This window comes from Aliiroseovarius sp. (assembly GCF_030148435.1).
GTDB lineage: Bacteria > Pseudomonadota > Alphaproteobacteria > Rhodobacterales > Rhodobacteraceae > JASBTN01.
Map to the genome: position 1 here is coordinate 1 of NZ_JASBTN010000079.1, position 55,161 is coordinate 55,161.

The following is a 55,161-nucleotide window of genomic DNA, read 5'->3' on the forward strand; positions in this document are numbered from 1 at the left end:
ACGGCAAAGACCAGCACCAGCAGCATGGCGAACCAGAAATTCGGCACGGCGATGCCCAGCTGCGTGGCGCCCATGATGCCGTAATCCGACGGTTTGCCGCGCCGCGCGGCCGCTATCAGCCCAACCGGAATGGCGATCGCCGTGGACAGCGTCAGCGCATAAAGCGCCAGCGGCAATGAGACCTCAAGCCGCTGGACGATCAGATCGGCCACCGGCACACGATAGGTATAGCTCTTCCCGAAATCCCCTGTCAGCATGCCCGTGACCCAGCTCAGGTAGCGGCCGGGCAGAGAGCCCGACAAGCCCAGTTCCTCCCTCAGGGCAGCCACGGTCTCGGGCTGCGCGTTCAGCCCCAGCATGAAACCCGCCGGATCGCCCGGAATGACCTCGATCATGGCAAAGATCACCAGGCTCGCCACAATCAGCGAGAGGGTGAGCGACAGGGCGCGGGTCAGGGCAAAGCGCAACATGGAGCGACGTTAGACCCGCGCGCGGGCGGGGGGAAGAGCGTATCGCGCCAGAATGCGCGCCGCGCGCCTGCGGGCCAGCCACAGCTTTTCCTCTTTATCTTGCCGCAAATATCCTGGGGGAGGGACAAGACCCGCAGGGGCTTGTCACGGGGGCAAAGCCCCCCGCGCCGAAGGCGCTGCCACCGAAAGCCAGGGGTCGCGGGCATCAGCCCGCGCGCTCCGAAACGATCAATCGCCGCGTGGGTCCAGCAGTTTCTCCAGCACCCGGTCCGAAGTGACCTGGCCAATCACATGACCATCCTCCCAGGCCACGCCCACCGGCGCGTCATGGGTCTTGACCAGTTCCATGACGCTGTGAATGTCCGCATTGGGGCGCACGATATGCGTATATTCGCCCGAGGCCGGCTCCATCACGTCGCGCGCGCAGAGCACACCCAGCGGGTTCATGTGGGCCACGAAGTCGGCCACGTATTCATTGGCCGGATTGGTAAAGATGTCGCGCGGTGTGCCGCATTGCACGATGCGCCCGCCCTCCATGATCGCGATCCGGTCGCCCAGCTTGAAGGCCTCGTCCAGGTCGTGGCTGACAAAGATGATGGTGCGTTTCAACTCGTTCTGCAGGTCGATCAGTTCGTCCTGCAGCTTGGTGCGAATGAGCGGGTCGAGCGCCGAGAAGGGCTCGTCCATCAGCAGGATCGGTGCATCGGTGGCAAAGGCGCGGGCAAGCCCCACGCGCTGCTGCATGCCGCCGGACAATTCGCTGACCTTGTTGTCGGCCCAGTCGGACAGGCCCACCAGGGCCAGCTGCCGGTCCACCTGCACATTGCGTTCGGCCACGGGCATGCCCGCAAGCTCCAGTCCCAGCCCCACGTTGTCGCGCACCGTGCGCCAGGGTAGCAGGCCGAACTGCTGGAACACCATGGCAATGCGATGCTGGCGCAGGTGGCGCAGAGTTGCCGGATCCGAATGGCTGACATCCACCAGCCCCGTGCCGTCATTGACGCGCACCTGGCCGCGCACGACCGGGTTCAGCCCGTTCACAGCCCGCAGCAGGGTGGATTTGCCAGAGCCCGACAGGCCCATCAGCACCAGGATCTCGCCCTCTTCCACGCTGATGGAACAGTCATGTACGCCCAGCACCTGGCCTGTGGCCTCCTGCACTTCGGACCGGCTCTGGTCCTGGTCCATCAGCGGCAGGGCTTTTTCCGGGCTGTCCCCGAAGACGATCGAGACGGTATCGAATTCGACGGCAATGCTCATTGGTCACGCTCCACGCGAAGGATGCGGTCGAGCATGATGGCGACCACGACGATGATGAAACCACTCTCGAAACCCAGAGCGGTGTTGACCTGGTTCAGCGCGCGCAGGACCGGCACGCCCAGCCCGTCCGCGCCCACCAGGGCGGCGATCACGACCATGGACAGAGATAGCATGATGGTCTGGTTCAGACCGGCCATGATCTGCGGCAGCGCGTAGGGCAGCTCGACCTTCCACAGGGTCTGCCGCGGGGTGGCGCCAAAGGCCTGCGCGGCCTCCAGCAGGGCAGGCGGGGTCGAGGAAACACCCAGGTGGGTCAGGCGGATCGGCGCGGGCAGCACGAAGATCACCGTGGCCAGCAGGCCGGGCACCATGCCGATGCCGAAAAAGACGATCGCCGGGATCAGATAGACGAAAGTGGGCAGGGTCTGCATCAGGTCAAGGATCGGCCGCATCATGGCATAAAGCCGGGGGCGGTGCGCTGCGGCGATGCCAATCGGCACGCCCACCGCCATGCAGACCACACAGGCCGACAGGACCAGCGTCAGGCTTTCGGTGGTTTCCTCCCAATAGCCCTGGTTCAGAATGAACAGGAAACCCAGCACCACCATCAGGCAGATTTTCCAGCTGCGCTGCAGAAACCAGGTCAGCGCGACCACCACGGCCAGCACGACAAGCGGATGCGGGGTCTGCCAGATCCAGAGCAAGCCATCGATCAGCAGTTCCATCGCCCAGGAAATCCAGTCGAACACGGGTTCGCCGGTTTCCTGCAGCCAGTCGAAGATTTTCTTCGACACTTTCCCCACGGGGATCTTGTTGTCAGTGAGCCAGTCCAAGGGTCAATGCCTTTCGCTGAGGGCCATTGTGAGGCCGGAGAATATGAGGAACCCGCCAACACCCCGGTTCATCCGGTGAAGGCGCAGCGGTGTAAGGAAGCCCTGCAGCCCGGTTCCGAGCGCGGCGTAGACAGCGACCGCCAGGCATTCGAGCCCCAGGAACAACAGGCCAAGCAGGGCGTATTGCGGGGCAAGCGGCGCTGCGAGGTCGGTGAACTGCGGAAAGAAGGCGGTAAAGATCGCGATGGCCTTCGGGTTGCCGATGGCGATCAGGAAATCGCGGCGGACGAGGGCCGAGAGCGGCTCGTCGCGCGCGGTCAGTGCCGAGGGCGCGGGGGCACGCCACATGCGCCAGCCGATCCAGACCAGATAGGCCGCGCCGGCCAGTTTGACGACGCCAAAGGCGGCCTCGGACAGGGCCAGAAGCGCACCCAGACCCAGACCGACCAGTGCGATCATCGCCGCGAAGGGCAGCATGCGCCCCATGCCACCGACAAGCCCGGCCAGGAAGCCGCGCCGCGAGGCGTTGGCAAAGGCCAGCACGTTGTTCGGGCCGGGGGCCACGTTCAGCGCGAAACAGGCGGGCAGAAAAAGGGCAAGCGCGGTCAGGGTCATGAAATCTCGGGAGATTGGGGGGGGCGAAGGGCCGAGCTGTTACCAAGCGATCGGCACACGGCTCAAGCCTGGTGCTTCTGCCGCAGCACCCCCGTTGGCCCCTCCCCCGCGAATGGGGAAGGGGGGGTGTTCAGGCAGGGATTTACATGCCCAGGGCGGACTTGACCGCGGCGGCACCGTCACCACCGTCCATGGTGGTCACGCCGTCCAGCCAGCCCATGTAGGCCTCCGGGTTGGCGGCCAGCCAGGCCCTGGCGGCATCATCCGGGTCTTCGCCATCGTTCAGGATCGCGCCCATGATCTCGTTCTCCATGGCCAGCGAAAACTCGAGGTTGGTCAGCAGCTTGCCGACGTTCGGGCATTCGGCAACGTAACCCGCGCGGGTGTTGGTATCGACCACGGCGCCGCCCAGGTTCGGGCCGAAGTAGTCGTCCCCGCCGGTCAGGTAGGACATCTCGAAATTGGCGTTCATCGGGTGCGGTTCCCAGCCCAGAAAGACGATCGGTTCGTCCTTCTTGTTGGCACGGGCAACCTGGGCCAGCATGCCCTGTTCCGAGCTTTCCACGACCTCGAACCCTTCCAGGCCGAAGGCGTTCGCGTCGAACATCGACTGGATCAGGCGGTTGCCGTCGTTGCCCGGCTCGATGCCGTAGATCTTGCCGTCCAGCGCATCCGCATTTGCGGCGATATCGGCGAAATCCTTGATGCCCAGGGCAGCGGCGGCGGCGTTCACGGCCAGGGTGTACTTGGCGCCTTCCAGGTTGGTGCGTACGATGTCGACCGTTCCGGCCTCGCGGTAGGAGGCAATGTCACCTTCCATGGTGGGCATCCAGTTGCCAAGGAACACGTCGATGTCGCCGTTCGACAGCGCGGTATAGGTCACGGGCACCGACAGGATCTTGATGTCGGTTTCATAACCCAGCGCCTCGAGCACCACGCTGGTGGCGGCGGTGGTGGCGGTGATGTCGGTCCAGCCCACGTCCGAGAATGTCACCTTGGCGCAGTTGCCATCGGCGAAGGCAGTCCCGGCGATGGCCGAAAGGGCCAGGGCGGAAAGGGTGGTTTTCAGCATTTTGTCAGCTCCCTGTTCAAATTCTTGCGGGCGTCCGGCCGGCCCCTCGGGCACCTGACCGAAACGTCTCCGAAACCCTAGCCTCATGTCGGCCGGGGTGGAACCCGCGTTTCTCCTCGTCACGCAGGCTGCTTTTTATTGATTGACGAGTCAATTAAAAAAAGCAACCCTAATGTTCGAAACGCGAACAGGAGGCGAGTTTGCCCAAAGTCGGAATGGAGCCGATCCGCCGGAAGGCCTTGGTTCAGGCCACGATCGCCGAAATCGGCAAGGCGGGGTCGCTGGACGTGACGGTGGCACAGATTGCCAAGCGGGCAGGCGTGTCCTCGGCGCTGGCGCATCACTATTTCGGCGGCAAGGATCAGATCTTTCTGGCCGCGATGCGCCACATCCTGACCCTGTACGGGGCCCAGGTGCGCGCCACCCTGTCGATCGCCAGGACGCCGCGCGCCCGGATCGAGGCGATCATTCACGCCAACTTCGAGGCGGGAAACTTCCGCCCCGAGGTGATTTCGGCCTGGCTGAACTTCTATGTGCTCAGCCAAAGCCTGGATGGGGCGCGGCGACTTCTGCGCGTCTATCAGGCGCGGCTGCATTCGAACCTGGCGCATGATCTGCGCCCTCTGGTGGGGGACCGGGCCGATGACTGCGCCGACAAGCTTGCTGCGATGATTGACGGGCTCTACATCCGCCACGCGCTGCGCGATCACCTGCCCGACGGAAAGCACGCCTGCGACCAGGTGCTTGACTGTCTTGACATGATGCTGGGAGGAAATCATGACGAAGCCTAACATTCTGATTTTCATGGTGGATCAGCTGAATGGCACGCTGTTTCCCGATGGTCCGGCCGACTGGCTGCACGCACCCAACCTGAAGAAGCTGGCGGCGCGCTCGGTCCGATATCAGAACGCCTATTCGCCCTCGCCGCTCTGTGCGCCGGCACGGGCTAGCTTCATGACCGGACAGCTGCCGCGCCGCACCGGCGTCTATGACAACGCCGCCGAGTTCCGTTCGGACATTCCAACCTATGCCCACCACCTGCGCAACCGGGACTATCAGACCTCCCTGTCGGGCAAGATGCATTTCGTCGGCCCCGACCAGATGCACGGGTTCGAGGAGCGCCTGACCACCGATGTCTACCCCTCCGACTTCGGCTGGACCCCGGATTACCGCAAGCCGGGCGAACGTATCGACTGGTGGTATCACAACATGGGCTCCGTTACTGGCGCGGGCGTTGCCGAGATCACCAACCAGATGGAATATGACGACGAGGTCGCCTATCACGCCACCCGCAAGGTCTATGACTTGGCGCGCGGCCATGACGACCGTCCCTGGTGCCTGACCGTGTCCTTTACCCACCCGCATGACCCCTATGTGGCGCGCAGGAAATACTGGGACCTCTACGAGGATTGCGAACATCTGTTGCCCGAAGTTCCGGCATTGCCCTATGAGGACCACGACCCCCACGCCCGGCGCATTTTCGACGCGAACGACTGGAAGAAATTCGACATCTCCGAAGAGGATATCCGCCGGTCGCGCCGCGCCTATTTTGCCAATATCTCCTATCTGGACGACAAGATCGGCGAGGTGCTGGAAGCGCTGGAAACAACCCGGCAGGAGGCGATCATCCTGTTTACCGCCGACCATGGTGACATGCTGGGTGAACGTGGGCTGTGGTTCAAGATGAACTTCTACGAGGGCTCGGCGAGGGTGCCGCTGATGATGGCCGCCCCCGGCATCGACCCGCGCCTTGTGACGGACCCGGTTTCGCTGATCGATGTGACCCCGACCCTGGCCGATCTGGCCGGTGCCGAGATGAACGAGATCGCCACTTGGGTGGATGGTGAAAGCCTGGTTCCGCTGGCCCGGGGGGGCACCCGCGACACCCCCGTGGCGATGGAGTATGCGGCCGAGGCCTCCTATGCGCCACTTGTACATTTGCGGTATGGACCATGGAAATACACCCGCTGCTCGCTGGATCCCGATCAACTTTTCAACATTGAAGAGGATCCGAACGAATTGAACAACCTCGCCGGGGATCCCGCGCACCAGGGCACGTTGAACAGCCTGCGGGCCAAGTCCGAAGCGCGCTGGGATCTGGAGGCATACGACGCCGAAGTCCGCGCCAGCCAGGCACGCCGCTGGGTGGTCTATGACGCCCTGCGCAGCGGCGCCTACGCGGCCTGGGATTTCCAGCCGGTGCAGAAGGCGTCCGAACGCTACATGCGCAACCACATGAATCTGGACAATGTGGAAGAGAACCAGCGTTTCCCGCGAGGGGAATGACCTCTTTCCGCCAAAGACCCACTCTGCTGGAGAAACAAGAATGCAGAACGCCCAACCCAAGGCGAGCCATTTCATCAATGGCGAATATGTCGAAGACACGAATGGCAGGCCGATTCCGGTGATCTACCCGGCCACGGGCGAGGTGATCGCGACGGTGCATTCCGCCACCCCGGCGATCATCGAACAGGCCCTTGCCGCCGCTGAATCGGCGCAGGCCGGCTGGGCGGCGATGACCGGCACCGAACGCGGTCGCATCCTGCGCCGCGCTGCCGACATCATGCGCGAGCGCAACCACGACCTGTCGGTGTTGGAAACACTGGACACCGGGAAACCCTACCAGGAAACCAGCGTGGCCGACGCGACCTCGGGCGCGGATGCGCTGGAGTATTTCGGCGGGCTTGCGGGCAGCCTGACCGGTGAGCACATCCCGCTGGCGGGCGGTGATTTCGTCTATACGCGACGCGAGGCGCTGGGCGTCTGCGTGGGTATCGGAGCCTGGAACTACCCGACCCAGATCGCCTGCTGGAAGGCGGCTCCGGCACTGGCCTGTGGCAACAGCTCGATCTTCAAGCCGTCGGAAACCACGCCGCTTTGCGCCCTGCAAGTCGCTGAAATCCTTGTTGAAGCAGGGCTGCCGGCAGGCGTGTTCAACGTGGTCCAGGGGCTGGGCGACGTGGGCGCAACGTTGGTGACGGATGCGCGTGTGGCCAAGGTCTCGCTGACCGGGTCCGTGCCGACGGGCAAGAAGGTCTATGCGGCCGCGGCGGCGGAAATGAAACATGTGACCATGGAACTGGGCGGCAAATCGCCCCTGATCATTTTCGACGACGCCGATGTGGAGGCGGCCGTCTCTGGCGCGATCCTTGGCAATTTCTACAGCTCCGGGCAGGTCTGTTCGAACGGCACCCGTGTCTTTGTTCACAAGGGTATCAAGGCGGCCTTCCTGAAGCGCCTGTCCGAACGGCTGGCCAGGGCCGTGATCGGGGATCCGATGGACCCGGACACCTCCTTCGGCCCCATGGTGTCCGAGGCGCAGTTGAGGGTCGTCGAGGGCTACATCGCCAAGGGCAGGGACGAGGGGGCGACGCTCAGCTACGGCGGCGCGCGCCTGGACCGCGACGGGTTCTTCCTGGAGCCCACAGTATTCTCGGACGTGACCGATGACATGACGATCGCGCGGGAAGAAATCTTCGGCCCGGTCATGTCGGTGCTGGACTTCGACAGCGAAGCCGAGGTGATGTCCCGGGCCAATGCCACCCAATTCGGCCTGGCCGCTGGCGTTTTTACCTCCGATCTGACCCGCGCCCACCGCGTGGTCGCCGGGTTCGAGGCCGGCACCTGCTTCATCAACACCTATAATGACGCCCCGGTCGAGGCGCCCTTCGGCGGCTCGAAAGCCTCCGGGGTGGGCCGCGAGAACTCCAAGGCCGCTATCGAACATTATAGCGAGCTGAAAACCGTCTATGTCCGGCTGTCTCAGCTGGAAGCACCCTTCTGAGGATCTGACAATGCAAGCAGATTACGTCATCATCGGCGCCGGTTCCGCCGGCTGCGCCATGGCCTACCGCCTGTCGGAAGCGGGCAGGTCGGTGCTGGTCATCGAACATGGTGGCTCGGACGCCGGGCCCTTCATCCAGATGCCCGCAGCCCTGTCATATCCGATGAACATGGGCATGTATGACTGGGGCTTCCAGACCGAACCCGAGCCGCATCTGGGCGGACGCACCCTGGTCACTCCACGTGGCAAGGTGATTGGCGGGTCGAGCTCGATCAACGGCATGGTCTATGTGCGTGGCCACGCGCGCGACTTCGATCACTGGGCTGAAAGCGGGGCTGACGGCTGGGCCTATGCCGACGTGCTGCCCTATTTCAAACGCATGGAAAACTGGCACGACGGCGGGCATGGCGGCGACCCGGCATGGCGCGGCAATGACGGGCCGCTGCATGTCACCCGGGGGTCGCGCAGCAACCCGCTGCACGCTGCCTTTGTCGAGGCGGGGCGAGAGGCCGGTTATCAGGTGACTGGCGACTACAACGGGCAGCAGCAGGAAGGGTTCGGCCCGTTTGAACAGACCGTCTGGCAGGGTCGCCGCTGGTCCGCCGCCAATGCTTACCTGAAACCGGCGCTGAAGCGGGACAACTGCGACCTGATTCGCGCCCTTGCCCGCAAGATCGTTATCGAGGACGGTCGCGCCACCGGGGTCGAGGTTGAACGGGGCGGCAAGATCGAGGTGGTGCGCGCAAATGCCGAGGTGATCATCGCCGCCAGCTCGATCAATTCGCCCAAACTGCTGATGCTTTCGGGGATCGGCCCCGCCGCCCACCTGGCCGAACATGGCATCGACGTGGTGGCCGACCGCGCAGGCGTGGGCCAGAACCTGCAGGACCACCTGGAGGTCTATTTCCAGTTTGCCGCCAAGCAGCCGATCACGCTCTATCGCTATTGGAACCTGTTCTGGAAGGGTGTCATCGGGGCGCAGTGGCTGTTCACCAAGACGGGCATGGGGGCCTCGAACCAGTTCGAAAGCTGCGCCTTCATCCGCTCACGCGCGGGCGTGGAATACCCTGATATTCAATACCATTTCCTGCCCATCGCCGTGCGTTACGACGGTCAGGCGGCGGCCGAGGGTCACGGATTCCAGGCTCATACCGGCCCGATGCGGGCCACCTCACGCGGGGAAATCACCCTGAAGAGCGCCGACCCGAAGGAGGCGCCGCGCATCTTCTTCAACTACATGTCGACCGAACAGGACTGGGTGGACTTCCGCCAGTGTCTGCGCCTGACGCGCGAGATATTCGGGCAGGAGGCGATGGCCCCCCATGTGAAACACGAAATCCAGCCCGGTGCCGACATGGTAAGCGACGACCAGTTGGACAGTTTCATCCGCGAACATGCCGAAAGCGCCTATCACCCCTGCGGCACCTGCCGCATGGGGCGGGCGGATGATCCGGAGGCCGTTGTTGACCCGGAAATGCGCGTGATCGGGGTCGACGGGCTGCGCCTTGCCGACAGCTCGGTCTTTCCGCGCATTACCAACGGCAACCTGAACGGCCCCTCGATCATGGTGGGCGAGAAGGCCTCGGACCACATCCTTGGCCGAGCCCCGCTGCCGCGGTCCAATGATGCGCCCTGGATCCACCCGGATTGGCAAAATTCGCAACGATGAAATGGCGGAATTGATCCCGGTCAAGGCAAGCAGCGCTTCCTTGCGCCTAGGCTCGGGCGAACGCGAGAAAGAAAGAGGAGACGCGCATGTCCCACACGCCGCATGAACTGCTGGAGGAATTCCCCGAACACGCCAAGAAGATGGCTGCGCTGAAGGAAAGCGACGCCCATTTCGCGAAGCTTTACGAGGACTATCACGAGGTCAACCGCGCCGTGCACCGCGCCGAGACCAATGTGGAGCCAACCGACCAGTTTCACGAAGAGGACATGCGCAAGCAGCGCGCGCGCCTGAAGGATGAGATTTACCACATCCTGAGCCACTGATCTGGTTCGAAACGGTTTCAGGCCTCGCCGGTTTCCCCGGCGGGGCCTTCGACAGCCTCCTGGAACCGCTCGAAAAACTGGTCGGTCATCTTTCTGGCAAAACCATGGATGAGTCGGCTGCCAAGTGACGCGAGCTTGCCCCCCACCTTCGCCTCGACCTCGTAGGTCAGTTCGGTCCCCTCGTCATTGTCGGCCAGGGTGACGAAAGCCGCACCCTTGGCAAAACCCGCGACGCCGCCCTTGCCCTCGCCTGCGATGCGATAGGAATTCGGGGCGTCGATGTCCGACAGGGTCACGCCGCCCTTGAAGGTGGCTTTCACCGGGCCGACCTTCTGTTTCACAACCGCATCGAACCCGTTTTCAGGGCTGCCGGTCAGTTCCTCGCAGCCGGGGATGCAGGCGGCAAGCGTGTCGGCGGAATTCAGATGCGCCCAGACCGTCGCGCGGTCGGCCGCGATGGTGCGGCTGCCTGTCAATTCCATGATGTCCTCCCTGTTCCCTTCACGTTAAAATCGATCGCGGGGCGCGTAAAGCGCCTTGGGGGAGACATCCCGGACCCTATTCATCAATCTCGTAGGGCAGCACGCCGCGCGCGTCGGGGTTCACGCGCAGCTTGCGTTCCAATGGCGGGACCGAGCGCTGGTGGCAGCCGATCCGCTCGCAAATGCGACAGGAGATGCCGATGGGCTCGAAGGCGCCCTCGTTCGAGATGTCCAGGTGGTCGGCATAGACCAGCTCCCCCGCGTGTCGGACTTCGCATCCCAGGCCGATGGCATAGCGGCGCACGGGGGCCGAGAAACTGCCGCCGGATTTCGACACGTCGCGCGCCAGGCAGAGATAGCTGACCCCGTCCGGCGTCTTGGCCAGCTGGCGCAGGAAACGGCCCGGGGTCTCAAAGGCCTGGTGCACGTTCCACAGCGGGCAGGCGCCGCCGAAACGGGCGAATTGCAGGCGGGTGGCGGAGTGGCGCTTGGTGATCGTGCCAGCCTGATCGACCCGCACGAAGAAGAAGGGAATGCCCTTGGCGCCCGGCCGTTGCAGGGTGGACAGGCGGTGCGCCACCTGTTCGATCGAGGCGCCGAAGATCTCGGCCAGGCGCTCCAGATCGTGCCGGGTCTCGCGCGCGGCAGCCAGGAAGGCGCCATAGGGCAAAAGGGCGGCCCCGGCGAAATAGTTGGCCAAGCCGATCTTGGCAATGGCGCGGGCCTCGTCGGTCTGGAATCGGGCAAGGTCCAGCGTGGCCTCCAGAAGTTCGTTTTGTGCAAGCAGCGCGACCTGGTGCAGCAACTGGAACCGGCGCGTGGATTGTGCGGTCCGGGTGGAAAGCCGCAGGGTGGAGCGTTCCACATCGAACCCACGAAGCTGCGGATCGTCATGAAGTTCCACGCTGATCTTCATCTCCCGCAGGGCACGGATGGCGGCCTGTTCCGGGTCCACGTCACGGGTGAAGCGTTCGGCGGCGCGATCGACCGCATCGATGTAATTGTCGCAATAGTGAAAGAAGTCGCGCACCTCTTCCCAGGGGCTGGCCTCTACGGAGGAGCCTTCGCGTCCCAGCGCCTCGTCCAGCGAGGCAAGCCTTTCGTGGTTCTGCCGATAGGCACGGTGCAATGCCAGGAAGGCACGCGCCAGGGCCGGCGCGTTGGAGGCCGCGAGGCGCAGATCTGCCAGCGGTGGGCTGTCGGTAAAGATCGGGTCGGCCAGGGCCTCGCGCATGTCGGTGACAAGGCGTTCGGCATCGCCGGTGGACAGCTCGGCCACATCGAAACCGAACTCCTGCGCCAGTGCCAGAACCACTCCGGTGGAGACCGGGCGATTGTTGTTCTCCATCTGGTTCAGATAAGGCAGCGACACGCCCAGTTTCTCGGCAAAGGCTTTCTGGGTCAGCCCAAGCCGGGTGCGCAGTTCGCGCAGCTTGACACCGGCATAAAGTTTCTGGGTGGCCATGGCGGGCTCCTTTGCAGGATTTGCTGGCCTAGGCGTAACATTTGCAAAGCTACGGCTGCAAGCCTCACAGGCGTCGTTCGCGGCGGATCACGGCAAGGACCGCGAGGATCGCGGCAGCGGAGCTGAGCAGCATGATCCAGATCAGCGGGAAGGCTCCGGTTTCAGGTGTCAGCAGGGCGCCCGCCAGGGCGGACAGCCCAGCGCCTCCGCCGATCATGATCGCCCCGCCCAGACCCGAAGCAGAGCCCGCGAGCCGCGGACGCACCGACAGCATGCCTGCATTGGCGCTGGGCAGGACCAGCCCGTTGCCCAGGCCGATCACGGTCATGAAACCGAAAAAAACCTCGGCCGTGGCAAAGCCTGCGGTGAAGATCGCGAGCGAGAAGATCATGCCCCCTGTCGATATGATACTGCCCCAGAGCACCATGCCGTTTACGCCCACCCGAACCGCGTAGCGCCCGGACAGGTAGTTGCCCAGGAAATACCCCAGGGCCGGGGCGCCGAAATAGATGCCCATGGTGGCGCTGTTCATGGCGTAGATTTCCGAGGCCACAAAGGGCGCACCGCCCAGATAGGCGAAGAAGGCACCAGAGGCGAAAGCCGCGGCCAGGCAATAGCCCCAGAAGCGCGGTGACAGCAGCAGTTCGGGATATTCGCGGACCTGTGCCGCGAAACCACCCTCGCGGCGGGTAAAGGTCTCGCCCATGTCGCGCCAGGCCAGGGCCATGACAAAGCCCGCCAGCAGGAACTGGGCCCAGAAGATCGACTGCCAGCCAAAGCTCTGATCCAGCAGCCCGCCGAAGGCCGGACCGATCATCGGCACCACCGACATGCCCATGGTGACATAGCCCAGCATCGAGGCCGCCCGATCCGGCGGGTGAATGTCGCGAATGACGGCGCGGCTGATCGCCATGCCGCCGACAATTGCCGCCTGGCCCATTCGGAAGGCCAGGAAGGTCTGCACGTTCGGGGCGAAAATGCAGCCGAGCGTCGCGATAAGGAACAGGGCAAGGCTCCACAGGATCACCGGGCGGCGGCCGAAACGGTCCGAGATCGGCCCGACGACTATCTGCAGCAGGCCGTTCATTGCCAGATAGAGCGCGACCGACAGTTGCATGACGCGATAGTCCACCGCGAAATGGCTGGACATGGCGGGCAGAGCGGGCAAGAACACGTTCATGGACATCGCGCCTGCGGCCACGATCAGGGTCAGCGTGGCAACATGCGGAGGCGTTCTGGGGTCCAGGAACCGGGTGGCGGGTAAATCTGCCATGGCAAAGGCGTAAGCGGCTTCGGCAAATTTGTCCAGCCGGTCGGAATTTGCGAATTCGCAATTTGCAGATCGAGACTTGCCAATAATTTGCAAATTCGCGCATTTTCCCTTTCTGCACACGCGCAATGCGGCTAGTTTGCCTTGAAATCAAGGAGTGCCGCCAGATGAAAGATATCAATCTCGAACTTGAAGCCCGCCGCGAGACGGCCCGTCTGGGCGGCGGTCAGCGTCGCATCGACAGTCAGCACGCGAAGGGCAAGTTGACGGCCCGCGAGCGGATCGAGCTGCTGCTGGACGAGGACAGCTTTGAAGAGTTCGACATGTTCAAGGCCCATCGCTGCACCGAGTTCGGCATGGAAAACGACCGTCCCGCCGGGGACGGTGTCGTAACCGGCTGGGGCACGATCAACGGCCGCATGGTCTATGTGTTCAGCCAGGATTTCACCGTATTCGGCGGCTCGCTGTCGGAAACGCATGCCGAGAAGATCTGCAAGATCATGGACATGGCCATGCAGAACGGCGCGCCGGTCATCGGCATCAACGATTCGGGCGGGGCGCGGATCCAGGAAGGTGTGGCCTCGTTGGCCGGTTACGCCGAAGTGTTCCAGCGCAACATCATGGCCTCGGGCGTGGTGCCGCAGATCTCGGTCATCATGGGCCCCTGCGCCGGTGGTGCCGTGTACAGCCCCGCGATGACCGACTTCATCTTCATGGTGAAGGACACCTCCTACATGTTCGTCACCGGCCCCGACGTGGTGAAAACCGTGACAAACGAGGTGGTCACGGCAGAGGAGCTTGGCGGCGCCTCGACCCACACCAAGAAGAGCTCGGTCGCCGATGGCGCCTTCGAAAACGACGTCGAAGCCCTGTCGGAAGTGCGTCGCCTGGTCGATTTCCTGCCATTGAACAACCGCGAGAAGCCGCCGGTGCGTCCCTTCTTCGACGAGCCGGGTCGAATCGAGGAAAGCCTGGGCACGCTGGTCCCGGACAATCCGAACACGCCCTATGACATGAAGGAACTGATCGCGAAGATCGCCGACGAGGGCGATTTCTACGAGATCCAGGAAGATTACGCCAAGAACATCATCACCGGCTTCATGCGCCTGGAAGGCCAGACCGTCGGCGTGGTGGCGAACCAGCCGATGGTGCTGGCGGGCTGCCTGGACATCGACAGCTCGCGCAAGGCCGCGCGGTTCGTGCGCTTCTGCGATGCTTTCGAAATCCCGATCCTGACCCTGGTCGACGTGCCCGGCTTCCTGCCCGGCACTTCGCAGGAATATGGTGGGGTCATCAAGCATGGCGCCAAGCTGCTGTTTGCCTATGGCGAAGCCACCGTGCCGAAAGTCACGGTAATCACGCGCAAGGCCTATGGCGGCGCCTATGACGTTATGGCCTCGAAACACCTGCGCGGAGATTTCAACTATGCCTGGCCCACCGCCGAGATCGCGGTGATGGGTGCCAAGGGTGCGGTCGAGATCCTGCACCGTGCCGATCTGGGTGATGCCGAAAAGATCGCCCAGCATACTGCCGACTATGAGGACCGTTTCGCCAACCCGTTCGTGGCGGCCGAAAAGGGTTTCATCGACGAGGTGATCCAGCCGCGTTCGACCCGCCGTCGCGTCAGCCGGGCCTTCGCCAGCCTTCGCAACAAGAAGCTGACGAACCCCTGGAAAAAGCACGACAACATTCCGCTGTAAGGGCAGGGGATGCGTCGGAAACGCGCAACCTGGGCTGGTCTGGTCCTTCTGACCGGCCTTCTGCCCCTGGTCGGGCAGGCGGCAGAGGAGGTGGCCACTCTGGTGGTTCCCTCGGGCCAGGAGGTGCGGTTTCTTGATGCGATCTGGACCGGCGAGGGCGCCGCGCGCGTGGTCCGCTTCCGCTTCGTTGCTCCCGCCATTGCCCGGGACCGGGCAGAGGTGGAATTCAGCCAGGCCGAGGCCGATATGGCCCATCTGTGCGAAGACTTCGCACTGCCGCGTCTGGCGGGGGAAGAGCCCCCGCCCGCGCAAATCATCATCAGCCTCGCGGACCGGCCGCTGGACTTTGGTCTTGCCGATCCCGAGGCCACGCAATTCTTCGAGGCATTTCGCCCCGATCATGGCTCCTGCATCTGGGAGGGTTTCTGAATGGCGCTGCCATACATGCTGAAACATCGCGGCTTTCCGGGCCGCCTGCCGGGCACGGATTTCCAGTTCGTGCTGCGGCGTGCTTCCAAGTCCGGCGCGACGCCGCTGGTGGCGCGCGAACGCTATGCCGACCGCAAGCCGGCCGACCGGCGCGCGGATGCGGGCTTCATGCAGGCCCTTTGGGAGCATTTCGGCGACCAGCCCTTCGAACGGGGCAACCTGGACGCGGGGCGTCTGTCCTGGCTGTTCGGTCGCGAGGTCGTGCCCGCCGAAGATCCGTTCGACAATGCCTCTTACGAAGCCATGTTGGTGATCGACGTCGATCACGCCCGTGCCTCCTTCCCGGATGCTTTCGAGAGGGGGTACTAGGCATGTTCCCGCTCGCCCCTCACTGCTTTGAGCAAAATCCGGCCCAAAACCCGCCTGTATTGGCGGCGGGCTATGCTGTGGGCGAAAGGGGCGGCTATCACCTTGTTGTGGCGGAGGCTACATCCCGGTTCTCCGTCAGGTTTAGTCAAAACCGTTACCCTTCCCCTTGTGCCCGGTTTGATCGCGTGTTGGTCAGGCCGGGCGCTTTTCCGTCTGACAGGAATACGGTATCAGGGGGCTATAACAGGAACGTCGAACGAGGCAGTCAACGATGCAGTTCAAAACAATCGCCATCGCGGCAAGCGCCGCAATCGTGCTGGCCGGGTGTCAGTGGAATGACCTGGAACGCGCGGGGGCCGGTGCCGCCGCAGGGGCCGTCGTGGCCACGGCCGCAAGCGGCAGCGTCGTTACGGGTGCCATCATCGGTGGCGCCGCGGGCGCGCTCTGCGACGACGTGGGCCTCGAAATCTGCAACTGATCCGGTAGCCCGACTGAACTCCGCCGCTTCGCGCGGCACCAAGACACGTGGAAACGCCATCCAGACCCCTCGGGGTCCGGGTGGCGTTTTCTTTTTGCACACGCGCCCGGGGCTTCCTGCGCGCCAAGAAATCATGACGAAAGGACCGGGACATGTTTGACAAGATCCTGATTGCCAACCGCGGAGAGATTGCCTGCCGGGTAATCAAATCCGCCCGCAAGATGGGCATCAAGACGGTGGCGATCTATTCGGATGCCGACCGCAACGCCCTGCATGTGAAGATGGCGGATGAGGCCGTGCACATCGGCCCGCCGCCGGCCAACCAGTCCTACATCGTCATCGACAAGGTGATGGACGCGATCCGCCAGACCGGCGCGCAGGCAGTCCACCCGGGCTACGGCTTTTTGTCCGAGAATTCGAAGTTTGCCGAGGCGCTGGAAGCCGAAGGCGTAGCCTTCGTCGGCCCCCCGAAAGGTGCCATCGAAGCCATGGGCGACAAGATCACCTCGAAGAAGATCGCCCAGGAGGCCGAAGTCTCGACCGTGCCCGGCTACATGGGGCTGATCGAGGACGCCGACGAGGCCGTGAAGATCTCGAACGAGATCGGCTACCCGGTGATGATCAAGGCCTCTGCCGGCGGCGGCGGCAAGGGCATGCGAATTGCCTGGAACGACCAGGAGGCGCGCGAGGGTTTCCAGTCGTCCAAGAACGAAGCCGCCAACAGCTTCGGTGACGACCGCATCTTCATCGAGAAATTCGTGACCCAGCCGCGTCACATCGAGATCCAGGTCCTGTGCGACAGCCACGGCAACGGCATCTATCTGGGCGAACGTGAATGTTCCATCCAGCGCCGCAACCAGAAAGTGGTCGAAGAAGCCCCCTCGCCCTTCCTGGATGAAGCCACCCGCAAGGCGATGGGCGAACAGGCTGTCGCCCTGGCCCAGGCCGTGGACTATGCCAGCGCCGGGACCGTGGAATTCATCGTCGATGGCGACAAGAACTTCTACTTCCTGGAAATGAACACCCGCCTGCAGGTGGAACACCCTGTGACCGAGCTGATCACCGGTGTCGATCTGGTCGAACAGATGATCCGCGTGGCGGCTGGCGAGAAACTGACCATGACCCAGGACGACGTCAAGCTGACCGGCTGGGCGATCGAAAACCGCCTTTATGCGGAAGACCCCTATCGCAACTTCCTGCCCTCGATCGGGCGCCTGACCCGCTACCGCCCACCGGCGGAAACCGCGGCCGGCCCGCTGCAGGTGAACGGCAGATGGCAGGGCGAAGCGCCGACCGGCGAGACCGCGGTGCGCAACGACACTGGCGTCTTTGAGGGCGGCGAGATCTCGATGTACTACGACCCGATGATCGCCAAGCTCTGCACCTGGGCGCCGACCCGCGACGAGGCGATCGAAGCCATGCGCATCGCGCTGGACAGCTTCGAACTGGAAGGTATCGGCCACAACCTGCCGTTCCTGTCGGCCGTGATGGACCACCCGGTCTTCATCTCGGGCGACATGACCACCGCTTTCATCGAAGAGCAGTACCCGGACGGGTTCGAGGGTGTGACCCTGCCCGAAGGGGACTTGCAGCGCGTGGCCGCCGCCGCCGCCGCCATGCACCGCGTCGCCGAGATCCGCCGCTCCCGCGTGTCGGGCCGGATGGACAACCACGAACGCCGTGTGGGATCGCACTGGTGCGTCACCGCCCAGAGTGAAAGCTTCGAGGTGGAAATCGATGCCGATCAGGATGGCTCGACCATTCGCTTCCTTGACGGTTCGTCGATGCGCGTGACGTCGGACTGGACCCCGGGCGACCACCTGGCCACGCTGGTGGTGGACGGTGAACCGCTGGTGCTGAAGGTCGGCAAGCTGCCCGGCGGTTTCCGCATCCGCACCCGGGGCGCCGAGATGGCCGTGCATGTGCGCACCCCGCGGCAGGCCCAGCTGGCCTCGCTGATGCCGGAAAAAGTCGCACCGGACACCTCGAAAATGCTGCTCTGCCCGATGCCGGGACTGGTCGTGAAGGTCGACGTGGAAGTCGGCGATGAAGTCCAGGAAGGCCAGGCGCTCTGCACCATCGAAGCGATGAAGATGGAAAACATCCTGCGCGCCGAGAAGAAGGGCGTGGTGTCCAAGATCAATGCGGGCGCGGGCGACAGCCTGGCGGTCGACGAAGTGATCATGGAGTTCGAATAAGGTGGACCTTGTCCTGCATATCGGCGCGCATCGCACGGCGACGACCGCGATGCAGGACATGCTGGTCGCCGCCCGTCCCGCCCTGTCGGCGGCACGGGTGACGGCTCTGGTTCACGAGGAACTGGGGGCGGTCGAGGGATTCTCGACCGTGCCTGTTCGCGAAGGCTGGGACAAGACACGTGCAGCCTTCGACCGGGCCACCCGGGGCGCCGAAACTGTGCTGATTTCCGAGGAAAACCTGATCGGCGACATGGGGTGGAACATCCGTTCGGGCCAGTTCTATCCGAATGCCCGGCGCCGCCTGAGCGCCTATCGCGATTTTCTGGGTCAAGCCCCGCTGCGCATCGGTCTGGGCATTCGCGGCTATGCTGACTACTGGATCTCGGCCCATGCGCAGGAGCTGAGCTACTGCCACGTCGGCCGTGAGGGCGTCGTGCGTTTTGCCGAGGCGCGGGCACAGCTGATGGCTGTCAATCGCGGCTGGCGCGACCTGGTACGCGATCTGCGTGTCGTGTTTCCCGAAAGCGAGCTGGTGATCTGGCCGCTGGAACACCGCATTGCGCTGCCCGATCTGGCGCGTCGCCTGTTGGGGCTGGCCGATCTGGCCTTGCCGAACCCGCCAGCCGGTGTGAATGCCGCGCCGGATCACGGCAAGCTCAAGCCGCTTGAAGCCTTTCGGGCGAAAAACCCGAACGCATCGCGCCACGCCGTGCAGGAGTTTCTCGACAGGTGCGACAAACAGCCATTCGAAGGGTTTTCCTGCGCCGACCAGCTGCGCCTGCAGGCGCGCTATGCCGATGACCTCGGGGCGTTGGGGCAGGGTGCCGATGGCGCCGTGTTGCTGCCCCCCAATCGGGAAGCCGCGTGATGCTTGGCGCCGTTCACTCCTACGGCTTGGCCCGCTGGTCGCGCAGCTCCTGCTGGCGCAGGGGCATCTTGTCGATCGACCGCGTCAGCTCGCGTAACGACCAGGGCCCCGGCTTGCGCAGGTATTTCGCGCCGTCCTTGCCGATCAGAACAAAGGCGAAGCCGCGCGGACGCAATGCCGTGCGGATCGGGCTCATGGCGGCCGGGTCGGTGTCGGTGATCACGATCACGTCACGGCTGAGCAAGACCTCGGGTTCGTCGCGGATGGCTTCCAACTGTTGCACGAAACGCGGGTCAGCCGGGTTGTCGGCAAAGACGACCAATACCCGCTTAACCCATTGGTATTCTGACAATTCATGGTCGCCTGCCGGTTCGGGCGCCCAAGCCTCGACTGCGAAAGCGGGCAAGGCGGTAATCAAGCTTATCAATGCGGCACGTATGAACATGGGGCCTCCTGTTCCTCAGATATAGGACGGGATGCCCGCAGGACAAAGGGCCCGTTGTGACGCGGGCAGAAAAGAGGGAAAGATGAGCGACATCAAAACCTGGAAGGAACTGGCCGAAAAGGAGCTGCGTGGGCGGCCCCTGGAGGACCTCACCTGGAACACGCTGGAAGGCATCGACGTCAAGCCGCTCTACACGGCCGAGGACACCGCCGGGCTGGACCACATGGGCGGTGTGCCCGGTGTGGGTCCGTTCACCCGGGGCGTTAAGGCGACCATGTATGCGGGCCGTCCCTGGACGATCCGCCAGTATGCCGGGTTCTCGACCGCCGAGGAATCGAACGCCTTTTATCGCAAGAACCTGGCCGCCGGTCAGCAGGGCGTCTCGGTCGCCTTCGACCTGGCCACCCACCGTGGCTACGACTCGGACCACCCGCGTGTGGTCGGCGATGTCGGCAAGGCCGGTGTGGCGATCGACAGTGTCGAGGACATGAAGATTCTGTTTGACGGCATTCCGCTCGACAAGGTCTCGGTCTCGATGACCATGAATGGCGCGGTCATTCCGATCCTTGCCAGTTTCATCGTCGCGGGCGAGGAGCAGGGCCATGACAAGTCGCTGCTGGCGGGCACCATTCAGAATGACATTCTGAAAGAATTCATGGTGCGCAACACCTATATCTACCCGCCTGAACCCTCGATGCGGATCATCTCGGACATCATCGAATATACCTCGAACGAGATGCCCAAGTTCAACTCGATCTCGATCTCCGGCTACCACATGCAGGAGGCGGGCGCGAATCTGGTGCAGGAGCTCGCCTATACGCTGGCGGACGGGCGCGAATACGTGCGCGCCGCGATCGAGGCGGGCATGGATGTTGACAAGTTCGCCGGGCGCCTGTCGTTCTTCTTTGCGATCGGCATGAACTTCTTCATGGAAGCCGCCAAACTGCGCGCCGCGCGCCTGCTGTGGCACCGCGTCATGACCGAGTTCGGCGCCAAGTCCGAACGCTCCAAGATGCTGCGCACCCACTGCCAGACCTCGGGCGTGTCTCTGCAGGAACAGGATCCCTATAACAACGTGATCCGCACCGCCTATGAGGCCATGTCGGCGGTTCTGGGCGGCACCCAGTCGCTGCACACCAACGCACTGGACGAAGCCATTGCGCTGCCGACCGAATTTTCGGCCCGGATCGCGCGCAACACCCAGATCATCCTGCAGGAAGAAACCGGCGTGACCAATGTGGTCGATCCTCTGGCCGGTTCCTATTACGTCGAAAGCCTTACCGCCGAACTGGTCGACCAGGCCTGGGCCCTGATGCAGGAAGTCGAAGAGATGGGCGGCATGACCAAGGCCGTGGCCTCCGGCATGCCGAAACTGCGGATCGAGGAATCCGCGGCCAAGCGCCAGGCCAACATCGACCGCGGCGACGAGGTAATCGTCGGCGTGAACAAGTACAAGCTTGAAAAAGAAGACCAAATCGAAATCCTCGACGTGGACAACATGGCCGTGCGCGAAGCTCAGGTCGCGCGCCTGGGTCAGATCCGTGACAGCCGCGACGAAGCCGCTTGCCAGGCCGCCCTGGACGAGTTGACCCGTTGCGCCAAGGAGGGCGGCAATCTGCTGGGCGCCGCCGTCGAAGCGGCCCGCGCCCGGGCCTCCGTGGGAGAAATCAGCATGGCAATGGAGAAGGAATTCGGTCGCCACCGCGCCGAAGTGAAAACCCTGGCCGGTGTCTATGGCGCCGCCTACGAAGGGGACGAGGGCTTTGCCCAGATCCAGAAATCGGTCGAGGAATTCGCCCGGGCCGAGGGCCGTCGCCCGCGCATGCTGGTGGTGAAGATGGGCCAGGATGGCCATGACCGCGGCGCCAAGGTGATCGCCACCGCCTTTGCCGACATCGGCTTCGACGTTGACGTGGGTCCGCTGTTCCAGACCCCGGAAGAGGCCGCCCAGGATGCCGTTGACAATGACGTGCACATCGTCGGCATCTCCTCGCAGGCCGCCGGTCACAAGACCCTGGCCCCGCAGCTGGTCCAGGCGCTGAAGGACCAGGGCGCCGAGGATATCATCGTCATCTGCGGCGGGGTCATTCCGCAGCAGGATTACGAATTCCTTTATGAAAACGGCGTGAAGGCGATCTTCGGTCCGGGCACCAACATCCCCGAGGCCGCGCAGCACATCATGGACATCATCCGCTCGTAAGCGGAAGTCCGTTCCTGAAATGCAAACGCCCCCTTGAACGGGGGCGTTTTTGCGTTCAGCCTGCGGGGCAGGAGGTGCCCAATGTCCCTGGCCGAACTCGATCACATCGTCATCTCTGCCGCGACGCTCGACGAAGGCGCGGCGATGGTGGAACGTACCCTGGGTGTGCCCATGGCCGGCGGCGGGCAGCACGTGCGCACCGGCACCCACAACCGGCTGTTGTCGCTGGGGCCGGACTGTTACCTCGAGGTGATCGCGGTGGACCCGCAGGCCGCCGGGCCGGATTTGCCACGAATGTTCGATTTGGACTATTTCACCGGAGATGCGCGCCTGACCAACTGGGTTGTGCGTGTGAATTCTCTAACCGAGGCCCTGCACCGCGCCCCGGTTGGGACCGGCGACGAACAGGCGCTCGGCCGGGACGGGATGCGGTGGCAGATGGCCATCCCGCCGCGCGGCAACTACCCGTTCGGGGGCGCCTTTCCGGGCCTGATCGAATGGCGGGGCAAACGTGCCAGCGAGGTTCTGCCCGACAGTGGCTGCCGCCTGACCCGCGTTGTCATCACCCATCCCGAGGCCACCGCGCTGGAGGTTGCCCTGCACCCGTTCCTCGCAGACGCGCGGGTCACTCTGAGCGAGGCACCCGAGATCACCCTTCAGGCCGAGATCGACACGCCCACAGGACGAAAGGTGCTCCGGTGATCCGAGCTGCCACGCCAGAGGACGCGACCGGGATCCAGGCGTTGTGGAACCTCGCCATCCGCGACACGTTGATCACCTTCAACAGCGTGGAAAAGACGCAGGACGAGGTGCGGCGTGCCATCGACACCCATGACGCGTTTCTGGTTGCCGAAGAGGGTGGAGCGATCCTGGGCTACGCCGCCTTCGGACCATTTCGCGCCGGCGTGGGCTATACCCCGACCAAGGAACATTCGATCATGCTGGACCCGGCCGCGCGCGGGCGCGGGATCGGGCGCGCGCTGATGCTCCGGCTCGAAGAGGCCGCGCGCGCGCAGCGGGTGCATTCGCTGATTGCCGGGGTTTCCGGCTCCAACCCGGGAGCCGAGGATTTCCATGTGGCTCTTGGTTTTGCGCGGGTCGCCGTGGTGCCCGAAGTCGGCTTCAAGTTTGACCGCTGGCACGACCTTGTTCTCATGCAGAAGTTTCTGTGATTCCAGCCAGATTCCCGGTACACAGGGTCCATGTCGCTCTGGTCCCGCATATCCGATGCCCTGGCCGCCCTGTCCAAGGGCGAAAGCCTGTCGGATGTGTTCTCGCACCTGCGCACGCCGCCCGAACGCACCGCCGGTTTCGCCATCGCGGTGATTGCCCTGGGGGCCAAGATGGCCAAGGCGGACGGGCAAGTGACCCGCGACGAGGTCTCGGCCTTTCGCGAGGTCTTTTCGATCCCGAAATCCGAGGAAAAAAATGCAGCCCGCGTGTTCAACCTCGCGCGGACCGACGTTGCCGGGTTCGAGGAATATGCCGCCCGCATCGCTGCAATGTTCACCGGGGACGACAAGCCGCTTTGCGACCTGATGGAAGGCCTGTTCTTCATTGCCGTGGCAGATGGCGAATACCACCCGGCCGAAAACGAATTCCTGCAACGCATCGCCGAGATCTTCGGAATGAGCGAGGCGGGGTTCCGCCGCCTGCGCTCGCGTTTCGTGCCGGATGAACACCCTGATCCCTACGAAGTTCTCGGCATTTCCCCCGAAGCCTCGCTGGAGGAAATTCGCCGCGTCTGGCGCGCCGAAGTGCGCGAAAGCCACCCCGATCGCATGCTTGCGCGCGGCGTGCCCGAGGAAGCGATCAAGCTGGCCGAAAAGCGGCTGATCGCCGTGAACCGCGCCTGGGAAGAGATCAGCGAAGGACGGGCCTGATGCGCATTGCCACCTACAATGTCGAATGGTTCAACAGCCTGTTCGACGATGGGGGGCACCTCCTGGAGGATGACCGCTGGTCCGGCCGCCAGGACGTGAAACGGGGCGAGCAACTGGCCGCCCTGGGGGTCGTGTTCACCGCCATGGATGCCGACGCGGTGATGGTGATCGAAGCGCCGGACGACAATCGCCGGCGCGACACGGTGCTGGCGCTTGAGACATTCGCGCACAAATACGGGCTGCGCGCCCGAAAAGCGATCCTGGGCTTTCGCAATGACACCCAGCAGGAGATCGCGCTCCTGTACAACCCCGATGTGCTCGAGGCCGTGCACGACCCGCGCGGGCACGAGACCGGCAAGAAAGGGTCTGCGGACGCGCCGCGCGTTGACGGGGTGTTTCGCTGGGACGTGGACGTGGATGCCGACCCGGACCTGATCACCTTTTCCAAGCCCCCGCTGGAGCTGGAACTGACCGTAAAGGAAACCGGTCGGCGCCTGCTCATGATCGGGGTTCATGCGAAATCCAAGGCCCCCCATGGCGCCCGCAGCCCGGATGAGATCATGCGCGTTGCCATCCAGAACCGCCGCAAGCAGATGGCGCAATGCATCTGGCTTCGCCAACGGATAGAACAGCACCTGGCCGATGGCGACAGCCTGATCGTGCTGGGGGATTTCAACGACGGGCCGGGGCTCGACGAATACGAATATCTATTCGGCCGCTCCGGGGTCGAGGTCGTCCTGGGCGAGGCAGGTGCGGTCAAGCTGCACGATCCCCATGCGCGCATGGCCCTGACCCGCCGGGTTGGCCCCAGCCCAGTCACAGCGCGTTTCTATATCGCGCCCGAGAAGCGCTACCTGCAGGTGCTTCTAGACTATGTCATGCTGTCCGAAGATCTCTGCGCGCTGGGGCCCAAGTGGCGCATCTGGCACCCGTTCGACGATCCGGTCTGCTACCGGACACCGGAGCTGCGCGAGGCGCTTCTGACCGCCAGCGACCACTTTCCGGTCAGTGTCGATCTGGCGCTTTGACACGCGCGTCCCCATATTGGGGACATGAGACAGACACGCACATTCTTTCTGGGCGCGGTGCTGGCGCTGGCGACCCTGCCGGTAGTGGCGGAAGAAACCACGAACCCCGAGCTTGAACGCGGCGGAGAGCTGCTGCGCGAAGGGTTCGGATTGCTGCTCGAGGGCCTGGCCACCGAGCTTGAGCCGATGGCCGAAGCCTGGCAGGATCTGGTCGGGCAACTGGGCGATCTCAGCGCCTACCACCCCCCGGAACGCCTGCCAAACGGCGACATCATCATCCGCCGCAAGACCCCGCTTGAACTGGGCCCGGAGGGTGAGATCGACCTCTGATCCCCTCTTTATCTTGCCGCACAATATCCTGGGGTGAGGCCGTCAGGCCGAGGCAAGCGAGTACACTTGGGTACCGGCGTCGGCTGGCAGCGGTTTTTGAGAAACCGCGAGAAGCGGCAAGGCCCTGCCCAACTCCGGACAAGCCGAAGGCGTGGGCCGGAGACGGGAGGCCCACCGTCGCGAAACGCGTGGAGCGTGTCAGGGCCCTATCGCTGCGTCTTGACCGTCGCCTGGGCCCCCAGCGCATCCGCCAGCGACTGGAACCGCGCCTGGGCCACCTCTCCGAACAGGTCGGCTGCCTGTTTGCGCAAGTGCAGGTGCAGCTCGCGTTTCTTGGGAAACCACTTCAGTTCAGCCTTGCCCAGGGGGTCATCCACCGCGAACATCGCGCCGAATCGCATCGCCTTGCCCAGGGCCTCGGCGCGGGCGCAATCCTCGTCCGCGAGGATCGAGAAAAGTTCCTCGAACCGCGACCCGTCGCGCGAGTTCTTGTAACGGTGCAAAAGCGCCACCCCAAGGAACACCCGTTCTTCATGGGTGAGCCCGCCCAAGTTTGCGCGCGTGGCATTGTCGAAACAGACCTCGTGGCGGTAATCGGGGTGGGCGCGCCAGCTTACGTCATGCAGCAGGCAGGCCGCCTTGACGACGCGCAGCTCCGCCGGTTTCGCGGATTTGTACAGCGGTTGCAGGAAGGCGTAGAGCGCCTTGCCGAACCCCGGGTTGCGCGCGTCCTTCTTCTCGGCGAAATAACAGGCCTCGATCAGCGGGTCGCGTTTGCGCAGCCGGTCGGGCATCTGTTCATAGAGCATGCCTTCGCGAATCCCGTAGGAACTGACCGCGATTTCCTTCGGGCGGAACACTCGCACCAGCCGCTTCAGAACCAGTGCGGCGGTCGGCACCAGCGCCATACGTGTCGAGGAGGTGCCGGTGCGCTGACGCACTGCGTCCAGATCGGCCTTCTCGATCCATTTCAAAGTCTGCGAGAGCGACTTGGGCGTCATGCGGTATTCATGCAGCACGGTCAGCGGATAGCCCCGCCGCTCCATGTCCAGTCGGGCAATGGCCCGCCAGGAGCCGCCGACCAGGAACAGGCGCTTGTGGTCGGTGCCCATTTCTTCGGCCAGGGCATCCACCGTGCGGGCGATCTCGGCCTTCAACCCCTTCTTGCCGCCGGGAAGCCCCGCCAGTTTCAACGGGCCCAGTTCCGAGGTCACGCGCTTGCCCACGTCGCCACCGGTGATCTCGGCCAGTTCCAGGGAACTGCCGCCAATGTCGCACATCAGCCCCTTGGCGTCCGGCCAGCCCAGCAGTACGCCCTGAGCAGACAGCCGCGCCTCTTCCTCCCCGTCGATGACATAGAGCTCCAGCCCGGTCTCGCGCAGGATCTCCGCGCGGAATGCCGGCCCGTCGGTGGCATCGCGGACGGCCGCCGTGGCAACGGCGGTCAGCGGCGCCAGCCCCATGCCCTTGGCGATGAGCTGAAAACGCTTGATCGCGGCCAGGGCGCGCACGCGGCCTTGCGGGTGCAGATGGCCGGATTCGCGCAGACCGGTACCCAGCCCGCAGAGGATTTTTTCATTGTAGAAATAGGCAGGAGACCGCGCCGCCCCGTCGAAAACGACCATGCGGACCGAGTTCGATCCCACATCCACCACCCCGACGCGCGAAAGCGCCCGCGCCGAAGGGTCGTCGAACAGGGGACGGCCGAATGGCCCCCATTCTTCGGTATTTCCGTCCATGATCATCCCCGCCAGGTTCCGTTTTCACCCTGCCCAAGCGCGCACGGAAAATCAATCTTCCGAATGGGTCAGTTCCGGCACGTCCGACGCCCCGGCCGAGCCGCGGCCCGACAGCGACGGGTATTCCATGAAGAACCGGTGGCAGTTGAACGGGCGTTCGATCGCGGCCAGGTCGGGGCGGGCAAAGCGGCCGTCCGGGGCCATCACCCAGCTCTGCGCCACATCGGCCAGGTTCGCCGCCATGATCTGGCTGACGATCTGCGCCTTCACGGTGGCATTTGTAATCTCGATCAGGGTTTCCACGCGGCGGTTCAGGTTGCGTCCCATCCAGTCGGCGGACGAGATATAGACCTTGGCCTTTTTCGTGGGCAGCCCGTGCCCATTGCCGAAACAGACGATGCGCGAGTGCTCAAGGAACCGACCGACGACCGATTTCACACGGATGTTCTCGGACAGGCCCTTGATGCCCGGTCGCACCCCGCAGATGCCGCGCACGACGAGCGAGATTTTCACCCCCGCCGCGCTGGCCTTGTAAAGCGCGTTGATGACCTCGGGCTCGATGAGCGAGTTCATCTTGGCCCAGATTTCCGCAGGTTTTCCGGCCCTGGCATGTTCGATCTCGCGGTCGATCATCTCGATCAGGCGGGGTTTCAGGGTAATCGGCGATATGGCCAGGTTTTCCAGCGCATCCGGTTGCGCGTATCCGGACAGGTAGTTGAACACCCGCGTCGCATCGCGTCCCAGTGCGGCGTCGCAGGTGAACAGGCTGAGGTCCGTGTAGATCCGTGCCGTGATCGGGTGGTAGTTGCCGGTGCCATAATGCGTATACGTCACCAGCCGGTCGCCTTCGCGCCGGACCACGGTCGAGATCTTGGCATGGGTCTTGTAGTTCATGAAACCATAGACGACATGCGCCCCCGCGCGTTCCAGCCGGCGTGACTGGCGGATGTTGGCGGCCTCGTCGAACCGTGCTTTCAGTTCGACCAGGGCAGTGACCGATTTCCCGTCCTCGGCCGCTTCGCACAAGGCCGAGACGATCGGGCTGTCATGCGAGGTGCGATAGAGCGTCTGCTTGATTGCCACGACATCCGGGTCGACGGCGGCCTGTTTCAGGAACCGCACAACCATGTCGAAGGTTTCATAGGGGTGGTGCAGTAGCATGTCCTTCTGGCGAATGGCCGAGAACATGTCGCCCTCGTGGTCCTGCACCCGTTCCGGCACGCGGGGGGTAAAGCTGGGCCAGAGCAGATCGGGGCGCTCGTCAAGTACCAGTTCCTTCAGGTCGGCGGTGCCGATGAGCCCGTCCACCTCGACGATTTCGTCATCGGTAACACGAAGCTCCTCCTGGATCATGCGGCGCAGCCCGGACGGCGCGCCGGCCGACAGTTTCATGCGCACCACCTCGCCGCGCTTGCGGCGTTTCAGCGCGGTTTCGACTTCGCGCACCAGGTCTTCGGCCTCTTCCTCCAGTTCCAGATCGCTGTCGCGCAGGATACGGAAGGCGCAGTTGCCCTTTTCCACGTAGCCCGGGAAGAGCGAGCCGAGGAATTCCAGCAGAACCTCCTCCAGCGGCAGGAAGCGCGCCTGGCCCTCCGGCGCGGGCAGGCGCACGAACCGGTCGATCTGCTGCGGGATCGGCAAGAGCGCCTTGAGCTTGCGCTTGTCGGACTTGCGCTCCAGATGCAGCGCAAGCGAAAAGCCGGTGTTCGGGATGAAGGGGAACGGGTGGGCAGGGTCGATCGCCAGCGGGCTCAGAACCGGGAAGATCTGGTGCAGGAAGGCTTCGTCCAGGTGCCTGCGGTCCGCCTCGGTCAGATCCTTGCGGGAGCAGATGGCAATGCCCTTGTCCCGCATCTCCCGGGCCAGCACTTCGAAAGTGCCCTGCTGCCGCGCCATGAGGTTGCGGGCGTCCGCGTTGATCAGTTTCAGCTGTTCGGCCGGCGACAGCCCGTCGGCGGCTGGTGTCGTCACCCCTTCGCGCATCAGCTCGCGCAGACCGGCCACGCGCACGGTATAGAATTCATCCAGGTTTGTGGCGCTGATCGACAGGAACCGCAGCCGCTCCAGCAGCGGCACGCGCGGGTTCTCGGCCTCTTCCAGCACCCGCCAGTTGAAGCCCAGCCAGCTGAGCTCACGGTTGAAGAAACGGCGCGGTCCGGCGATATCCTCGTCAGACAGCTCTACGGGGACGGGAAAGTCGGAGTGAAGGAAATCGGCGTTGGTCATGACAAGACTGTATCGTGCTCGAGTGTGAAGGGAAGGTGACGATAGGACGTTTCCCACCACATCCCTTTGCGATGGATCAACCCGGGCCGATTCATGTGCCCGGCTCGGCGGAATTATCCAGGATACGGGCCGCGAAGGTGCGGGTGATCGGGCTGTGCTCGGCCAGGGCCGCGCGGTCCAGCCGGCCGACCAGCAGGGCGGCCTGGGCCAGGGACCTGTCCATGCGCCTTACAAGATAGGTGATCAGCGGATGGGTCACGATGATCTGCCGGTCATCGAAGAATTTCACCAGCACGGCGGACAGAAGCATGTCGTCGGGCGCATCAAGGCGGGTCAGCGTGGTGCCCTCCATCCGCGAGCGCAGGTCCGGAAGGTCAAGGCCCCAGCGGCTGGGCGCGTCGCGGGCCGTGACCAACAGGTGGCCGCCCTCGGCCAGGATCAGGTTGTGCAGGTGAAACAGCGCCTCCTCGGCCCTGCGGTTGCCCGCGATCCGGTCCGCGTCCTCGACCACGACGGACTGGCCTGCAAGCGCCGCGATATCCGTGTCCGGCAAATCCTGCGCGGCGACCAGCCGCGCCGCTGTCATCTCGGCCCAGACCAGCGCCAAATGGGTTTTTCCGGACCCTTCCGGCCCCGCCAGAACCAGCTTGCGGTTGGGCCAGCCCTGCCAGCCCTCGACCGTTGCCATGGCCGCGGCATTGGAATGGGTGACGAAGAAATCCCCGCGCCCCTGCGCCGGGCGCACGGGCAGGTCAAAGGTCAGTTGCCGGGCCATGTCAGTCTTCCGCCGCCTCGCCCTTGCCGGTGATCCCGGTGTAAAGCCGTCCCTGCTGGTATCGGGCCACGCCAAAGCGTGCGACCACCCCCAGGGCGGCGGCAACCGGCACCGCGACCAGCATGCCGACGAAGCCGAACAATGCGCCGAACGCCGACAGGGCGAAGAGCAGCCAGACCGGGTGCAGCCCGACCGATCCGCCCACCAGTTTCGGGGTCAGGATGTTGCCCTCCAGGAACTGGCCCGCAAAGAAGATCGCGGCCACGCCTGCCAGAGTCCACCATTCGCCCCAGAACTGGAACAGCCCCAGCCCGATGGCCAGGGCGCCACCCACCAGCGCGCCGATATAGGGGATGAAGGTGATCAGCCCGGCGATGAAGCCGACGATCAGCCCGAACTGCAGCCCGACCACCATCAAGGCCACCGCGTAATAGGTGCCCAGGATCAGGCAGACCGTGCCCTGGCCGCGAATGAAGCTCGACAGGGTGGCGTCGATCTCGGCGGCGATCTTGCGAACGGTCGGCGCATGGTCGCGCGGCAGAAGCTTGTCGATCTCGCCCACCATGCGGTCCCAGTCAAGCAGCAGGTAGAAGGCCACGACAGGCGTGATGACCATCAACACGACCACGTTGATGATCCCCATGGCTGAGCCGACAACAGCGCTGACCAGCTCGCCGCCACGTTCCTGGATGGTCTGCCCCAGTTTGCCCAGAGACTGGCGCAGGGTGGAGCTTTCGTCCATCAGGGCCGGGAAGCGATCGGTCAGGAACCCCTGCAACTGGTTGAACAGGTCGGGGGCCACATTGACCAGCGAGACAGCCTGGCCGACCAGGCTCGGTACGATCAAGAGGATCGCAATGATGAACATCAGAACCGCCAGAACCGAAATGATCGCGGTGGCCAGCACGCGTGAACAGCCGGTGGCCTCCAGCCGGTCCGCCACCGGGTCGAGGAAATAGGCGATCGCCCCGCCCAGCACGAAGGGCAGGATCACATCGCCCAGAAACCACAGGGCGGCGATGAGGATGGCGGTGGCAAGGGTCCAGTACTTGGCCTGGGTCTGAACGGGCAGGGCCATGAAAACTCCGTATAACTCCCGCCCTATGTCGCGTTTTTCGCGCCCTGGTTCAAGAGGGACGGCCCAGGAGCCTATCCCGACACTTCCCTTTATCTTGCCCCAAATATCCCGGGGTGAGGCCGAAGGCCGAGGGGCAGCGCCCCTGGGCTCACAGGGTGAGCCAGGCCCGACCAGCAATCAAGATTGCCCCCGCCCCCGCTTTCGCATAGGACGAAGCAAAGCTACGAACAGCCAGACCAGACGAGAGACAGACCATGCGCCTCAGCCGCTATTTCCTGCCGGTCCTCAAAGAGAACCCCTCCGAAGCCCAGATCGTATCCCACCGCCTCATGCTGCGCGCAGGCATGATCAAACAGCAGAGCGCCGGGATCTATTCCTGGCTGCCCATGGGGTTCAAGGTGCTGCGCAAGATCGAAAACATCGTGCACGAGGAACAGGCCCGCGCCGGTCACATCGCGATCCAGATGCCGATCCTGCAGGGCGCCGATCTTTGGCGCGAAAGCGGGCGCTACGACGACTACGGTCAGGAAATGCTGCGTATGCAGGACCGCCACGGCCGCGACATGCTCTACACGCCCACGGCCGAGGAAATGGTGACGGACATCTTCCGCAGCCACGTCAGCTCCTACAAGGACCTGCCGCTGACGCTCTACCAGATCCAGTGGAAATTCCGCGACGAGATCCGCCCGCGTTTCGGCGTCATGCGCGGCCGCGAATTCTACATGAAGGACGGGTACAACTTCGACCTGACCAAGGAAGACGCGCTGCACGCCTACAACCGCCACCTTGTCAGCTACCTGCGCACCTATGAGCGCATGGGGCTGCAGGCCATTCCGATGCGCGCTGATTCCGGCCCGATCGGCGGCGACGATACCCATGAATTCCTGGTGCTCGCCGACACCGGCGAAAGCGAGGTCTTCTACGACAGCGCCGTGACCGACCTGAGTTTTGGCGACCGTCAGATCGACTATGACAGCGTGGAAGAGTGCCAGGCGGTGCTGGAAGAGTTCACCTCAAAATATGCCCGCACAGACGAGACCCATGACGAGGCCGCCTTCCACGAACGCGTCCCCGAAGACCGCCGCCGTGTCGCGCGCGGCATCGAAGTGGGGCAGATCTTCTATTTCGGCACCAAGTATTCGGATGCCATGGGCGCCACCGTACAGGGGCCGGACGGCAAGCCGACGCCGGTGCACATGGGATCGCACGGCATCGGTGTGAGCCGTCTGCTGGGCGCCATCATCGAAGCCAGCCATGACGACAAGGGCATCATCTGGCCCGAAGGTGTGACCCCCTTCCACGTCGGTATCGTCAACCTGAAACAGGGCGATGGCGAAGCCGACGCGGCCTGCGACAGCCTCTACAAGGCCTTCGAGGCCGCCGGTCTGGAACCGCTCTATGACGACCGCAAAGAACGCGCCGGTGGCAAGTTCGCCACCATGGATCTGATCGGCCTGCCCTGGCGCATCACCGTCGGTCCGCGTGGGCTGAAAAACGGCGTGGTCGAGCTGACCTGCCGCCGCACCGGGGAAAGCGAAGAGCTGCCGCCGGAACAGGCAATCGCCAAGGTGGTGGAGATCTACGCCAAACACTAAAGCGGTTTTTCGCTGAAAAAACAGGGGTGTGGGCGGTCTTCTTGACCCCCGCGCCCTTTTTCATTCAGGATGGCTGTAAAAGAACAGAGCAGGTGACGGGCATGACAAGCCATCCGGAGGCGGGGCTATGATCCGCGTGCTGGCCCTTGTGGGCGGGCTCGGAGGAGCCGTGACCCTGTCGCAATTTCCCGAGTATTCGCAGCAATACCTGCAGCGCCTGGCGGGCGCGGTCGATGAGCTGAGCGCGGTCGTGGCGGCCTTTGACGCCTCCGCCGCGGGGTTCGACCTGACCCGCGTCGAGGCGCTGGCGACCGGGATTGGCTTCGGCGCCGGATGGCTGATGGTGGCGGGGCTTTTGCGCGGACTGATCGGCCTCTCGCGACGGCGCAAGGCAGGGCACGCGGAAACGTCGCTCAAGCCCGCCCGCAATGCATCCAGCCCGCGGGGGCTGCGTGAACCGCCCCCCGTGACCCGGGCCGCGCGCGATGCCGTGGCAGGGCTTGAGCATCCCGCCGAATAGGCCCTCAGAACCGCAGGTTCACGCCCAGTTTGAAATTGTGAAAGCGCGGTGTGGCCTGGGTTGACGCGCCACCTGCATCCTCCAGCCGGACCTTGCCGAAATTCGCGTGTTCGTATTCACCGGTGACGGAAATCCGGTGGGTCAACTGCTTTTCGACCCCCAGGCCAAGGATATGCCCATTGGCCGAGAAACCGGTGTCGATTGCCACCGGGCGCGCTGCACCCGTGCCGGTCACGGCATAGTCGAACGCGCCACGGGACAGTCCGGCAATGGCATAGAGCTGTGCCCCCCAGGCGGACTGCGCCAGACCAGCCTTCAATCGCAGCGACAGGGCACGGCTCAGCCGTGATGCGGCGCTATACCCCCCGGCGGTGAAACTGTCCCCGACCTTGCCCCCCTCAAAGGCCAGCTCGGGGCCGATCACCATCATGCCCAACTGCCAGCGATAGCCCAACCGCAGCCCGGCATTCAGCCCGTCGTCGTCCAGTTGCCCGATCGGGATCGAGCCCGGGCTGCCGGATGGCGAGACACCGACCGCATCCTGGCCGGGCAGGGCATAGCCCAGGGTGAACCCGCCATAGGCGCCGGTCCAGCCCGGATCGGCCGTCGCGGCGGAGGGGGGCGTGGGAGCGGAAGGCGTTTCCGGGCCAGCGGCCATGAGGGCAAGGGGCATCACGGCTGCGCAAATGAGCGTCGTGGCAAAGCGGGGCGTCTTTGATGTCATCGGTCTTGTCCAGCGCGGCGGGCGAAGATGCCCGCCACCGGGCTAACGTGACATCGGTATTGCCGCCAGCCCTAAGGTTCGAAAGGCAAGAGCGATTGTAAGCTGTTGTAAATAAACCATAAAAACTGGAATTGAAATAAAAACAAGAATTGTTCAAACCTGGCTGTTCAGAACGAAAAAAGCCGCCGCTCGGAGGAGCGACGGCATTTTGAAACCCGTGAGAGGGGGTCAGCTTTTCGGCGCGATGACCCGGTTCACATGACCCATCTTCCGTCCCGCTTTCACTTCGGCCTTGCCATAGAGATGCAGTGCGGCGTTGGGTTCCCTGGCGATCTCGCCCACCCGGTCCATGTCGGCGCCGATCAGGTTCTCCATCACCACGTCCGAATGGCGTGACCCGTCACCAAGAGGCCAACCGGCCACGGCGCGTATGTGTTGTTCGAACTGGTCGATGGTGCAGCCGTCCTGGGTCCAATGGCCGGAGTTGTGCACGCGTGGGGCGATCTCGTTCACCACAAGGCCCTGCGGGGTGACGAAAAGCTCGACGCCCATCACGCCCACGTAATCCAGCGCGTTCAGGATCCTGCCGGCCAGCAGCACGGCGTCCATGCGCTGGGCGGCGCTCAGATTGGCGGGCAGGGTGGTGGTCGACAGGATGCCGTCCTTATGCACGTTTTCGCCCGGATCGTAGCAGGCGACCTCGCCGGTGGTGCCGCGGGCGGCGATCACGCTGACCTCGTGGCTGAAGCTCACGAAACCCTCCAGCACCGCAGGGGCGCCGGCCATGTCGGCCAATGCCTGGGCTGCGTCCTCGGGCGCCATGATCCGCGCCTGGCCCTTGCCGTCATAGCCGAAACGGCGGGTTTTCAGGATCGAGGGCGCGCCGATGGTCCGCATGGCCGCGTCCAGATCGGAGGTGTTTTCCACGTTGGCATAGGGGGCGACGGTCAGGCCCAGCCCGGTCAGGAAGTCCTTTTCCACCAACCGGTCCTGGCTGACCCGCAGAGCCTCGCGGTTGGGGCGGATCGGGCGGACCGCCTCGATCACGTCCAGCGCGGCGGTGGGGATGTTTTCGAACTCGTAGGTGACGACATCGACGCTGTCGGCAAAGGCCCTCAGGGCGTCCTCGTCGTCATAGCCCGCTGTTGTCACCCGGTCGGCCACATGACCCGCAGGCGGGTTGGCGCCGGGTTCGAAGATATGTGTGCGGAAACCCAGGCGGGAGGCCGCGACAGAGAGCATACGGCCCAACTGGCCACCGCCCAGGATGCCGATCACGGCGCCGGTAGCCAGGGCCTCAGTCATCGGAGGGCTCATCGGGGATGGAGGCCGAAAGCGCCGCGCGCCAGGCGTCCAGGCGCCGGGCCAGATCCGCATCCGACACGGCCAGGATACCGGCCGCCATCAGGCCCGCATTGGCCGCGCCCGCAGCCCCGATCGCCATGGTCGCGACCGGGAACCCCTTGGGCATCTGCACGATGGAATAGAGGCTGTCGACACCGGACAGCGCACGTGTCTGCACCGGCACGCCCACGACGGGCACACGGGTTTTCGAGGCCATCATGCCCGGCAGATGGGCCGCACCTCCAGCCCCCGCAATGATCACGTTCAAGCCACGATCCGCGGCGGTCTTGCCATAGTTCCACAGCCGGTCCGGCGTGCGGTGGGCCGAGACAATCTTGGTCTCGTAGGCAATGCCCAGTTCATCCAGAATGTCGGCGGCTTCCTTCATCGTGGGCCAATCCGACTGGCTGCCCATGATGATCCCGACTTTCACGTCCGTCATGCTGTCCCCACGTCCTTTGCCGGTGGTCGTTGAAGCCCGCTTTATAACGGCCCCAGCCCTTTACGCAATGATATCCGGCGTCAGCTGATCCTCGATCGCGGCGATCTTGTCCTTCAGCGCCAGTTTCTGCTTTTTCAGGCGGCGCAGCTGCAGTTGATCGGCCCGGCCGGTTTCCTCGAGAGCGGTGATCGCGGCGTCCAGATCGCGGTGCTCGCGGCGGAACACTTCCAGCTCGACGCGCAGCACCTCTTCTGGCTTCATTTCTTCGGCTTTTGTCATGGCTGAGTCGGGTTCCCAAAATCCTGTGCACAACTTAGCTGCCCGCCCCGGTTCCGCCAAGGGGTGGGTGTGACATCGGGGGGCTTGCAGGCAGGAGACGTCACCCCCATATTCAACCGGAGGGTCGCCGGAGGCGGGGCCCCGGTTTGCGTGTCGCTTTGATGAAGGACGTGTCGATGACGAAAATGACCCTTGGGTCCCACCCTTTCCTGCTGGGCTTCGAACAGCTTGAGCGCCTGGTGGAACAGGCTTCGAAAGGCCAGGACGGATACCCCCCATTCAATATCGAACAGGTCAGCGAGCGGGGCTATCGCATCACCCTCGCCGTGGCAGGGTTTTCGGATGACGACCTGTCGATCACGGTCGAGGATCACAAGCTGGTCATTCGTGGCCGTCAGCCCGAAGCGGACGCGACGCGGGTCTTTCTGCATCGCGGCATTGCCGGACGCCAGTTCCAGAAGAGCTTTGTCCTGGCCGATGGTGTCGACGTGAAGGGCGCCACGACCGAGAACGGCCTTCTGCATATCGACCTGGAGCGGGCCGAGCCCGAGAAGGTCGTGCAGACGATCCAGATCAATCGCGGCTGATATTTCAGACCATCAACAGCTTGTGAGCGGACGGGCAGAATGCCCGCGCCGACCCCATATTTTGTGTATGGAAGGAGACGTGTCATGGATGTGAAATACGAAATCCTGCCGGAAAACGGCGAACGCATCGTCTATGTCCGGCCAGTGAATGTCGAAGACCTGCCCGACGAGATCCGGCCCCAGGTCGAAGGGATCAAGCGGCTGTTTGCCGTGCATGATGCCGATGGCGAGCGCCTGGCGCTTGTGCGCGGCCGTCGCCTGGCCTTTGCATTGGCGCGGCAGAACGATCTGTCGCCCGTGTCGGTGCACTAGGGCCGATTGACGCCGCCTTCGAGAGGCTGGTCAAACACACGGATCCGGGGCAATCTGCCCCGGGTAACGGAGCGCGTTGTGGTCGAGTTGTTCCTGGGATTGCTTGCCATCATTCTGGTGGTATTGGGTGTGTGGCTCGTTTTTGGCGTAGTGTGCGACATGGCGGACGCCCGCGGGCATAGCCGTACTCTCTGGATGGTTGTTTCTTTGGTATGGTCCCCCTTTGCGGTGATGTTCGTGCTGTGGCTGTTTGTTCCGCTGCTGGAAATCGGTGAGGAGGAGGCGGGTTGAGCCGAGCCTCGGCGTACGCAGAAGCCGGGCTTGGGCCGCTTTCCGAAGGGGTTTCCTAGGCTTCCAGATTTCTGGCGTTTCGGTGTGACCACGTGCCGAAATCCTCCCCAATCGACAGGGCACAGGCCTGGTTCGCCTCCGCGCGGGTCCGGCCGTCTATCCGGGCGTCCTGCAAATTGCCGGGGTCGGACAGGGGCGCCGCCAGGCTGCGGGCCTCGGAAACCTCGACAACGTCCCGTTCTGTCCGGGCAAAGGCCGCAGACAGCCAGATATCATCCACGGCCCAGGCGATGTCCGGCGGGCACATGGCGATGTCATCCAGCCAATCGGGCCGGATCATGACCCCGGCAAAGCCCTGCGCGATCGGCGGGCCGGAGAGCTTCAGCCGATCCGCCCCGAACGTCGCGCCGGCCAATACCGCGCCCGGATGTTGCGCACGGCCCGCGCGAAAGGCATCCGCCCAGCCCGGCGCATAGTCCCAGTCATCGTCGCAATAGAGCAGTTCGACCGCCTGCCCCCGCAGGGCCTGCGCCGCGTGCAGGACCTTGGCGGCCGGTCCCTTGTCCTGCGCCGGGCGCAACAGCTCCGCGCCGGGCAGGTCCGGCACCGCATGGTTCCCGGGAAAACGGCGATACCTGCGGGGCAGGGTGACGATCACCCGGTCTGCCTGCCTGCGCAGACCCGCCACCACGCGGGGCAACTGGCCGAAACGCGGCGGGATCGAGGTGAGCGAGATGACGAGCGGAACCATGCGCCGACACTGCCCCACGAAAAAGGCCGGAGCAATGCCCCGGCCTTTCCTGCGTCTCTGTCCAGAGGCTTATGCCTTGATCAGACCCATGCTTTCCAGCTTCAACAGAACCTGGTGGGCGCAGTTGTCGACCTCGACATTCTCGGTCTCGACCGACAGCTCGGGGTTTTCCGGCACGTCATAGGGGTCCGAGATCCCGGTGAATTCCTTGATCTTGCCCTCGCGCGCCAGCTTGTAGAGCCCCTTGCGGTCGCGGCGTTCGCATTCCTCGATCGTGGTGGCCACGTGCACTTCGACAAAGGCGCCGAAGGCCTCGATGTCCTCGCGCACGGCGCGGCGGGTGGTCGCATAGGGCGCGATCGGCGCACAGATGGCGATCCCGCCGTTCTTGGTGATTTCAGAGGCGACATAGCCGATGCGGCGGATGTTCAGGTCGCGGTGCTCTTTCGAGAAGCCCAGTTCGGACGACAGGTTCTTGCGCACGATATCGCCGTCCAGCAGGGTCACGGGGCGGCCGCCCATCTCCATCAACTTCACCATCAGCGCGTTGGCGATGGTCGACTTGCCCGAGCCCGAGAAGCCGGTGAAGAAGACGGTAAAGCCCTGTTCGGCACGCGGCGGGCGGGTCTTGCGCAGTTCTTCCACCACGGCGGGGAAGCTGAACCATTCGGGGATTTCCAGCCCTTCGGCCAGGCGGCGGCGCAGTTCGGTGCCCGAGATGTTCAGGATGGTAACGTCATCCTTGTCGGCGATTTCGTCGGCAGGTTCGTATTGGGCGCGGTCCTGCACATAGACCATATGTTTGAAATCAACCATCTCGACGCCGATCTCTGCCTCGTGCTCGCGGAACAGGTCCTGGGCGTCATAGGGGCCGTAGAAGTCTTCACCAGCCGAGTTCTTGCCGGGGCCCGCGTGGTCGCGGCCGACGATGAAATGGGTGCAGCCGTGGTTCTTGCGGATCAGACCGTGCCAGATGGCCTCACGCGGACCGGCCATGCGCATGGCAAGGTTCAGAAGGCTCATGGTGGTGGTGGCCGAGGGGTACTGGTCCAGCACCGCCTCGTAGCAGCGCACACGGGTGAAGTGGTCGATGTCGCCCGGTTTGGTCATGCCAACCACCGGGTGGATCAGCAGGTTGGCCTGGGCTTCCTTGGCGGCGCGGAAGGTCAGTTCCTGGTGCGCACGGTGCAGCGGGTTGCGGGTCTGGAACGCCACGACACGGCGCCAGCCGAGCTTGCGGAAATAGGCGCGCAGCTCGTTCGGAGTGTCGCGGCTGCCGCGGAAATCGTAATGCACCGGCTGCTGAATCCCCACGATGGGGCCACCCAGATAGACCGGGCCCGCCTGGTTGTGCAGGTAGTTCACCGCCGGGTGGGCGTCGTCATCGGCGCCAAAGACCTTCTCGGCCTCGCGCGCCTTGTTCGGCACCCAGTTGTCGGTGACGGTCATGGTGGCGAGGATCACGCCTTCCTGGTCGCGCAGGGCAATGTCCTGGCCTTCGGTCAGCGTGGCGGCGAAATCTTCCGACACGTCCAGGGTGATCGGCATCGGCCAGAGCTGACCATCCGCCAGGCGCATGTTTTCGACAACGCCGTCATAGTCTTCCTCGCCCAGAAAGCCCTTGAGCGGGTTGAAGCCGCCGTTCATCAGAAGCTCCAGATCGCAGATCTGGCGCGGGGTCAGGTCCCAGGAGACCAGGTCAGCAGCTTCCACTTTCAGCTTCTGCGCGCTTTCGTAAGAAACATAGAGTTCCGGGATCGGGGTGAGGTTGTTTTCCATGAGATTGGTCCTGTATTTGAGCGGAACCAGGCCGCTGGTGGTGCCGGTAAGCTCCGCGTGCAGGGCGTTGTATTCGGCCAGCTTGTGGGCAAGGAAATGGTCGGTAAGGCGGCGTTTTTCGGCGCCGCCCCGGCCGGTGAGCGTATAGGTGAACCGCTGGCGTTTGTCCGGTCCCTGGCGGGCGCTGACGCTGATCAGCCCCGCCTCGGTCGCGGTACGCAAAAGCGCGTTGAGCCTGCCCAGAGACACGCCGATCGCCGCTGCCAGCGCGCGCTGCGAGGCCTCCGGCGCCGTGTCGAGCTGGCGCAGGAGCCGGAAGAGCTGATCTTCCTCGGCAGAATTGGGCTGTGTCAGTGTCGATGGCATGGGGCGATTCAATGGCCGACTCAATGTGTGTTCACGCGTGAACACATCGCATGAAATGCCGCGTCCGCAAAGCTCTTTTCGCCTAAAGGGTGAATTTCCGCCGAAACCTCGGTCAAGGCGAACGGTGTCGTGAGGCAGGCGCCCTCGCAGGCGACGCTGTTTGTCCCCGGCCGCCATTGAAAGGATGACCGGGGGCGTTCCTGACCGGTCCGGTGCGCTGGTCATTGGCGGGGCGCGCGGTTTCTGCGTGCCATCTGGCCCGGTCCCCGATCGAAGCGCGTGGGTGTACGGGGGGCAATCGCGCAGGAGCGGTCTGTGGTCAGGCCCTCATATTCGCCATGTGACCCGCGCCCGTGGCGCTTTGACACCGGGATGCGAAACAAGTGCGGCGGGCGGAACCTGAAATTCCGCCCGCCGAAAGCACGATGGCAAAATGGTCATTCGGCCGCTTCGGCCGTTTCGCTTTCCAGTTCGGAAATATAGGCTTCCGCCTCCAAAGCGGCCATGCAGCCCATGCCCGCCGAAGTCACCGCCTGGCGGTACTTGTGGTCGGTCAGATCGCCGGCGGCAAAGACGCCGGGGATCGAGGTCGCGGTCGAGTCGGGCTGGGTCACGACATAGCCTCCCATGTGCGTTTCCAGCACATCCTTGACCAGTTCGTTCGCGGGCGCATGGCCGATCGCGATGAACACACCCTTGGCCGGGATCTCGGTGATCTTGCCGGTTTTCACGTGTTTGGCGCGCACGCCGGTGACGCCCAGCGGGTTTTCGTCGCCCACGACCTCTTCGAGGGTGTGATCCCAGAGCGGTTCGATCTTCTCGTTCTTCATCAGCCGGTCGATCAGGATCTTTTCGGCGCGCAGTTCGTCGCGGCGGTGGATCAGGGTGACTTTGCTGGCGAAGTTGGTCAGAAACAGCGCTTCCTCGACCGCTGTGTTGCCGCCGCCGACCACGACGATCTCCTGGCCGCGATAGAAGAACCCGTCACAGGTGGCACAGGCAGACACGCCGAAGCCCTTGAACTTCTCTTCCGAAGGCAGGCCCAGCCACTTGGCGCGTGCGCCGGTGGCCAGGATCACCGCGTCCGCCGTATAGGTCGTGCCGCTGTCGCCCTTGGCCACGAAGGGGCGCACCGACAGGTCCAGATCGGTAATGATGTCGCCGATCACCTCGGTGCCCACGGCGCGGGCGTGTTCTTCCATCTTCATCATCAGCTCGGGGCCTTGGATGTCGATGAAGGACGGGTAGTTCTCAACCTCGGTGGTGGTGGTCAGCTGGCCGCCGGGTTCAATGCCCTGAACCAGGATCGGGTTCAGCATGGCGCGGGCGGCGTAGACGCCGGCGGTATAGCCGGCGGGGCCGGACCCGATGATGAGGGTTTTGGTGTGGCGCGTATCGGACATGTCTTGTTCCCGGTCAGAATTTGGTTCACACGGATATAAGGCGCATGGGGGGATGGGAAAAGCCCCCCCTTTTCCAATCCTGCTCCTGGTTGTGAACGCAGCGTCGCATCCGGAAATGATGTTGCGTGAGCGCGAAAGATTATTGCGCGTCCATGCGCGCGAGGATAAGGTTCGCGCAACTTTTCACAGGATGACCCCGATGGCCACCAGCAAACTTGACCCGATCGACCGCATGATTCTGGCCGAATTGCAGGCGGACGGGCGCATGACCAACGTCGAGCTGGCAAAACGGGTCGGAATTTCCGCTCCGCCCTGCCTGCGCCGCGTGCGCACGCTGGAGGAATCGGGCTACATTCGCGGCTATCACGCCGATGTGGACGCCCGCGCGCTGGGCTTCGAGGTGCAGGTCTTTGCCATGGTCGGTCTGGTCAGCCAGGCGGAGGCGGATCTGTCCGCCTTCGAGGGAAAATGCCGTGAATGGTCGCTGGTGCGCGAGTGCCACATGCTGAATGGCGAAGTGGATTTCATCCTGAAATGCGTGGCGCCTGACCTGTCGACTTTCCAGACCTTTCTGACCGAGCAGCTGACGGCGGCGGACAACGTGGCCTCGGTCAAGACCTCGCTGGTCATTCGCGATGCCAAGGATGATCCCGGCGTGCCCTTCGACGTGCTCGAAGCGCGGCTTGCGGAAACCCCCTGACGCGCGGCGGGACCGTGCTGACGCGGCGGGTTCCGAAAGGGCCTCACCCAACGGCAGGGCGTTGCGCCGGACAGGTCACGGGCAGGCTCCGGGATAAAGACGTCGTTCCGGGTTCCGAACGGGTTCGGGTCCAATGCATTCCGGGGGCGGCGAGTGATGCACCAAAAAAAAAGCCGCCCTCCGGATTGGAGCGGGCGGCCAGTTCTCTCTGCTTATGAAGAGGGGGTCAGGCGGCGCGGGCGCGGGTTTTCGCGGCCTTTTTGCGTGCGTCGCGGCGTGCTCCGCGGGTCCAGGGAAGCTCTACCGCGTCAGTGTCGGCATCCACGATCCATTTCATCCAGCGTTTCTGTTTCATTTCTGCCTCGTTGTCTTAACCGTGTCGACGGTGTGGTCTTGCTGTCGGGGACCAGCCTAGACAGGGATTCGGGCAGGGGTTTGGCAAAGCCGTGAGATATTCTCAAAAGGTGCCGGAAACCGTAGCGGGCACAGCGAAGCCTTGAAAACAAGGGGTGCGGGAAACATTCGCCGATCCGGGGCGCAACTGTTTCCACGATTGGGGCGCGATTTGGGCACTCGCTGCCCAGGTTCGGCCAATTTTACGGCCTGACCGATGCCGGGACAACGCTTCCGGTCGGGTGCCCGCAAGACCCTCGGTTTCGCCCCGTTGGCTGCTACAGCCGGATGGCCGAGACCAGCCGTCCGTAATCGGGCTCTCCGCGATGGACCGAGCGGCGGTAGGAATAGAACAGGTCCGGGTTGGCGTAGGTGCAGTGACGCACCCATTCCGCATTGCCCACCCCCGCCGCGCGCAGGCGTTCGAGGCAATAGACCGGCAGGTCAAAATGGTATTTGTCGCCCACGCCGTTCACGAAGAAGCGGCCATTGTCCGCATCCGCGTCAAGGAACCGGTCAAGGAATTCCGGGCCGACTTCGTAGTTCTGCTGCGAGATCGTCGGGCCAAGCACGGCACAGATCCCCTCACGGGTCGCCCCCAGCCCCACCATGGCCTCGATCGTTCCTTCCAGAACGCCGTCCAGCGCGCCCTTCCAGCCCGCGTGGGCCGCGCCCACGACGCCCGCCTCGCGGTCGGCGAACAGAACCGGGCCGCAATCAGCGGTCAGGATGGTCAGGGCCAGGCCCGGAGTGGCCGTCACAACGGCGTCGGCCTCGGGCTTGTTGCCCAGCGGCCCTTCGGCCACCACCACGTCGGGGGAATGCACCTGGTGCACGCCGATCAGGTCCTCGGGCGCGACGCCCATCGCCTCGGCCACCCGGGTGCGGTTGATCGCGACCGCCTCGGCCATGTCATCGCTGCCCGCGCCGCAGTTGAGCCCGGCATAAACCCCGGAGGATGCGCCCCCCTTGCGGGTGAAGAAACCGTGCCGCAGGTCCCCTATGGCGTCCGATATGATGGCTTCAAGCGTCATGTGTCGTTCCCGGAATGGCCGGCTCTCCTGCGCGAGTCAGGCCGAGCACCTTGAAGAGCGTCCCCATTTCGTCCGGGTGCGTCAAGCGCCGATGGGCGGCAACATGGCTGTCCAGCGCCGGGCCGCTCAGGGCCTTGGCGAGGGCCCGGGCGCGCTGGGTAATGCCGAGCCGTTCCAGAAACAGGCCCTGTGGTGCCACCCGGGCCGGGATCAGGTCGGTCGCGGAGATCAGGGCTTCGAAATCGACATGGCAGGTCAGGTCGGCCTCTCCCGGGCTGCGCAGAGGGTCGACCGGCCGGTGCGCCTTCAGCGCCTGCAACGTGTCGCCCTGCGAGCGCCATTCGCCATAATCGATCACAAGGGCCGCGCCGCCATGTGTCTGGATGCGGGCTGCGACCGGTGCCAGCACGGCGCTGGCGGCGGGGCAGTATTCCACCACGTCTCCGTGCGCGGTGTCCTCGCGCCGGTGGGTCAGAAAGGGGGCGGGGGTCGGACCGGACAGGCCCAGGATCAGCTTGCCGTTCTGCACGCCGACCTGCCGCTCGCGCCAGCCGTCCTCGTCCCGCACGAACTGGCGCACGGGCAGAGCGTCGAAGAACTCGTTTGCCACCAGGAACAGGGGCTGGTCGGGCAGTGTGTCGGCGCTGTCGTGATGGGTGGGGGTGTGGGCTGCCAGTTGCTCGGCCTGGATCGTGCGCAGTTTCGGCGAGGCTTCGACAAGGTGCACCTGTGCTGCAGCGTGAAACCCCGGCACATGGGCGGTGGCGCGCAGGATATCGGCCATCAGCGTGCCGCGCCCGGGGCCAAGTTCGGCCAGCGTAAAGGGCGCGGGGGCACCGCGATCAAGCCAGGCCTGGGCCAGCGCCAATCCGATCATCTCGCCAAACATCTGGCTGATCTCCGGCGCCGTGGTGAAATCCCCCGCCCCCCCCAGCGGATCGCGTGTGGCGTAATAGCCGTGCCGGGGATGGAGCAGGCACTCGGCCATGTAATCGGCCACGGTGATGGGCCCGCTCTGGGTGATGCGGGCGATCAGAAGGCCGGTCAGGGCAGTCATCGCGCGGGCCTCCGCGCGGCCCAGATCAGGGTCGCGAGGCCGATCACGATCATCGGGGTAGACAAAAGCTGACCCATGGTCATGCCGATGTCGGGGCTCAGGCGGATCACGTGACCCCAGGGGTTGTCAGGAGTGATGTATTGCCCATCCGCCTGACGGAAGAATTCAACCGTGAAACGCGCCAACCCGTAGCCCAGGAAAAAGCCGCCGGTCAGCATGCCGGGGCGTTTCAGCCAACCGGACCTCCAGGCAAGGTGCAGAAGAACGGCCGCAAGCAGCACGCCTTCCAGCCCGGCCTCGTAGAGCTGGCTTGGGTGGCGGGCACAGGGGCTGGCGAAACCGGGGCAGTATTGCGCGGCCTCGCCGGGGAAGATCACGCCCCAGGGCGCGTCGGTCGGGCGGCCCCAGAGCTCGGCATTGATGAAATTCGTCACCCGGACCAGCCCGATGCCAATCGGCGCGGCGATGGCCAGAAGGTCGGCGATCGAGGCCGTGGCCAGCCCGTGTTTGCGGGAAAACAGCCAGACCGCCGCGCAGACGCCCAGGAACCCGCCGTGGAAAGACATGCCGCCCTCCCAGACCTGCAGGATCTGACCGGGGTTTGCCAGGTAATACGCCGGTTGGTAGAACAGGACAAAGCCCAGCCGCCCGCCCGCGATGATCCCCACCACGATCCAGGTCGACAGCGCCTCGAGCTGCTCGGAGGTCATTGGCGCACCGTCCTCGCCCCAAAGCCTGAGCGTTTTCAGGGCGCGGGCGATGATCCACCAGCCGATGGCAATGCCGACAAGATAGCCGACCGCGTACCAACGCAGCGAAAAGCCGCCATCGCCAATGGGGATGGTGAAGATTTCGGGCGAGATGTCGGGGAAGGGAATAGCTGCAATCATACAGGGTAGGTGGCCGGGCGGGCAGACGAAGTCAAGCTTGTGATTTCCACTGTTCGAGCCCATATAGGCGTCATTGGACGAAGGAGACCCATCCATGCAGACGCGCAACAAGGTTCTGGACGATATTTCGCAACTGATGACCAACGCCATGGGCGTGGCGCAGGGCGCGAAGGACGAGGCCGAGACCGCGATGAAAAGCTGGATGGACCGTTGGCTGGCCGATCGCGATTTCGTCACCCGCGAAGAGTTCGATGCGGTACGCCTGATGGCCCAGAAGGCGCGGGAAGAGAACGAAGCCCTGAAAGCGCGCCTCGCCGCGTTGGAAGAGGCCTCGAAGGGCTGACGCCCTTTCCACGGGCTCAGTCCCGAAAGGTTTCCCCGGTGTGCCACGAATGGCCGCCGAAGGGGCCTTTCGTGCGCCGGATCCGAATGGGGCGGCGCGCTATTTCAGGATTGGTGGCTTACCGGGGTCCATGCCCGGCGGTTGCGGAGCAGAGGGCGCCTGTGCGGCCGGTTCGGGCAGGTCATAGCGCAACCCGTGACGCATAAGGCTTTCGCCGGCCTTGTCCGCGCTGGCGAAGAAGCCGACATCCAGCTGCCCGGCTTCGATACCCGAAAAAGTCAGCGCCTCGCTCACCGCGCCAGCCAATGCCGGTTCGGCGCCCGTGACCGGGTCGATGAAGCCCAGGAGGTGCCCGCGGCGCCCGTCTTCATAGGTCACGCCGACCAGGCAGGCGCAGCGCGCCAATCCGCCTGCGGTGGCCAGTTTGGCGTCCAGGCCAATGAGCAGCCCCTCCGGCAGCGCGCCGGGGGCGGTGACTTCGGAGATCCGTGCCTCGACCTGTTCGGGACCATGGCCCAGGGTTTCGGCCAGCCAGCCCATCGCTTCGGCCGGGATCAGGATCGACGAGGGCGCGACGCCCAGGTTCACCCCCAGCCCGATGCCTTGTCCCGCCAGCATGCCCGCGATCACCCGTCCGGGCAGCGCGGCATAGGGCGAGGCGGTTTCGGTAAAGCCGGTCAACCGGTCCTCGCGATCAAACACCAGCACGAACCTGTCGCCCTCCAGCTCGAACAGCTCCGGGTCCAGACTGTCGCCATCCGCCTCGCGGGTCAGCAACAGGAACAATTCCCCATCCGCCAGCCTCTCGTAGAACCTGAGCCGCGCCGCGTCATCTTCCAGGTCTGCCTGCATCCCGGCATGGGCGGCGTCGAGACGGGTCAGGTCGTCGCTGGTCTGGTCGGTCATGCAAGCACCTCGGTTATGCGGGTTCGAAGGGCGGGCAGGAGCTTTGCCTCGAACCAGGGGTTCTTCTTCAGCCATCCCGTATTGCGCCAGGACGGATGTGGCAAGGGAAAGAGGCGCGGCGCATGGGCGCGCCAGCCCGCAACCGTGTCTGTCACGCCCGTTTTCGCGCCCAGGTGCCATTTCTGCGCATGGCCCCCGACCAGCAGGGTCAGGGGCATTTCACCCAGCGCGTCATCGACCCGCATCGCCCAGGTCTCGGCGCAGAGCTTCGGGGGCGGCAGGTCCGATCCCCTGGCGTCGTACCCCGGGAAACAGAAGCCCATCGGCGTCACCGCGATCCGGTCGCGGTCGTAGAAGGTCCCGCGATCAAGTCCCATCCAGTCACGCAGCCGGTCGCCGGAGCGGTCGTTGAAGGGAAGTCCCGTCTCATGCACCCGCATCCCGGGCGCCTGGCCGATCACCCGGATGCGCGCGCCGGGCCGGAACCAGGCCACCGGGCGCGGCGCATGGCCCGTATGGGTCGCGGCAAAGCGGCCGGCGCAGAGACGGCAGGCCGAGATTTCGTCGGTGAGGTCCGGCATGGCGTCAGGGTAAGGGCGGCGGCGCGGGCGAACAAGGTGGGTAGCATATATTTCGAAGAGTCTCGAAATATGTATTGTTTCGCTCCATTATTTCTATATTTCTAGAAATATGAAACACGATTCTCCCTCCCCCACACGCGGTATGTCCGTGGAAGTCGTTGCCAGCTCCTTCGCGGCGCTTGGCAGCGAACAGCGGCTCGAGGTCCTGCGCACGCTGGTGCGTGCCGGACCCAAGGGTCTGACCATTGGTGAGCTTGGCAGGCGCTCGGGCGTTTCCGGCTCGACACTCACCCATCACATGAAGATCCTGGCCGGTGCCGGGCTGGTCACGCAGGAAAAACAGGGCCGGTCCATCATCTGCGTTGCCGCGCAGTTGGAGGTCATGCAGGCCCTGTCCGACTATCTTCTCAACGAATGCTGTGCCGATTGCGCGCCAGAGGACAGGGGCCAGAATCGAAATGGCTGACACGACACAAAACGCCCCGAAATCCTGGAAGGTCGACAAGGCCTGGGTTGCGATCCTGTTGATCCCGGTGGCCCTGGCGATCTTCGACCCGGTCGAGGTCTGGCCCATGCTGACATTCGCCGCAGGCGCCTTCGGGACCACCAGCATCTTCATCGTCTTCGCCGTGCTCGCCGTGGCCTACATGAAAGCGACCGGGGCCGAGAACCTTCTGGCCAGAGCCTTTGAAGGGCGTGAGTTGCATATGATCGCCATGGCTGCGCTGATGGGCGGGCTGTCGCCCTTCTGCTCCTGCGAGGTCATTCCCTTTATCGCCGCCTTGCTGGCTGTGGGCGCGCCGCTGTCAGCGGTCATGGCCTTCTGGCTGTCCTCGCCCCTGATGGACCCGGCCATGTTCCTGATCACCTCCGGGACGCTTGGTGTGCCCTTTGCCGTGGCCAAGGCGGCCTCGGCCGTGTCATTGGGCCTGTTTGGCGGCTTGATGGTCAAGACCTTCGCCCGCACCGCCATCTTTGCGGATCCACTGAAGACTGCGCCGGTGGAAAGCTGCTGTTCCGCCTCTTCCTGCGGGTCAGGCGAGGCGGGGCCGCTGCGAGGCGAAACCATCTGGAAATTCTGGCCCCACGCAGATCGTCGGCGCACCTTTCGCGACACGGTGATCGAGAACGCGCTGTTCCTGGGCAAGTGGCTGCTGCTGGCCTACATGATCGAGGCGCTGATGCTGCGCTATGTGCCTGCCGACATGATCGCCAGGGCGCTGGGCGGGGATGGCATCGGCCCGATCATCCTGGGGGCGCTGGTGGGCATGCCCGCCTATCTGAACGGCTATGCCGCCGTGCCGCTGGTCGGTGGCCTGCTGGAGCAGGGCATGTCGAACGGAGCGGCGATGTCCTTCGTCCTGGCCGGGGGCGTCAGCAGCATCCCTGCCGCCATCGCGGTCTGGGCACTGGTCAAGCCGCGCGTCTTTTCGGCCTACCTTGGGCTGGCCCTGATCGGCTCGGTTGCTGCCGGGTTTGTGTGGAATGTGATCTCCTGACGCAACTTTTGCACCCTGTTGACATTGACCGGGCGCCCCGTTCCACTATCTGACCATGAGGGTCGGACAAGGAGCGGGGCGCCCGAACGCCTGCCACCGGCCCGGTCGGGTGCGTTCGCGCTTCCGGGGAGACACCGGGAAAACCCGGAACTACAAGGGGAGCTTCGCAACTGGCGGGGCAAAACGGGGGACGGCATGTATCGCGTCTGGAATTTCATCACTACCTATTCGGTCCTTCTGATCAGCGGCGCACTGATAGCCCTGATCTGGGCCAATATCGACGCAGACAGCTACCACTACTTCGTGGAATATCCTATCTGGTTCAATGACTTGATCGGGTTGGACCTCTCCTACTGGAAAAAGTCCATCGGGCCGGAGGCCGCGCAGTTCGACCCGGGCGGGGCAGGCAAGGTTCTGACCTTGCACTACCTGGTCAACGATATTCTGATGGCCCTGTTCTTTGCCATTGCCGCCAAGGAGGTCTGGGAGGCCGTCATACTCAAGGACGGCTCCCTGCGAGGCAAGAAGGCGGCCACGCCACTGGTGGCCACGGCAGGCGGCATGTTCGGCCCGATCGCGGTCTACCTGGGGCTTGCCGCCGTCCTGGGCAGTGACGTCTATGACGCGGTATCGCGCGGGTGGGCCATCCCGACCGCCACGGACATCGCTTTCAGCTACCTGGTGGGGCGGATAGTATTTGGTGCGGGCCACCCGGCGGTGCGTTTCCTGCTGCTTCTGGCCATTGCCGATGACGCTGCGGGGCTGGTGATCCTGGCGATCTTCTACCCCTCAGGCGAGTTGGCGGTGGAATGGCTGGGCCTGTCGGTTGCGGCTTCGGCCGGCGCGTTCTTCTTCTTCAACTGGCTGCCGCGCCGCCTGGACCGTGGCAATCAGCTCCGGCCGAAATCCACCTGGGTACGGCAGAAACTCAGCTTCTGGCCCTATGCCATTGCTGGCGCCATCAGCTGGTTCGGGTTTGCCCAGTCAGGTCTTCACCCGGCGCTGGGCCTATTGCCGATCGTTCCTGCCATTCCCCACGCCGACCGCGCCTTCGGCATCTTCGCCGAGGCCGAGAAATACCTGCACGACCTGTTGAACGAGATGGAACACGCCCTGCAATGGCCGGTCGAGATCATCCTGTTCTTCTTCGGCCTGCTGAACGCGGGCGTGACATTCAACGCCATCGGCGAGGCAACCTGGCTGGTGCTGGCGGGGCTCATCATCGGCAAGCCGCTGGGCATCCTGCTGTTCGGCTGGGTGGCGGCAACGGTCCTCAGGCTGGGCCTTCCGGAAGGCATGCGCATCATCGACCTGATCGTGATCGGTTTCGTCGCCGCCATCGGCTTTACCGTGTCGCTCTTCGTCGCTTCGGTGGCCTTCGAGGGCGGACCAACCCAGGACGCGGCCAAGATGGGCGCCCTGTTCAGCTTTGGCGCGGTGTTCCTGTCGCTCTGGGCGGGGAAACTGTTCCGGGTAGAGAAACAGATCGCCTGATTGGACGGCGAATCCCGGGCGATTGTTTCTGCCCGGGATACAAAAAACGCCGAATTTGCGCCGCAATTCGCCTGCCTAACCCCCGAAGCCGTTGTGTTTCGGGGGATTTTTCGGACATAATGCTGCCTAAATGGCCCTCTATAGCTCCTCTTTAACAAAGCTCGGCTAAAACAGAGCGATGAGGCAGTAGCAGTTCGGAGCGCGTGAATGCTCGAGTTCATCAATGTCAGCAAGTCCTTCTGGACCGGCAAACAGCGCAAGGTCATCCTTGATCGGGCGTCGTTTCGCGTGGAGCTGGGCAACTCGATGGGCATCCTGGCGCCGAACGGCACCGGCAAGACCACGATCGTCAACATGATGGCCGGGCTCGAGAAACCGGATGAGGGCGAGATCCGGCGCAAATGTCGCGTTTCCTTCCCGCTGGGGTTCATGGGCGGTGTGATCGGCAAGCTTTCCGCAAAGGAAAACGCGCGCTACGTGGCGCGCCTCTACGGCCTTGATCCGGATTATCTGGAGGCGTTCACCCGCTGGCTCTGCGGGCTGGAGGAATATTACGATTTCCCCGTCTCCACCTATTCCCAGGGCATGCGCGCGCGCTTTACCTTCGCGCTGCTGCTGGCTTTGGAGTTCGACATCTATCTGATCGACGAAGGCATGCCTCAAACCACGGATGCCGAATTCAACCGCAAGGCCGGGGACGTCTTGCGCCAACGGTTGGAAAACTCGACGGTCATCGTTGTCTCGCACCAGGCGCAGACGCTGGAGAAATTCTGTCGCTCGGCGGCGGTCCTGAAAGACGGGCAGCTTTATCAGTTCGACACCTTGGAAGAAGCGAAGCAGCTCTATGACTACCAAACCCAGGGCTAAGAAGTTCCGCATCCGCCGTGCCGCTCCGGCCGGCAACTCGGGCGAAGCGCCCGGGCGCGGTGGTGGTGCGACCGGACCGGCGCGGTCCACGGCGGCCGGTGTCGCGGGCGGCGAACGGCCCGAAGTCACCAGGCCCGAGCAGCCCGCGCCCCGTGCACAGCCTCGCACCCTGAACCCGCTGGAGGAGGCCGCCCTGGGCCCCCAGGAAGACGGCTTTCCCGAAGGTCCGATGACCTCGCAGGCGGCCCGGGCCGGGGCCAAGTCCGGCTCGGTCGAAAACTCCGGTGAGGTTGCTGCCGAGGCCGAAATCTCGGCGATCCGCAAGGAAGGTCTGACCGGGCGCCAGCTGCGCATGGCGCGGCGCGTTGCGCAGAAACACGGGCTGCCCGCGACCTCTGATTTCGACGCGGTTCGCCTGCTCAGGAAGGCGGGCATCGACCCGTTCCAACGCGCCACCATGCTGGAACTGGTCAACCCCGAAGGCGCAAACCAATTGGCCGAGAAACCGGTGCAATTGCCCCAGACCGTCAAACCGGCTGAACAGACCCTGCCGTCGGCCCGCGTGATGGACGCCGCCGAACGCGCCCGATCGGTCATGGAAATCCAGCTCGACATCGCACGCCGCCGTCGCCGCAAGTCGATGCTTCTGCTCACCCGGCTGGCTTTCTTCGTGTTCCTGCCCACGCTGTTTGCGGGGTATTATTACTACAAAGTCGCGACACCGATGTATGCCACCAAGTCCGAGTTCGTGATCCAGAACGCAGACGGGGGGAGCGGCTCGGGAATGGGGGGGCTGTTGCAATCCGCCGGCATCGGATCACCTGACAGCATAGGGGTGCAGGGCTACCTTCTGTCGCGCGAAGCGATGTTGCGGCTGGATGCGGACGAGGGGTTCAAGGCGCATTTCTCGGCCCCGTCGATCGACCCGATCCAGCGCCTCGAAGAGGGCGCGAGCGACGAGGACGCTTACAAACTCTACAAGCGCAACGTGAAGATCGGCTATGACCCGACCGAGGGCATCATCAAGATGGAAGTGGTCGCAACCGACCCCGCGACCAGCCAGCGCTACTCGGAAATCCTGATCTCCTATGCCGAGGAAAAGGTCGATAACCTGACCCAGCGCAAACGCGCAGACCAGATGAAAGGCGCGCAGGAAAGTTTCGAGAAGGCCGAGGCCAAGTGGCTCGATTCCCTGGCCGAAAAGGAGCGCCTGCAAATCGAACGTCAGGTGCTGGACCCGACAGGTGAAGGCAGCCTGCTCATGGGGCAGATTTCCAACCTGGAAACGCAGCTGCTGGAGCAGCAGTTGAAGGAACAACGGTTGAAGAACAACGCCCGCCCGAACCAGGCGCAGCTGTCTGCCGTGCAGGATGAAATCCGCATCCTGTCCGCCCAGATCGTGGAGCTGCGCCGCAAGGTCGATGAACTTGCCCGGATCCAGGGACAGCTGGCCGAGGCCGAGACCCTTGTCCTGACCCGCGCCGCGCTGATGCAGCAGTCGCTGCAGCAGCTCGAAGTGGCCCGGGTCGAGGCCAACAAGCAGACCCGGTATCTTGAGACCAACGTGAACCCCACCGCGCCGGATCGCGCGACCTACCCGCGCGCCTTCGAAAACACGATCCTGTCCTTCCTGGTCTTTGCCGGAATCTACCTGATGGCCTCGCTGACCGCGTCGATCCTGCGCGAACAGGTTTCCGCATGATGAAACGCCTCGACGTGGCCGGGGTAAGGATCGGCAACGACCTGCCCCTGACCGTGATCGCCGGCCCCTGCCAGCTCGAAAGCCTGGAGCACGCGCTGGGGATTGCCGAGGTCATGGCGCAGGCCTGTGCGGAGGCCGGGCTGGGCTACGTCTTCAAGGCAAGTTTCGACAAGGCCAACCGGACCGCCGTGACCGGCCGACGGGGGCCGGGGATCGACGACGGGCTGGAGATGCTGACGGGTGTGAAATCCCGCCTGGGCGTGCCGGTACTGACCGATGTGCACGCGCCCGAGCAATGCGCCCCGGTGGCCGAGGTCGCGGATGTACTGCAGATCCCGGCCTTTCTGTGCCGCCAGACCGACCTCTTGCTGGCCGCCGGGCAGACGGGCAGAGCGGTGAACATCAAGAAAGGCCAGTTCCTGGCCCCTTGGGACATGGAACACGTGACGGCCAAGGTGGCCTCCACCGGCAATTCCCGCATCCTCCTGACCGAACGCGGCACCAGTTTCGGCTACAACACCCTGGTCGCCGACATGCGCGCCCTGCCGCAGATGGCGGCAGCCGGATACCCTGTGATCATGGATGCCACTCACGCGGTGCAGATGCCGGGTGGGCGGGGAGGCACCTCGGGCGGGCAGCGCGAGTTTGCTCCGATCCTGGCGCGGGCGGCGGTGGCCGTCGGCGTAGCGGGCGTGTTCCTCGAGACCCACCCCGACCCGGACAGGGCGCCCTCGGACGGACCCAACATGATTGTGCTGGACGATATGCCCGCGCTGATCGCCCGATTGGCCGCGTTCGATGCGCTGGCAAAAGAGGCGTAGGGACGAGGGCTGAAACGACAGGCGAGCCCTGCACAAAAGAGCCAAGAAAACCGCGCGGATTTGTGTTTTTTGCTCTTGCACCCCCGCGCGGCTTTGACTAGATAAGCCTCCACCGTTGGGGTGTAGCCAAGTGGTAAGGCAACTGTTTTTGGTACAGTGTACCGTAGGTTCGAATCCTACCACCCCAGCCAACCATTCTCTGAAAGTTCAGCGCGAAGAGATACAGGGATCGTCTCCCATAGTCCCGTGTGAAAGTGCCCCGGTTTCTGTCTCGGTGTTCCCCGGAACCTGAGCCCGGGGGTGTTGAGAGTTTCCGGGGAGAAAGGTGGGGAGGGGCTCAGCCACGGGGGTGCTTAGAGCGGGCGGCCGGGATTTCGTGGAGTTTGTCGAAGGGTTCTTTATGGACTGACGGCAAGGCCAATCGCCCTGCCACCGAAGGTGATCCGGTTCAGAACAGCACCGAGGGCAACCACGTCGCCAAGTCCGGGATCATCCAGACCAGAAGGACACCAACGGCCTGCAGGGCAATGAATGGGACAACGCCAGCATAGATGGCGCCGGTCGATACCTCCTTCGGGGCGGCCCCACGCAGGTAGAACAGCGAAAAACCGAAGGGCGGGGTGAGAAAGCTGGTCTGCAGGTTGATGGCAATCAGGATGCCCAGCCAGATCGGATCATATCCCATCAGGATCAGCTGCGGCGTGACAAGTGGCAGCACGATGACCGAGATTTCAACAAAATCGAGGAAGAAGCCCAGAAGAAAGATGAAGAGCATGCAGAACAGCAAGGCTCCGATTGGGCCGCCGGGCAACTGCGACAGGATGTGGGCCACCCGCTCTTCGCCACCCAGGCCGATGAACACCAGCGAGAACATCCCGGCAGCGAGGATCGTGGCGAAGATCATTGCCGTCATGGTGGCGGTGGACTCAACCGCTTGATGCAGGATGCGTTTTGGCCAGCTGGCAAACAGCGAGACCAGCACTGCCACCCCGCCAATGGCCGCAAGGGCGGCGTAGACAAAACCAAGCGAGAGTGCGCCGGGCCCCAGATCATCACGTTGCAGGCGCACCGGGGCCACGCCTGAAAGGACTGCCAGCAGAATGAACGAGCCGGCCCCCAACAGGATCAGCCGTTGCGAACCGCCGGACCGCAGACCCGCCATCAGCAGGGCCCCGACGGCGCCGACCGATGCGGCTTCGGTCGGCGTGGCGACACCACCAAGGATCGCGCCGAGGACCGCAAAGATCAGCAGGATCGGCGGCACGATGGCCGCGATCACCTCGGTCCATGCCGGCTTGGCCAGATGGGCGGGGGCAGAGGGCATGTCCTGTGGGCGCAGGAAACCCCGGATCACGATATAGAGCAGGTAGAGCACCACCAGCATCAGACCCGGCAGAAGGGCCGCGGAAAAGAACTGCCCGACGGACAGCGCCTCGACCGAGAACTTCCCCTGTTCGTACTGGGCCTGCTGATAGGCATTGGACATGACATC

General features: G+C 64.1%; 57 protein-coding genes and 1 tRNA gene (1 of these 58 only partly in view). 31 read left to right on the forward strand and 27 right to left on the reverse strand.

Annotated elements, in window-relative coordinates; translation table 11 throughout:
- From Q1V43_RS13735 to Q1V43_RS13755, 5 genes are all read right to left on the reverse strand, one after another.
- Nucleotides 1-470, reverse strand: a 470-nt coding sequence (locus Q1V43_RS13735; RefSeq protein WP_300519058.1) for an ABC transporter permease, incomplete at its 3' end; no start/stop codon positions are given.
- 228 nt (nt 471-698) lie between these two features.
- Nucleotides 699-1,730 carry a choline ABC transporter ATP-binding protein gene (gene choV / locus Q1V43_RS13740; protein ID WP_300519061.1) on the reverse strand — a complete coding sequence of 344 codons (1,032 nt, stop codon included), beginning with the start codon at nt 1,728-1,730 and terminating at the stop codon, nt 699-701.
- Nucleotides 1,727-2,563 carry a choline ABC transporter permease subunit gene (gene choW / locus Q1V43_RS13745; RefSeq protein WP_300519063.1) on the reverse strand — a complete coding sequence of 279 codons (837 nt, stop codon included), beginning with the start codon at nt 2,561-2,563 and terminating at the stop codon, nt 1,727-1,729. The genes choV and choW overlap by 4 nt, the downstream gene beginning before the upstream one ends.
- A gap of 3 nt (nt 2,564-2,566) precedes the next feature.
- Entirely contained in the window at nt 2,567-3,178 is a 612-nt protein-coding gene (locus Q1V43_RS13750; protein ID WP_300519066.1) for a LysE family translocator, read from the reverse strand.
- A 142-nt stretch (nt 3,179-3,320) separates the two neighbouring features.
- Nucleotides 3,321-4,250 carry a choline ABC transporter substrate-binding protein gene (locus tag Q1V43_RS13755; RefSeq protein ID WP_300519069.1) on the reverse strand — a complete coding sequence of 310 codons (930 nt, stop codon included), beginning with the start codon at nt 4,248-4,250 and terminating at the stop codon, nt 3,321-3,323.
- Between the two features lie 200 nt (nt 4,251-4,450).
- On the opposite strand from Q1V43_RS13755, the gene betI reads away from it, so the two are divergent.
- The 5 genes from betI (at nt 4,451) to Q1V43_RS13780 (ending at nt 10,026) form a co-directional block, all read left to right on the forward strand.
- Nucleotides 4,451-5,041: a transcriptional regulator BetI gene (gene betI, locus Q1V43_RS13760; protein WP_300519071.1), complete on the forward strand. Its 591-nt coding sequence runs from the start codon at nt 4,451-4,453 to the stop codon at nt 5,039-5,041.
- Nucleotides 5,028-6,536, forward strand: a complete 1,509-nt coding sequence (betC, locus tag Q1V43_RS13765; RefSeq protein WP_300519073.1) for a choline-sulfatase — start codon at nt 5,028-5,030, stop codon at nt 6,534-6,536. The genes betI and betC overlap by 14 nt, the downstream gene beginning before the upstream one ends.
- 40 nt (nt 6,537-6,576) lie before the next feature.
- Nucleotides 6,577-8,034 carry a betaine-aldehyde dehydrogenase gene (gene betB, locus Q1V43_RS13770; RefSeq protein ID WP_300519075.1) on the forward strand — a complete coding sequence of 486 codons (1,458 nt, stop codon included), beginning with the start codon at nt 6,577-6,579 and terminating at the stop codon, nt 8,032-8,034.
- Nucleotides 8,035-8,044: 10 nt separating this feature from the next.
- Nucleotides 8,045-9,703, forward strand: coding sequence for a choline dehydrogenase (betA, locus tag Q1V43_RS13775; RefSeq protein WP_300519077.1), 1,659 nt, complete (start codon nt 8,045-8,047; stop codon nt 9,701-9,703).
- An 86-nt stretch (nt 9,704-9,789) separates the two neighbouring features.
- On the forward strand, nt 9,790-10,026 hold the full coding sequence (locus Q1V43_RS13780; RefSeq protein WP_300519080.1) for a DUF465 domain-containing protein: 237 nt from the start codon (nt 9,790-9,792) through the stop codon (nt 10,024-10,026).
- Between the two features lie 17 nt (nt 10,027-10,043).
- Here the strand turns inward: Q1V43_RS13780 and Q1V43_RS13785 are convergent, their stop codons facing one another.
- The 3 genes from Q1V43_RS13785 to Q1V43_RS13795 all read right to left on the reverse strand — a co-directional run bounded on the left by Q1V43_RS13785 (nt 10,044) and on the right by Q1V43_RS13795 (nt 13,282).
- Entirely contained in the window at nt 10,044-10,508 is a 465-nt protein-coding gene (locus Q1V43_RS13785) for a carbon monoxide dehydrogenase subunit G (RefSeq protein WP_300519083.1), read from the reverse strand.
- Nucleotides 10,509-10,584: 76 nt separating this feature from the next.
- Nucleotides 10,585-11,973, reverse strand: coding sequence for a helix-turn-helix transcriptional regulator (locus Q1V43_RS13790; protein ID WP_300519086.1), 1,389 nt, complete (start codon nt 11,971-11,973; stop codon nt 10,585-10,587).
- A gap of 64 nt (nt 11,974-12,037) precedes the next feature.
- Complete coding sequence (locus Q1V43_RS13795) at nt 12,038-13,282, reverse strand: multidrug effflux MFS transporter (protein ID WP_300519506.1); 1,245 nt, start codon at nt 13,280-13,282, stop codon at nt 12,038-12,040.
- A 128-nt stretch (nt 13,283-13,410) separates the two neighbouring features.
- On the opposite strand from Q1V43_RS13795, the gene Q1V43_RS13800 reads away from it, so the two are divergent.
- From Q1V43_RS13800 to Q1V43_RS13825, 6 genes are all read left to right on the forward strand, one after another.
- On the forward strand, nt 13,411-14,943 hold the full coding sequence (locus tag Q1V43_RS13800) for an acyl-CoA carboxylase subunit beta (RefSeq protein ID WP_300519088.1): 1,533 nt from the start codon (nt 13,411-13,413) through the stop codon (nt 14,941-14,943).
- 9 nt (nt 14,944-14,952) lie between these two features.
- Nucleotides 14,953-15,372 carry a DUF6497 family protein gene (locus Q1V43_RS13805; RefSeq protein ID WP_300519090.1) on the forward strand — a complete coding sequence of 140 codons (420 nt, stop codon included), beginning with the start codon at nt 14,953-14,955 and terminating at the stop codon, nt 15,370-15,372.
- A 15-nt stretch (nt 15,373-15,387) separates the two neighbouring features.
- Nucleotides 15,388-15,741, forward strand: a complete 354-nt coding sequence (locus tag Q1V43_RS13810) for a hypothetical protein (RefSeq protein WP_300519508.1) — start codon at nt 15,388-15,390, stop codon at nt 15,739-15,741.
- Between the two features lie 271 nt (nt 15,742-16,012).
- Complete coding sequence (locus Q1V43_RS13815; RefSeq protein ID WP_300519093.1) at nt 16,013-16,219, forward strand: hypothetical protein; 207 nt, start codon at nt 16,013-16,015, stop codon at nt 16,217-16,219.
- Between the two features lie 152 nt (nt 16,220-16,371).
- Nucleotides 16,372-18,417: an acetyl/propionyl/methylcrotonyl-CoA carboxylase subunit alpha gene (locus Q1V43_RS13820; RefSeq protein ID WP_300519096.1), complete on the forward strand. Its 2,046-nt coding sequence runs from the start codon at nt 16,372-16,374 to the stop codon at nt 18,415-18,417.
- 1 nt (nt 18,418) lies between these two features.
- Complete coding sequence (locus Q1V43_RS13825; RefSeq protein ID WP_300519099.1) at nt 18,419-19,285, forward strand: hypothetical protein; 867 nt, start codon at nt 18,419-18,421, stop codon at nt 19,283-19,285.
- A 19-nt stretch (nt 19,286-19,304) separates the two neighbouring features.
- Here the strand turns inward: Q1V43_RS13825 and Q1V43_RS13830 are convergent, their stop codons facing one another.
- A complete protein-coding gene (locus Q1V43_RS13830; protein ID WP_300519102.1) occupies nt 19,305-19,730 on the reverse strand; it encodes a DUF4174 domain-containing protein in 426 nt (141 codons plus the stop codon).
- Nucleotides 19,731-19,812: 82 nt separating this feature from the next.
- Between Q1V43_RS13830 and scpA the strand changes: the two genes are divergently transcribed.
- The 6 genes from scpA (at nt 19,813) to Q1V43_RS13860 (ending at nt 25,171) form a co-directional block, all read left to right on the forward strand.
- Complete coding sequence (gene scpA, locus Q1V43_RS13835; protein ID WP_300519105.1) at nt 19,813-21,930, forward strand: methylmalonyl-CoA mutase; 2,118 nt, start codon at nt 19,813-19,815, stop codon at nt 21,928-21,930.
- An 81-nt stretch (nt 21,931-22,011) separates the two neighbouring features.
- On the forward strand, nt 22,012-22,632 hold the full coding sequence (locus Q1V43_RS13840; protein WP_300519108.1) for a VOC family protein: 621 nt from the start codon (nt 22,012-22,014) through the stop codon (nt 22,630-22,632).
- Nucleotides 22,629-23,102: a GNAT family N-acetyltransferase gene (locus Q1V43_RS13845; RefSeq protein WP_300519111.1), complete on the forward strand. Its 474-nt coding sequence runs from the start codon at nt 22,629-22,631 to the stop codon at nt 23,100-23,102. Before Q1V43_RS13840 ends, Q1V43_RS13845 begins: the two co-directional genes overlap by 4 nt.
- A 30-nt stretch (nt 23,103-23,132) precedes the next feature.
- Nucleotides 23,133-23,813 carry a molecular chaperone DjiA gene (locus Q1V43_RS13850; RefSeq protein ID WP_300519113.1) on the forward strand — a complete coding sequence of 227 codons (681 nt, stop codon included), beginning with the start codon at nt 23,133-23,135 and terminating at the stop codon, nt 23,811-23,813.
- On the forward strand, nt 23,813-24,841 hold the full coding sequence (locus tag Q1V43_RS13855) for an endonuclease/exonuclease/phosphatase family protein (protein WP_300519116.1): 1,029 nt from the start codon (nt 23,813-23,815) through the stop codon (nt 24,839-24,841). Before Q1V43_RS13850 ends, Q1V43_RS13855 begins: the two co-directional genes overlap by 1 nt.
- A 24-nt stretch (nt 24,842-24,865) precedes the next feature.
- Nucleotides 24,866-25,171: a hypothetical protein gene (locus Q1V43_RS13860; protein ID WP_300519118.1), complete on the forward strand. Its 306-nt coding sequence runs from the start codon at nt 24,866-24,868 to the stop codon at nt 25,169-25,171.
- 206 nt (nt 25,172-25,377) lie between these two features.
- Here the strand turns inward: Q1V43_RS13860 and Q1V43_RS13865 are convergent, their stop codons facing one another.
- The 4 genes from Q1V43_RS13865 to Q1V43_RS13880 all read right to left on the reverse strand — a co-directional run bounded on the left by Q1V43_RS13865 (nt 25,378) and on the right by Q1V43_RS13880 (nt 30,989).
- Nucleotides 25,378-26,910, reverse strand: a complete 1,533-nt coding sequence (locus Q1V43_RS13865) for a Ppx/GppA family phosphatase (RefSeq protein WP_300519120.1) — start codon at nt 26,908-26,910, stop codon at nt 25,378-25,380.
- Nucleotides 26,911-26,961: 51 nt separating this feature from the next.
- Nucleotides 26,962-29,136 carry an RNA degradosome polyphosphate kinase gene (locus Q1V43_RS13870; RefSeq protein WP_300519123.1) on the reverse strand — a complete coding sequence of 725 codons (2,175 nt, stop codon included), beginning with the start codon at nt 29,134-29,136 and terminating at the stop codon, nt 26,962-26,964.
- A gap of 91 nt (nt 29,137-29,227) precedes the next feature.
- A complete protein-coding gene (locus Q1V43_RS13875; protein WP_300519125.1) occupies nt 29,228-29,911 on the reverse strand; it encodes a DnaA/Hda family protein in 684 nt (227 codons plus the stop codon).
- A 1-nt stretch (nt 29,912) separates the two neighbouring features.
- Nucleotides 29,913-30,989, reverse strand: coding sequence for an AI-2E family transporter (locus Q1V43_RS13880; protein ID WP_300519128.1), 1,077 nt, complete (start codon nt 30,987-30,989; stop codon nt 29,913-29,915).
- Nucleotides 30,990-31,243: 254 nt separating this feature from the next.
- Between Q1V43_RS13880 and proS the strand changes: the two genes are divergently transcribed.
- Entirely contained in the window at nt 31,244-32,584 is a 1,341-nt protein-coding gene (proS, locus tag Q1V43_RS13885; protein WP_300519131.1) for a proline--tRNA ligase, read from the forward strand.
- A 127-nt stretch (nt 32,585-32,711) separates the two neighbouring features.
- Nucleotides 32,712-33,104, forward strand: coding sequence for a DUF2937 family protein (locus tag Q1V43_RS13890; protein WP_300519133.1), 393 nt, complete (start codon nt 32,712-32,714; stop codon nt 33,102-33,104).
- Nucleotides 33,105-33,108: 4 nt separating this feature from the next.
- On the opposite strand, the gene Q1V43_RS13895 is transcribed toward Q1V43_RS13890, so the two are convergent.
- The 4 genes from Q1V43_RS13895 to Q1V43_RS13910 form a co-directional block, all read right to left on the reverse strand.
- Nucleotides 33,109-33,777 (reverse strand): outer membrane beta-barrel protein, encoded by a 669-nt coding sequence (locus Q1V43_RS13895; protein ID WP_300519135.1) that lies wholly within the window; start codon nt 33,775-33,777, stop codon nt 33,109-33,111.
- 279 nt (nt 33,778-34,056) lie between these two features.
- A complete protein-coding gene (locus Q1V43_RS13900) occupies nt 34,057-35,133 on the reverse strand; it encodes a 5-(carboxyamino)imidazole ribonucleotide synthase (RefSeq protein WP_300519138.1) in 1,077 nt (358 codons plus the stop codon).
- Complete coding sequence (gene purE, locus Q1V43_RS13905; protein ID WP_300519140.1) at nt 35,126-35,614, reverse strand: 5-(carboxyamino)imidazole ribonucleotide mutase; 489 nt, start codon at nt 35,612-35,614, stop codon at nt 35,126-35,128. The genes Q1V43_RS13900 and purE overlap by 8 nt, the downstream gene beginning before the upstream one ends.
- A 60-nt stretch (nt 35,615-35,674) precedes the next feature.
- Nucleotides 35,675-35,893 (reverse strand): DUF465 domain-containing protein, encoded by a 219-nt coding sequence (locus Q1V43_RS13910; RefSeq protein ID WP_300519142.1) that lies wholly within the window; start codon nt 35,891-35,893, stop codon nt 35,675-35,677.
- A 176-nt stretch (nt 35,894-36,069) separates the two neighbouring features.
- Between Q1V43_RS13910 and Q1V43_RS13915 the strand changes: the two genes are divergently transcribed.
- The 3 genes from Q1V43_RS13915 to Q1V43_RS13925 all read left to right on the forward strand — a co-directional run bounded on the left by Q1V43_RS13915 (nt 36,070) and on the right by Q1V43_RS13925 (nt 37,083).
- The gene (locus tag Q1V43_RS13915) at nt 36,070-36,480 is read left to right on the forward strand and encodes an Hsp20 family protein (protein ID WP_300519145.1); all 411 of its coding nucleotides are present in this window, start codon (nt 36,070-36,072) and stop codon (nt 36,478-36,480) included.
- An 84-nt stretch (nt 36,481-36,564) separates the two neighbouring features.
- Nucleotides 36,565-36,792, forward strand: coding sequence for a DUF1150 domain-containing protein (locus Q1V43_RS13920; protein ID WP_300519146.1), 228 nt, complete (start codon nt 36,565-36,567; stop codon nt 36,790-36,792).
- A gap of 78 nt (nt 36,793-36,870) precedes the next feature.
- Nucleotides 36,871-37,083 carry a hypothetical protein gene (locus Q1V43_RS13925; RefSeq protein ID WP_300519149.1) on the forward strand — a complete coding sequence of 71 codons (213 nt, stop codon included), beginning with the start codon at nt 36,871-36,873 and terminating at the stop codon, nt 37,081-37,083.
- Nucleotides 37,084-37,138: 55 nt separating this feature from the next.
- Here Q1V43_RS13925 and Q1V43_RS13930 read toward each other — a convergent pair whose 3' ends face one another.
- The 3 genes from Q1V43_RS13930 to trxB all read right to left on the reverse strand — a co-directional run bounded on the left by Q1V43_RS13930 (nt 37,139) and on the right by trxB (nt 41,382).
- Nucleotides 37,139-37,834 (reverse strand): hypothetical protein, encoded by a 696-nt coding sequence (locus Q1V43_RS13930; protein ID WP_300519152.1) that lies wholly within the window; start codon nt 37,832-37,834, stop codon nt 37,139-37,141.
- 69 nt (nt 37,835-37,903) lie between these two features.
- Complete coding sequence (locus Q1V43_RS13935) at nt 37,904-39,979, reverse strand: bifunctional sulfate adenylyltransferase/adenylylsulfate kinase (RefSeq protein WP_300519154.1); 2,076 nt, start codon at nt 39,977-39,979, stop codon at nt 37,904-37,906.
- Nucleotides 39,980-40,416: 437 nt separating this feature from the next.
- Nucleotides 40,417-41,382, reverse strand: coding sequence for a thioredoxin-disulfide reductase (gene trxB / locus Q1V43_RS13940; RefSeq protein WP_300519157.1), 966 nt, complete (start codon nt 41,380-41,382; stop codon nt 40,417-40,419).
- A gap of 199 nt (nt 41,383-41,581) precedes the next feature.
- Here trxB and Q1V43_RS13945 point away from each other — a divergent pair, with 199 nt between their 5' ends.
- The gene (locus tag Q1V43_RS13945; protein ID WP_300519160.1) at nt 41,582-42,082 is read left to right on the forward strand and encodes an Lrp/AsnC family transcriptional regulator; all 501 of its coding nucleotides are present in this window, start codon (nt 41,582-41,584) and stop codon (nt 42,080-42,082) included.
- Between the two features lie 226 nt (nt 42,083-42,308).
- On the opposite strand, the gene Q1V43_RS13950 is transcribed toward Q1V43_RS13945, so the two are convergent.
- The 4 genes from Q1V43_RS13950 to lgt all read right to left on the reverse strand — a co-directional run bounded on the left by Q1V43_RS13950 (nt 42,309) and on the right by lgt (nt 45,456).
- The gene (locus tag Q1V43_RS13950; RefSeq protein WP_300519163.1) at nt 42,309-42,437 is read right to left on the reverse strand and encodes a hypothetical protein; all 129 of its coding nucleotides are present in this window, start codon (nt 42,435-42,437) and stop codon (nt 42,309-42,311) included.
- 316 nt (nt 42,438-42,753) lie between these two features.
- A complete protein-coding gene (pgeF, locus tag Q1V43_RS13955; RefSeq protein WP_300519166.1) occupies nt 42,754-43,509 on the reverse strand; it encodes a peptidoglycan editing factor PgeF in 756 nt (251 codons plus the stop codon).
- The gene (locus Q1V43_RS13960; RefSeq protein ID WP_300519169.1) at nt 43,499-44,566 is read right to left on the reverse strand and encodes an SAM-dependent methyltransferase; all 1,068 of its coding nucleotides are present in this window, start codon (nt 44,564-44,566) and stop codon (nt 43,499-43,501) included. The genes pgeF and Q1V43_RS13960 overlap by 11 nt, the downstream gene beginning before the upstream one ends.
- Complete coding sequence (gene lgt / locus Q1V43_RS13965) at nt 44,563-45,456, reverse strand: prolipoprotein diacylglyceryl transferase (protein WP_300519172.1); 894 nt, start codon at nt 45,454-45,456, stop codon at nt 44,563-44,565. The genes Q1V43_RS13960 and lgt overlap by 4 nt, the downstream gene beginning before the upstream one ends.
- Before the next feature lie 94 nt (nt 45,457-45,550).
- Between lgt and Q1V43_RS13970 the strand changes: the two genes are divergently transcribed.
- Nucleotides 45,551-45,799, forward strand: a complete 249-nt coding sequence (locus Q1V43_RS13970) for an accessory factor UbiK family protein (RefSeq protein WP_300519175.1) — start codon at nt 45,551-45,553, stop codon at nt 45,797-45,799.
- A gap of 99 nt (nt 45,800-45,898) precedes the next feature.
- On the opposite strand, the gene Q1V43_RS13975 is transcribed toward Q1V43_RS13970, so the two are convergent.
- Together Q1V43_RS13975 and Q1V43_RS13980 are read right to left on the reverse strand one after the other, a co-directional pair.
- Entirely contained in the window at nt 45,899-46,705 is an 807-nt protein-coding gene (locus tag Q1V43_RS13975; RefSeq protein ID WP_300519178.1) for an SseB family protein, read from the reverse strand.
- Nucleotides 46,702-47,286 (reverse strand): uracil-DNA glycosylase family protein, encoded by a 585-nt coding sequence (locus tag Q1V43_RS13980; RefSeq protein WP_300519181.1) that lies wholly within the window; start codon nt 47,284-47,286, stop codon nt 46,702-46,704. The genes Q1V43_RS13975 and Q1V43_RS13980 overlap by 4 nt, the downstream gene beginning before the upstream one ends.
- Nucleotides 47,287-47,395: 109 nt before the next feature.
- On the opposite strand from Q1V43_RS13980, the gene Q1V43_RS13985 reads away from it, so the two are divergent.
- From Q1V43_RS13985 to Q1V43_RS14015, 7 genes are all read left to right on the forward strand, one after another.
- A complete protein-coding gene (locus tag Q1V43_RS13985) occupies nt 47,396-47,752 on the forward strand; it encodes a metalloregulator ArsR/SmtB family transcription factor (protein WP_300519184.1) in 357 nt (118 codons plus the stop codon).
- Nucleotides 47,745-48,785: a permease gene (locus tag Q1V43_RS13990; protein WP_300519187.1), complete on the forward strand. Its 1,041-nt coding sequence runs from the start codon at nt 47,745-47,747 to the stop codon at nt 48,783-48,785. The genes Q1V43_RS13985 and Q1V43_RS13990 overlap by 8 nt, the downstream gene beginning before the upstream one ends.
- A 195-nt stretch (nt 48,786-48,980) precedes the next feature.
- On the forward strand, nt 48,981-50,279 hold the full coding sequence (locus Q1V43_RS13995; protein ID WP_300519190.1) for a Na+/H+ antiporter NhaA: 1,299 nt from the start codon (nt 48,981-48,983) through the stop codon (nt 50,277-50,279).
- Between the two features lie 207 nt (nt 50,280-50,486).
- Complete coding sequence (locus Q1V43_RS14000; protein WP_300519194.1) at nt 50,487-51,146, forward strand: ATP-binding cassette domain-containing protein; 660 nt, start codon at nt 50,487-50,489, stop codon at nt 51,144-51,146.
- The gene (locus Q1V43_RS14005) at nt 51,124-52,848 is read left to right on the forward strand and encodes a capsule biosynthesis protein (protein WP_300519197.1); all 1,725 of its coding nucleotides are present in this window, start codon (nt 51,124-51,126) and stop codon (nt 52,846-52,848) included. The genes Q1V43_RS14000 and Q1V43_RS14005 overlap by 23 nt, the downstream gene beginning before the upstream one ends.
- A complete protein-coding gene (gene kdsA, locus Q1V43_RS14010; RefSeq protein WP_300519510.1) occupies nt 52,848-53,669 on the forward strand; it encodes a 3-deoxy-8-phosphooctulonate synthase in 822 nt (273 codons plus the stop codon). The genes Q1V43_RS14005 and kdsA overlap by 1 nt, the downstream gene beginning before the upstream one ends.
- A 116-nt stretch (nt 53,670-53,785) precedes the next feature.
- A tRNA-Gln gene (locus Q1V43_RS14015) sits at nt 53,786-53,860 on the forward strand.
- A 257-nt stretch (nt 53,861-54,117) separates the two neighbouring features.
- Here Q1V43_RS14015 and Q1V43_RS14020 read toward each other — a convergent pair.
- Nucleotides 54,118-55,161, reverse strand: the 3' portion of a protein-coding gene (locus tag Q1V43_RS14020) for a TRAP transporter large permease subunit (RefSeq protein ID WP_300519200.1). 507 nt of this gene lie beyond the right edge of the window; the window shows 1,044 of its 1,551 coding nt (coding positions 508-1,551); its start codon lies beyond the right edge, outside the window; the stop codon is at nt 54,118-54,120.

Bases quoted from the DNA above. Each gene is read 5' to 3' on its own strand.
- Q1V43_RS13815 (WP_300519093.1), top strand. From the start codon at position 16,013: ATGCAGTTCAAAACAATCGCCATCGCGGCAAGCGCCGCAATCGTGCTG.
- Q1V43_RS13830 (WP_300519102.1), bottom strand. From the start codon at position 19,730: ATGTTCATACGTGCCGCATTGATAAGCTTGATTACCGCCTTGCCCGCT.
- choV (WP_300519061.1), bottom strand. From the start codon at position 1,730: ATGAGCATTGCCGTCGAATTCGATACCGTCTCGATCGTCTTCGGGGAC.
- Q1V43_RS13920 (WP_300519146.1), top strand. From the start codon at position 36,565: ATGGATGTGAAATACGAAATCCTGCCGGAAAACGGCGAACGCATCGTC.
- Q1V43_RS14005 (WP_300519197.1), top strand. From the start codon at position 51,124: ATGACTACCAAACCCAGGGCTAAGAAGTTCCGCATCCGCCGTGCCGCT.
- Q1V43_RS13975 (WP_300519178.1), bottom strand. From the start codon at position 46,705: ATGACCGACCAGACCAGCGACGACCTGACCCGTCTCGACGCCGCCCAT.
- Q1V43_RS13865 (WP_300519120.1), bottom strand. From the start codon at position 26,910: ATGGACGGAAATACCGAAGAATGGGGGCCATTCGGCCGTCCCCTGTTC.
- Q1V43_RS13890 (WP_300519133.1), top strand. From the start codon at position 32,712: ATGATCCGCGTGCTGGCCCTTGTGGGCGGGCTCGGAGGAGCCGTGACC.
- kdsA (WP_300519510.1), top strand. From the start codon at position 52,848: ATGAAACGCCTCGACGTGGCCGGGGTAAGGATCGGCAACGACCTGCCC.
- Q1V43_RS13790 (WP_300519086.1), bottom strand. From the start codon at position 11,973: ATGGCCACCCAGAAACTTTATGCCGGTGTCAAGCTGCGCGAACTGCGC.
- Q1V43_RS13820 (WP_300519096.1), top strand. From the start codon at position 16,372: ATGTTTGACAAGATCCTGATTGCCAACCGCGGAGAGATTGCCTGCCGG.
- Q1V43_RS13970 (WP_300519175.1), top strand. From the start codon at position 45,551: ATGCAGACGCGCAACAAGGTTCTGGACGATATTTCGCAACTGATGACC.
- Q1V43_RS14000 (WP_300519194.1), top strand. From the start codon at position 50,487: ATGCTCGAGTTCATCAATGTCAGCAAGTCCTTCTGGACCGGCAAACAG.
- Q1V43_RS13785 (WP_300519083.1), bottom strand. From the start codon at position 10,508: ATGGAATTGACAGGCAGCCGCACCATCGCGGCCGACCGCGCGACGGTC.
- Q1V43_RS13870 (WP_300519123.1), bottom strand. From the start codon at position 29,136: ATGACCAACGCCGATTTCCTTCACTCCGACTTTCCCGTCCCCGTAGAG.
- scpA (WP_300519105.1), top strand. From the start codon at position 19,813: ATGAGCGACATCAAAACCTGGAAGGAACTGGCCGAAAAGGAGCTGCGT.
- proS (WP_300519131.1), top strand. From the start codon at position 31,244: ATGCGCCTCAGCCGCTATTTCCTGCCGGTCCTCAAAGAGAACCCCTCC.
- Q1V43_RS13780 (WP_300519080.1), top strand. From the start codon at position 9,790: ATGTCCCACACGCCGCATGAACTGCTGGAGGAATTCCCCGAACACGCC.
- Q1V43_RS13985 (WP_300519184.1), top strand. From the start codon at position 47,396: ATGAAACACGATTCTCCCTCCCCCACACGCGGTATGTCCGTGGAAGTC.
- Q1V43_RS13750 (WP_300519066.1), bottom strand. From the start codon at position 3,178: ATGACCCTGACCGCGCTTGCCCTTTTTCTGCCCGCCTGTTTCGCGCTG.
- betA (WP_300519077.1), top strand. From the start codon at position 8,045: ATGCAAGCAGATTACGTCATCATCGGCGCCGGTTCCGCCGGCTGCGCC.
- Q1V43_RS13805 (WP_300519090.1), top strand. From the start codon at position 14,953: ATGCGTCGGAAACGCGCAACCTGGGCTGGTCTGGTCCTTCTGACCGGC.
- Q1V43_RS13895 (WP_300519135.1), bottom strand. From the start codon at position 33,777: ATGCCCCTTGCCCTCATGGCCGCTGGCCCGGAAACGCCTTCCGCTCCC.
- Q1V43_RS13930 (WP_300519152.1), bottom strand. From the start codon at position 37,834: ATGGTTCCGCTCGTCATCTCGCTCACCTCGATCCCGCCGCGTTTCGGC.
- Q1V43_RS13995 (WP_300519190.1), top strand. From the start codon at position 48,981: ATGTATCGCGTCTGGAATTTCATCACTACCTATTCGGTCCTTCTGATC.
- Q1V43_RS13950 (WP_300519163.1), bottom strand. From the start codon at position 42,437: ATGAAACAGAAACGCTGGATGAAATGGATCGTGGATGCCGACACTGAC.
- Q1V43_RS13980 (WP_300519181.1), bottom strand. From the start codon at position 47,286: ATGCCGGACCTCACCGACGAAATCTCGGCCTGCCGTCTCTGCGCCGGC.
- Q1V43_RS13945 (WP_300519160.1), top strand. From the start codon at position 41,582: ATGGCCACCAGCAAACTTGACCCGATCGACCGCATGATTCTGGCCGAA.
- Q1V43_RS13960 (WP_300519169.1), bottom strand. From the start codon at position 44,566: ATGACTGCCCTGACCGGCCTTCTGATCGCCCGCATCACCCAGAGCGGG.
- Q1V43_RS13910 (WP_300519142.1), bottom strand. From the start codon at position 35,893: ATGACAAAAGCCGAAGAAATGAAGCCAGAAGAGGTGCTGCGCGTCGAG.
- Q1V43_RS13800 (WP_300519088.1), top strand. From the start codon at position 13,411: ATGAAAGATATCAATCTCGAACTTGAAGCCCGCCGCGAGACGGCCCGT.
- Q1V43_RS13990 (WP_300519187.1), top strand. From the start codon at position 47,745: ATGGCTGACACGACACAAAACGCCCCGAAATCCTGGAAGGTCGACAAG.
- Q1V43_RS13850 (WP_300519113.1), top strand. From the start codon at position 23,133: ATGTCGCTCTGGTCCCGCATATCCGATGCCCTGGCCGCCCTGTCCAAG.
- Q1V43_RS13915 (WP_300519145.1), top strand. From the start codon at position 36,070: ATGACGAAAATGACCCTTGGGTCCCACCCTTTCCTGCTGGGCTTCGAA.
- purE (WP_300519140.1), bottom strand. From the start codon at position 35,614: ATGACGGACGTGAAAGTCGGGATCATCATGGGCAGCCAGTCGGATTGG.
- Q1V43_RS13935 (WP_300519154.1), bottom strand. From the start codon at position 39,979: ATGCCATCGACACTGACACAGCCCAATTCTGCCGAGGAAGATCAGCTC.
- betC (WP_300519073.1), top strand. From the start codon at position 5,028: ATGACGAAGCCTAACATTCTGATTTTCATGGTGGATCAGCTGAATGGC.
- Q1V43_RS13860 (WP_300519118.1), top strand. From the start codon at position 24,866: ATGAGACAGACACGCACATTCTTTCTGGGCGCGGTGCTGGCGCTGGCG.
- Q1V43_RS13900 (WP_300519138.1), bottom strand. From the start codon at position 35,133: ATGACTGAGGCCCTGGCTACCGGCGCCGTGATCGGCATCCTGGGCGGT.
- betB (WP_300519075.1), top strand. From the start codon at position 6,577: ATGCAGAACGCCCAACCCAAGGCGAGCCATTTCATCAATGGCGAATAT.
- pgeF (WP_300519166.1), bottom strand. From the start codon at position 43,509: ATGACGCTTGAAGCCATCATATCGGACGCCATAGGGGACCTGCGGCAC.
- lgt (WP_300519172.1), bottom strand. From the start codon at position 45,456: ATGATTGCAGCTATTCCCTTCCCCGACATCTCGCCCGAAATCTTCACC.
- Q1V43_RS13880 (WP_300519128.1), bottom strand. From the start codon at position 30,989: ATGGCCCTGCCCGTTCAGACCCAGGCCAAGTACTGGACCCTTGCCACC.
- Q1V43_RS13755 (WP_300519069.1), bottom strand. From the start codon at position 4,250: ATGCTGAAAACCACCCTTTCCGCCCTGGCCCTTTCGGCCATCGCCGGG.
- trxB (WP_300519157.1), bottom strand. From the start codon at position 41,382: ATGTCCGATACGCGCCACACCAAAACCCTCATCATCGGGTCCGGCCCC.
- Q1V43_RS13840 (WP_300519108.1), top strand. From the start codon at position 22,012: ATGTCCCTGGCCGAACTCGATCACATCGTCATCTCTGCCGCGACGCTC.
- Q1V43_RS13855 (WP_300519116.1), top strand. From the start codon at position 23,813: ATGCGCATTGCCACCTACAATGTCGAATGGTTCAACAGCCTGTTCGAC.
- Q1V43_RS13875 (WP_300519125.1), bottom strand. From the start codon at position 29,911: ATGGCCCGGCAACTGACCTTTGACCTGCCCGTGCGCCCGGCGCAGGGG.
- Q1V43_RS13810 (WP_300519508.1), top strand. From the start codon at position 15,388: ATGCTGAAACATCGCGGCTTTCCGGGCCGCCTGCCGGGCACGGATTTC.